General features: G+C 42.0%; 54 protein-coding genes and 2 pseudogenes (2 of these 56 only partly in view). 25 read left to right on the top strand and 31 right to left on the bottom strand.

Features of this window, described 5'->3' with window-relative positions; translation table 11 throughout:
* Nucleotides 1–64: the beginning of an acyl-CoA dehydrogenase gene (locus F897_RS10950; protein ID WP_171065468.1), read on the bottom strand. The gene continues 1,760 nt to the left of window position 1, outside the view; 64 of the gene's 1,824 nt are visible here — the first part of the coding sequence; the start codon lies at nucleotides 62–64; the stop codon falls past the left edge of the window.
* A gap of 78 nt (nucleotides 65–142) precedes the next feature.
* Here F897_RS10950 and F897_RS10945 point away from each other — a divergent pair, with 78 nt between their 5' ends.
* Nucleotides 143–1,123, top strand: coding sequence for a GlxA family transcriptional regulator (locus tag F897_RS10945; protein ID WP_005235869.1), 981 nt, complete (start codon nucleotides 143–145; stop codon nucleotides 1,121–1,123).
* Between the two features lie 45 nt (nucleotides 1,124–1,168).
* Here F897_RS10945 and F897_RS17745 read toward each other — a convergent pair whose 3' ends face one another.
* From F897_RS17745 to F897_RS10930, 4 genes are all read right to left on the bottom strand, one after another.
* Nucleotides 1,169–1,312 carry a hypothetical protein gene (locus F897_RS17745; RefSeq protein WP_161792067.1) on the bottom strand — a complete coding sequence of 48 codons (144 nt, stop codon included), beginning with the start codon at nucleotides 1,310–1,312 and terminating at the stop codon, nucleotides 1,169–1,171.
* Nucleotides 1,313–1,495: 183 nt separating this feature from the next.
* Nucleotides 1,496–1,702: a helix-turn-helix transcriptional regulator gene (locus tag F897_RS10940; RefSeq protein WP_005235867.1), complete on the bottom strand. Its 207-nt coding sequence runs from the start codon at nucleotides 1,700–1,702 to the stop codon at nucleotides 1,496–1,498.
* A gap of 151 nt (nucleotides 1,703–1,853) precedes the next feature.
* On the bottom strand, nucleotides 1,854–3,053 hold the full coding sequence (locus F897_RS10935) for an MFS transporter (RefSeq protein ID WP_005235866.1): 1,200 nt from the start codon (nucleotides 3,051–3,053) through the stop codon (nucleotides 1,854–1,856).
* Nucleotides 3,050–3,493 (bottom strand): MarR family winged helix-turn-helix transcriptional regulator, encoded by a 444-nt coding sequence (locus tag F897_RS10930; protein WP_004785531.1) that lies wholly within the window; start codon nucleotides 3,491–3,493, stop codon nucleotides 3,050–3,052. Before F897_RS10930 ends, F897_RS10935 begins: the two co-directional genes overlap by 4 nt.
* 260 nt (nucleotides 3,494–3,753) lie before the next feature.
* Here F897_RS10930 and F897_RS10925 point away from each other — a divergent pair, with 260 nt between their 5' ends.
* The 3 genes from F897_RS10925 to F897_RS17505 are packed head-to-tail and all read left to right on the top strand — an operon-like array spanning nucleotide 3,754 to nucleotide 6,317.
* The gene (locus F897_RS10925; RefSeq protein ID WP_005235865.1) at nucleotides 3,754–5,199 is read left to right on the top strand and encodes a cytochrome ubiquinol oxidase subunit I; all 1,446 of its coding nucleotides are present in this window, start codon (nucleotides 3,754–3,756) and stop codon (nucleotides 5,197–5,199) included.
* On the top strand, nucleotides 5,196–6,200 hold the full coding sequence (gene cydB / locus F897_RS10920) for a cytochrome d ubiquinol oxidase subunit II (RefSeq protein WP_005235864.1): 1,005 nt from the start codon (nucleotides 5,196–5,198) through the stop codon (nucleotides 6,198–6,200). The genes F897_RS10925 and cydB overlap by 4 nt, the downstream gene beginning before the upstream one ends.
* Before the next feature lie 9 nt (nucleotides 6,201–6,209).
* Complete coding sequence (locus F897_RS17505) at nucleotides 6,210–6,317, top strand: DUF2474 domain-containing protein (protein ID WP_104426067.1); 108 nt, start codon at nucleotides 6,210–6,212, stop codon at nucleotides 6,315–6,317.
* 81 nt (nucleotides 6,318–6,398) lie between these two features.
* On the opposite strand, the gene F897_RS10915 is transcribed toward F897_RS17505, so the two are convergent.
* Nucleotides 6,399–7,016 (bottom strand): thermonuclease family protein, encoded by a 618-nt coding sequence (locus F897_RS10915; protein WP_004785537.1) that lies wholly within the window; start codon nucleotides 7,014–7,016, stop codon nucleotides 6,399–6,401.
* 160 nt (nucleotides 7,017–7,176) lie between these two features.
* Nucleotides 7,177–8,094 carry a LysR family transcriptional regulator gene (locus F897_RS10910; RefSeq protein WP_005235863.1) on the bottom strand — a complete coding sequence of 306 codons (918 nt, stop codon included), beginning with the start codon at nucleotides 8,092–8,094 and terminating at the stop codon, nucleotides 7,177–7,179.
* Nucleotides 8,095–8,188: 94 nt separating this feature from the next.
* Here F897_RS10910 and F897_RS10905 point away from each other — a divergent pair, with 94 nt between their 5' ends.
* The 7 genes from F897_RS10905 to F897_RS10875 all read left to right on the top strand — a co-directional run bounded on the left by F897_RS10905 (nucleotide 8,189) and on the right by F897_RS10875 (nucleotide 15,116).
* Nucleotides 8,189–9,430, top strand: a complete 1,242-nt coding sequence (locus F897_RS10905) for an acyl-CoA dehydrogenase family protein (protein WP_005235862.1) — start codon at nucleotides 8,189–8,191, stop codon at nucleotides 9,428–9,430.
* A 54-nt stretch (nucleotides 9,431–9,484) separates the two neighbouring features.
* Entirely contained in the window at nucleotides 9,485–10,606 is a 1,122-nt protein-coding gene (locus tag F897_RS10900; protein WP_005235861.1) for a phosphotransferase family protein, read from the top strand.
* The gene (locus F897_RS10895; RefSeq protein WP_005235859.1) at nucleotides 10,603–11,301 is read left to right on the top strand and encodes a histidine phosphatase family protein; all 699 of its coding nucleotides are present in this window, start codon (nucleotides 10,603–10,605) and stop codon (nucleotides 11,299–11,301) included. Before F897_RS10900 ends, F897_RS10895 begins: the two co-directional genes overlap by 4 nt.
* 54 nt (nucleotides 11,302–11,355) lie before the next feature.
* Nucleotides 11,356–12,099, top strand: coding sequence for an SDR family oxidoreductase (locus F897_RS10890; RefSeq protein WP_004785546.1), 744 nt, complete (start codon nucleotides 11,356–11,358; stop codon nucleotides 12,097–12,099).
* Between the two features lie 412 nt (nucleotides 12,100–12,511).
* On the top strand, nucleotides 12,512–13,570 hold the full coding sequence (locus F897_RS10885; RefSeq protein ID WP_005235858.1) for a fatty acid desaturase: 1,059 nt from the start codon (nucleotides 12,512–12,514) through the stop codon (nucleotides 13,568–13,570).
* Nucleotides 13,571–13,788: 218 nt separating this feature from the next.
* Nucleotides 13,789–14,499 (top strand): SGNH/GDSL hydrolase family protein, encoded by a 711-nt coding sequence (locus F897_RS10880; protein WP_005235857.1) that lies wholly within the window; start codon nucleotides 13,789–13,791, stop codon nucleotides 14,497–14,499.
* 32 nt (nucleotides 14,500–14,531) lie between these two features.
* Complete coding sequence (locus F897_RS10875; RefSeq protein WP_005235856.1) at nucleotides 14,532–15,116, top strand: uracil-DNA glycosylase family protein; 585 nt, start codon at nucleotides 14,532–14,534, stop codon at nucleotides 15,114–15,116.
* A 60-nt stretch (nucleotides 15,117–15,176) separates the two neighbouring features.
* On the opposite strand, the gene F897_RS10870 is transcribed toward F897_RS10875, so the two are convergent.
* From F897_RS10870 to F897_RS10860, 3 genes are all read right to left on the bottom strand, one after another.
* Nucleotides 15,177–15,668: a pyridoxamine 5'-phosphate oxidase family protein gene (locus F897_RS10870; protein ID WP_005235855.1), complete on the bottom strand. Its 492-nt coding sequence runs from the start codon at nucleotides 15,666–15,668 to the stop codon at nucleotides 15,177–15,179.
* Nucleotides 15,669–15,846: 178 nt separating this feature from the next.
* On the bottom strand, nucleotides 15,847–16,284 hold the full coding sequence (locus tag F897_RS10865; protein WP_005235854.1) for a hypothetical protein: 438 nt from the start codon (nucleotides 16,282–16,284) through the stop codon (nucleotides 15,847–15,849).
* Between the two features lie 263 nt (nucleotides 16,285–16,547).
* Complete coding sequence (locus tag F897_RS10860; RefSeq protein ID WP_005235853.1) at nucleotides 16,548–18,101, bottom strand: phospholipase D family protein; 1,554 nt, start codon at nucleotides 18,099–18,101, stop codon at nucleotides 16,548–16,550.
* Nucleotides 18,102–18,221: 120 nt separating this feature from the next.
* Between F897_RS10860 and F897_RS10855 the strand changes: the two are divergent.
* From F897_RS10855 to F897_RS10835, 5 genes and pseudogenes are all read left to right on the top strand, one after another.
* A pseudogene (locus tag F897_RS10855) lies at nucleotides 18,222–19,335 on the top strand (S-(hydroxymethyl)glutathione dehydrogenase/class III alcohol dehydrogenase).
* Between the two features lie 208 nt (nucleotides 19,336–19,543).
* A complete protein-coding gene (locus tag F897_RS10850) occupies nucleotides 19,544–20,074 on the top strand; it encodes a hypothetical protein (RefSeq protein WP_005235848.1) in 531 nt (176 codons plus the stop codon).
* Between the two features lie 551 nt (nucleotides 20,075–20,625).
* Nucleotides 20,626–21,675 (top strand): 3-deoxy-7-phosphoheptulonate synthase, encoded by a 1,050-nt coding sequence (locus tag F897_RS10845; protein WP_005235846.1) that lies wholly within the window; start codon nucleotides 20,626–20,628, stop codon nucleotides 21,673–21,675.
* Nucleotides 21,676–21,935: 260 nt separating this feature from the next.
* Entirely contained in the window at nucleotides 21,936–23,114 is a 1,179-nt protein-coding gene (locus F897_RS10840; protein ID WP_005235844.1) for a PilT/PilU family type 4a pilus ATPase, read from the top strand.
* A gap of 400 nt (nucleotides 23,115–23,514) precedes the next feature.
* Complete coding sequence (locus F897_RS10835) at nucleotides 23,515–24,711, top strand: PilT/PilU family type 4a pilus ATPase (RefSeq protein ID WP_005235842.1); 1,197 nt, start codon at nucleotides 23,515–23,517, stop codon at nucleotides 24,709–24,711.
* Between the two features lie 74 nt (nucleotides 24,712–24,785).
* Here F897_RS10835 and F897_RS10830 read toward each other — a convergent pair whose 3' ends face one another.
* The 5 genes from F897_RS10830 to F897_RS10810 form a co-directional block, all read right to left on the bottom strand.
* Complete coding sequence (locus F897_RS10830; RefSeq protein WP_005235840.1) at nucleotides 24,786–25,961, bottom strand: MFS transporter; 1,176 nt, start codon at nucleotides 25,959–25,961, stop codon at nucleotides 24,786–24,788.
* A 239-nt stretch (nucleotides 25,962–26,200) separates the two neighbouring features.
* On the bottom strand, nucleotides 26,201–26,575 hold the full coding sequence (gene gcvH / locus F897_RS10825; protein ID WP_004280423.1) for a glycine cleavage system protein GcvH: 375 nt from the start codon (nucleotides 26,573–26,575) through the stop codon (nucleotides 26,201–26,203).
* 82 nt (nucleotides 26,576–26,657) lie between these two features.
* The gene (locus F897_RS10820; protein WP_005235838.1) at nucleotides 26,658–27,686 is read right to left on the bottom strand and encodes an AraC family transcriptional regulator; all 1,029 of its coding nucleotides are present in this window, start codon (nucleotides 27,684–27,686) and stop codon (nucleotides 26,658–26,660) included.
* 376 nt (nucleotides 27,687–28,062) lie between these two features.
* Nucleotides 28,063–29,919 carry an ABC transporter ATP-binding protein gene (locus F897_RS10815; protein WP_005235837.1) on the bottom strand — a complete coding sequence of 619 codons (1,857 nt, stop codon included), beginning with the start codon at nucleotides 29,917–29,919 and terminating at the stop codon, nucleotides 28,063–28,065.
* 245 nt (nucleotides 29,920–30,164) lie between these two features.
* Entirely contained in the window at nucleotides 30,165–31,424 is a 1,260-nt protein-coding gene (locus F897_RS10810) for a mechanosensitive ion channel family protein (protein ID WP_005235835.1), read from the bottom strand.
* Between the two features lie 407 nt (nucleotides 31,425–31,831).
* On the opposite strand from F897_RS10810, the gene F897_RS10805 reads away from it, so the two are divergent.
* Nucleotides 31,832–32,161: a hypothetical protein gene (locus F897_RS10805; protein ID WP_005235833.1), complete on the top strand. Its 330-nt coding sequence runs from the start codon at nucleotides 31,832–31,834 to the stop codon at nucleotides 32,159–32,161.
* Between the two features lie 195 nt (nucleotides 32,162–32,356).
* On the opposite strand, the gene F897_RS10800 is transcribed toward F897_RS10805, so the two are convergent.
* The 5 genes from F897_RS10800 to F897_RS10780 all read right to left on the bottom strand — a co-directional run bounded on the left by F897_RS10800 (nucleotide 32,357) and on the right by F897_RS10780 (nucleotide 37,411).
* Nucleotides 32,357–32,893, bottom strand: a complete 537-nt coding sequence (locus tag F897_RS10800; RefSeq protein ID WP_004785589.1) for a DUF2058 domain-containing protein — start codon at nucleotides 32,891–32,893, stop codon at nucleotides 32,357–32,359.
* A 15-nt stretch (nucleotides 32,894–32,908) separates the two neighbouring features.
* The gene (locus tag F897_RS10795; RefSeq protein ID WP_005235831.1) at nucleotides 32,909–33,583 is read right to left on the bottom strand and encodes a YoaK family protein; all 675 of its coding nucleotides are present in this window, start codon (nucleotides 33,581–33,583) and stop codon (nucleotides 32,909–32,911) included.
* Nucleotides 33,584–33,625: 42 nt separating this feature from the next.
* A complete protein-coding gene (sstT, locus tag F897_RS10790; protein WP_004785593.1) occupies nucleotides 33,626–34,822 on the bottom strand; it encodes a serine/threonine transporter SstT in 1,197 nt (398 codons plus the stop codon).
* A gap of 313 nt (nucleotides 34,823–35,135) precedes the next feature.
* Complete coding sequence (locus tag F897_RS10785; protein ID WP_005235829.1) at nucleotides 35,136–36,884, bottom strand: SulP family inorganic anion transporter; 1,749 nt, start codon at nucleotides 36,882–36,884, stop codon at nucleotides 35,136–35,138.
* 206 nt (nucleotides 36,885–37,090) lie between these two features.
* Nucleotides 37,091–37,411, bottom strand: a complete 321-nt coding sequence (locus F897_RS10780) for an ArsR/SmtB family transcription factor (RefSeq protein WP_005235827.1) — start codon at nucleotides 37,409–37,411, stop codon at nucleotides 37,091–37,093.
* Nucleotides 37,412–37,702: 291 nt separating this feature from the next.
* Between F897_RS10780 and cysK the strand changes: the two genes are divergently transcribed.
* The 5 genes and pseudogenes from cysK to F897_RS10760 all read left to right on the top strand — a co-directional run bounded on the left by cysK (nucleotide 37,703) and on the right by F897_RS10760 (nucleotide 42,259).
* Nucleotides 37,703–38,701, top strand: coding sequence for a cysteine synthase A (gene cysK, locus F897_RS10775; RefSeq protein WP_005235825.1), 999 nt, complete (start codon nucleotides 37,703–37,705; stop codon nucleotides 38,699–38,701).
* A 182-nt stretch (nucleotides 38,702–38,883) separates the two neighbouring features.
* Nucleotides 38,884–39,045: pseudogene (locus F897_RS18185) on the top strand (cation transporter); the annotation flags it as partial.
* Nucleotides 39,046–39,081: 36 nt separating this feature from the next.
* Nucleotides 39,082–41,574: a heavy metal translocating P-type ATPase gene (locus F897_RS10770; RefSeq protein WP_420864484.1), complete on the top strand. Its 2,493-nt coding sequence runs from the start codon at nucleotides 39,082–39,084 to the stop codon at nucleotides 41,572–41,574.
* On the top strand, nucleotides 41,574–42,008 hold the full coding sequence (gene cueR / locus F897_RS10765; RefSeq protein WP_005235820.1) for a Cu(I)-responsive transcriptional regulator: 435 nt from the start codon (nucleotides 41,574–41,576) through the stop codon (nucleotides 42,006–42,008). The genes F897_RS10770 and cueR overlap by 1 nt, the downstream gene beginning before the upstream one ends.
* A 53-nt stretch (nucleotides 42,009–42,061) precedes the next feature.
* Nucleotides 42,062–42,259, top strand: a complete 198-nt coding sequence (locus F897_RS10760; RefSeq protein ID WP_005235818.1) for a heavy-metal-associated domain-containing protein — start codon at nucleotides 42,062–42,064, stop codon at nucleotides 42,257–42,259.
* A 53-nt stretch (nucleotides 42,260–42,312) separates the two neighbouring features.
* Here F897_RS10760 and F897_RS10755 read toward each other — a convergent pair whose 3' ends face one another.
* Nucleotides 42,313–42,921: a TetR/AcrR family transcriptional regulator gene (locus F897_RS10755; RefSeq protein WP_005235816.1), complete on the bottom strand. Its 609-nt coding sequence runs from the start codon at nucleotides 42,919–42,921 to the stop codon at nucleotides 42,313–42,315.
* 563 nt (nucleotides 42,922–43,484) lie between these two features.
* On the opposite strand from F897_RS10755, the gene F897_RS10750 reads away from it, so the two are divergent.
* Nucleotides 43,485–45,266 carry an acyl-CoA dehydrogenase C-terminal domain-containing protein gene (locus F897_RS10750; protein ID WP_005235815.1) on the top strand — a complete coding sequence of 594 codons (1,782 nt, stop codon included), beginning with the start codon at nucleotides 43,485–43,487 and terminating at the stop codon, nucleotides 45,264–45,266.
* Nucleotides 45,267–45,344: 78 nt separating this feature from the next.
* Nucleotides 45,345–46,520 carry a thiolase family protein gene (locus F897_RS10745; protein WP_171064830.1) on the top strand — a complete coding sequence of 392 codons (1,176 nt, stop codon included), beginning with the start codon at nucleotides 45,345–45,347 and terminating at the stop codon, nucleotides 46,518–46,520.
* Between the two features lie 117 nt (nucleotides 46,521–46,637).
* On the opposite strand, the gene F897_RS17115 is transcribed toward F897_RS10745, so the two are convergent.
* Both F897_RS17115 and F897_RS10730 read right to left on the bottom strand, forming a co-directional pair.
* Nucleotides 46,638–47,860, bottom strand: a protein-coding gene (locus F897_RS17115; RefSeq protein ID WP_122959108.1) for an IS3 family transposase whose coding sequence is annotated in 2 segments (ribosomal slippage) — nucleotides 46,638–47,524 and nucleotides 47,524–47,860 — 1,224 coding nt in all. Because the reading frame shifts where the segments join, the coding sequence is not laid out codon by codon here.
* Between the two features lie 105 nt (nucleotides 47,861–47,965).
* Complete coding sequence (locus F897_RS10730) at nucleotides 47,966–49,054, bottom strand: zinc-binding metallopeptidase family protein (RefSeq protein ID WP_004785614.1); 1,089 nt, start codon at nucleotides 49,052–49,054, stop codon at nucleotides 47,966–47,968.
* A 630-nt stretch (nucleotides 49,055–49,684) separates the two neighbouring features.
* Here F897_RS10730 and F897_RS10725 point away from each other — a divergent pair.
* Complete coding sequence (locus tag F897_RS10725) at nucleotides 49,685–50,572, top strand: DMT family transporter (protein WP_005235812.1); 888 nt, start codon at nucleotides 49,685–49,687, stop codon at nucleotides 50,570–50,572.
* Nucleotides 50,573–50,622: 50 nt separating this feature from the next.
* On the opposite strand, the gene pcaD is transcribed toward F897_RS10725, so the two are convergent.
* The 8 genes from pcaD to benB all read right to left on the bottom strand — a co-directional run.
* Nucleotides 50,623–51,402, bottom strand: coding sequence for a 3-oxoadipate enol-lactonase (gene pcaD / locus F897_RS10720; protein WP_005235810.1), 780 nt, complete (start codon nucleotides 51,400–51,402; stop codon nucleotides 50,623–50,625).
* 97 nt (nucleotides 51,403–51,499) lie between these two features.
* Nucleotides 51,500–52,705, bottom strand: a complete 1,206-nt coding sequence (gene pcaF, locus F897_RS10715; protein WP_005235808.1) for a 3-oxoadipyl-CoA thiolase — start codon at nucleotides 52,703–52,705, stop codon at nucleotides 51,500–51,502.
* A gap of 131 nt (nucleotides 52,706–52,836) precedes the next feature.
* Nucleotides 52,837–53,490 carry a 3-oxoacid CoA-transferase subunit B gene (locus tag F897_RS10710; protein ID WP_005235806.1) on the bottom strand — a complete coding sequence of 218 codons (654 nt, stop codon included), beginning with the start codon at nucleotides 53,488–53,490 and terminating at the stop codon, nucleotides 52,837–52,839.
* A gap of 21 nt (nucleotides 53,491–53,511) precedes the next feature.
* Nucleotides 53,512–54,183 carry a 3-oxoacid CoA-transferase subunit A gene (locus tag F897_RS10705; RefSeq protein WP_005235804.1) on the bottom strand — a complete coding sequence of 224 codons (672 nt, stop codon included), beginning with the start codon at nucleotides 54,181–54,183 and terminating at the stop codon, nucleotides 53,512–53,514.
* A gap of 42 nt (nucleotides 54,184–54,225) precedes the next feature.
* Nucleotides 54,226–55,440 carry a benzoate/H(+) symporter BenE gene (benE, locus tag F897_RS10700; protein ID WP_005235802.1) on the bottom strand — a complete coding sequence of 405 codons (1,215 nt, stop codon included), beginning with the start codon at nucleotides 55,438–55,440 and terminating at the stop codon, nucleotides 54,226–54,228.
* A gap of 57 nt (nucleotides 55,441–55,497) precedes the next feature.
* Nucleotides 55,498–56,283 (bottom strand): benzoate diol dehydrogenase BenD, encoded by a 786-nt coding sequence (benD, locus tag F897_RS10695; RefSeq protein ID WP_005235794.1) that lies wholly within the window; start codon nucleotides 56,281–56,283, stop codon nucleotides 55,498–55,500.
* A 17-nt stretch (nucleotides 56,284–56,300) separates the two neighbouring features.
* Nucleotides 56,301–57,317, bottom strand: coding sequence for a benzoate 1,2-dioxygenase electron transfer component BenC (gene benC, locus F897_RS10690; RefSeq protein WP_005235792.1), 1,017 nt, complete (start codon nucleotides 57,315–57,317; stop codon nucleotides 56,301–56,303).
* A gap of 88 nt (nucleotides 57,318–57,405) precedes the next feature.
* Nucleotides 57,406–57,671, bottom strand: the 3' portion of a protein-coding gene (gene benB, locus F897_RS10685) for a benzoate 1,2-dioxygenase small subunit (protein WP_005235790.1). 226 nt of this gene lie beyond the right edge of the window; the window shows 266 of its 492 coding nt (coding positions 227–492); the start codon falls outside the window, past its right edge; it ends in the stop codon at nucleotides 57,406–57,408.

Here is a 57,671-nt window from a genome sequence, read left to right as displayed (position 1 = left end):
GGTCTTTATTATTAATCAGCTGAGTCACAGTACGATCCCGAATGTGTAATCCTTGAGATAGCATCAAGACTAGCAGTTGCATTTATCAAGGAGGATTGTCAATAATGACATGAATAGGGTGAAAAAAGACAAATAGAAAAATATGCAACAGGTAGTGATTTTAGGCTTTGATGGTGCTTTGGCTTCAGCAATTACAGGTGTCGTCGATTTATTTGCTATGGCTGGCGTGAGCTGGAACCGGATTCAGCAGCAGGATGTGCAACGCCTGTTTAAAGTCAGGATCGCCAGTCCAGATGGACAGCCAATTCGTTGTATTAATGGTCTGGAATTGCAAGCTCATTGTGCGTATAAAGAGATTCAAACAGCAGATATTCTGGTAGTGCCGACCATTGCCGCACCTATTCAAGAGGTACTGGATGAAAATCCAGGCCTGATTCAGTTTTTAACTTCCGCCCATGCACAATCCACCTTAATCGCTGGAAACTGCACCGGAAATTTCTTTCTGGCAGAAGCCGGCATTTTAGATGGACGTGTGGCGACAACGCATTGGGGATTTCAGGACATGTTTCGTGCCCGTTATCCTCAGGTCAAACTCAATGCCGATCTGATGATTAGCCGGGATCAGAATATTTACTGTGCAGGTGGAGGCTTGGCCTGGTTTGACTTAGGCTTGCATCTGATTGAACGTTTCTATGGTTTTGAAGTTGCCATGCAATCTGCCAAATCCTTTGTGATTGATTATCGACGTGATAGTCAATTGTCTTATTCATTAATGAAGATTGGTCAACCTCATCATGATGAACTGGTGCAAAAAGTTCAGGACTGGTTAGAGCAGCATTTTCATGAAGAATTCACTTTGAATGCACTGGCAGAACGTTTTAATGTCACCACTCGTACTTTAATCCGGCATTTTAAGCAGGCGCTAAATATTGCACCGAACCAGTATCTGCAAGCCATTCGTATTGAAGCGACACGTAAGCGTCTTGAGGAAACCGATCAGGCAATAGATCTGATTATGCAAAATGTCGGCTATCAGGATCCAAGCTCATTTCGGCGTTTATTTTATAAAAAAACAGGGTTAACACCCTTAGAATATCGCCGTCGTTTTAGCCGACGTTTCTAGATTTTGATAAACAGAGAGATTCGAAAATCTCTCTTAACATACTTATTAGCTAAAGATGTCTTTACGTAAATAATGCGTATAAATAGTTGATGCGATGCTTTGCAGGAAGCCAGTGAACATGATCCAGTAAATGAAAACTTCACGTTCTAACCATTTTAGTCCGAAGCCTTCAAATCCGATAATGATCAAAAAGGCTGAACTAATCCCCAAAAATAAAATGTTATAGGAACAATGACTTCTGCTTTAATAAAATCATTGTTCCTCTTTCGTCTTTGGCTTCCTGTGAGCACTCAAAGCGTATTTTATATATTTCACAGCAAATCACAGCAACCACAATACTTAAAATACTAGCCATCAATAACCAATATAGTGTCATGTTTCTTCCTCAGCATAACTAAACAGTTCCTCAATCGTGGTTTCAAGCACATTTGCTAACTTGAATGCCAGTATCAAGGAAGGGTTGTACTTCTCTTTTTCTAATGCAGCAATCGTTTGGCGGCTAACTGCCACTGCATCAGCAAGCTGTTGTTGTGTCCAACGTTTTTTAGCACGGAACACGATGATGTCATTCTTTAACATGTTTTTACTCCAACATTATTTAAAATGTAATATATATTTAACATTGTGTAAAATATATATTTCATAATGATAAAAATAAGCGTCATTTAAAAGAGTTGAAATATAAAAAAACGGGCTTGATGCCCGTTTAAAAAGTATTGAATCAACTCGTTTAAGCTTTGACTGAGGTCGATTTAACCTTGCGGCCATGCAGCAGGTAATACCAGATCAGACAGCTAAAGGTAAGCAATGCAGAGAACAGATAAAGCTGACGATAACCCACCTGATCCAGCAGCATGCCGAGGAAATAAGGGCCGAAACCAAGACCTGCATCCAGTGCAATAAAGAAGGTTGAGGTGGCGAGACCCATCCGTTGCAAGGTGGTACTTTTCACAGCAATGGTTTGACACACGGACTGGATATTCCCGAAACCAAAACCTAATAACGCGGCACTCGCCAGTAACATCACAGAGTTTTGTGTTTGACTCAGCATCAGAATACCTACTGCCATAATCACGATTGCAGGGTAGATAATGATATTTTCACCTTTACGGTCCATTAATGGGCCAGTAAAAGGACGCGACAGCAGAATAGCAAAGGCATACATCAGGAAGAAGAAAGAGGCTGCTTCGACCAGATTGATGTCCTTGGCATAGAAGTGAATAAAGGACAATACGCCTGAATAACAGGTAGCCACCAGCAGGACAATGACAGCAATCGGCAAGGCATTCGGCTCTACATACTGAGCGAGCTTACTGGCAGATTGTGGAACAGAGGAAGTTGATGTACCACTCGCTTTAAGGCGCGGCGGCTGGATAAACAGACCGCAGATAAGGCAGCTGAGCGCAACGATAGTGGTGAAGATAAAAATCACCTGATAATTAAAATTCGTCATCAGCCAGATCCCGACAAAAGGACCAATCGCTGTACCAAGCGTACTGCTCATACTGAAATAACCGATACCTTCACCACGTCGTGTTGCCGGAATGGTTTGCGCAATTACTGTGCCGAGTACGGTAGAGGCCATACCCATCATAAAGCCGTGGATCAGACGAATACCCAATAACACTTCTAGTTTGGCCGGAATCATATAAAGTCCGGAAAATAGCAAAAAACCGGTCAGGCCAATCACCAGAGTATTTTTCAGCCCTAGACGATTCAGCAATTTCCCAATAAATAAGCGTCCAATTAGCGTTCCGACAATAAACAGACCGGATACCAGACCGGCTTGTGCAGTCGATGCTCCCAGTTCAGCGACCGAGAAACCGACAATCACAATCACCAGCAGGTAAAACACCAGAACAAGCTGGAAATTAACCAGACTGACCAGGACGAAATTAGGGGTCCATAAGCGGGCTTGATCTTGGCTCATTGTGGTGTTTCCTGAGATGAAGGGTGTAATTGCTGAATCAGCTGAACCAAAGTATTTTTACTGCTTTGCAGATCATCTGCGTCAATCTGTTGCAGTAACTGATCTTCAAAAGCATCAATCTGTTTAGAACACAGGTTAAAGGTTTTAACCCCTTGCTCGCTGAGTTTAAATACTTTTTGACGTTTATCCTCGGTTTCGATCTGGCAGATTAAGTCGAGTTCACTTAAATGCTGGATACGTTTGGTTATGCTTGGTTTTGAAACATTTAAATAGCTTGAAATATCAACCAGCGTGCATTGCTGTTGGGATTGAATGGTATAGAGCACTTGCCATAAGGAGTAATTAAGTTGGGAGGATAACAAAATAGTATTGATTTCATCACTCATGAGTCGTGCGCAACGCAGCAACAGTGAACGAAATCTGGAAGAGGGTTGAAACATATAGTTAACCTGGCTAACTAAATTGTGCCTAATCTACGCCTCTTTATTCAATTAGACAAGAGGGAAATTTTGAAAATTTTTGCATGGTTAACGTCTTTTTGACTAAGTTATTACAAGTCTTTAACCTGATTAAAAAACAATCAACAAAAGACTACATACTTTTAAGAATGATTCAGCCTAAGCTACCTAAGCACTAGAAAAATCCATCACTTAATAACTGAAGGGCAGATATGCCAAATAACACTACATAGGTGAAGTTTATGACTCTGGGTTTAACTGCATTAGAGTTAGCACGTATACAGTTCGCCTTTACTGTATCTTTTCATATTATCTTTCCAGCAATTTCAATCGGATTGGCAAGTTTTCTGGCTATTCTGGAATGGCGCTGGTTAAAGACTAAAAATCCGATTTTTCAGGATCTGTTCAAGTTTTGGGTCAAAATTTTCGCCGTCGCATTTGGTATGGGCGTCGTATCCGGTGTGGTAATGAGCTATCAGTTCGGAACCAACTGGAGTGAGTTTTCCCGGGTCGCTGGAAGTGTGACCGGACCCTTGCTGGCTTATGAAGTTTTAACTGCGTTCTTTTTAGAAGCCGGATTCCTGGGCATCATGCTCTTTGGCTGGGATCGGGTTGGCCCACGAGCACACTTTTTCTCCACTTTAATGGTCGCAGTCGGCACCTGTATTTCCATGTTCTGGATTTTATCTTCCAATAGCTGGATGCAGACCCCACAAGGTTTTGCGATTGAAAACGGCCTAATCGTCCCTCAGGACTGGGTAGCGATCGTATTTAACCCGTCTTTTCCTTATCGTCTGGCCCATATGGCGATGGCCGCCTTTCTGGTCTCGGCCTTACTTGTAGCCTCAACAGCGGCATGGCATCTGATCAAGGGTCGTCGCGATCCTTTAGTTAAAACTTCATTTTCCATGGCCATGTGGCTGATTCTGGCACTTGCACCTTTACAAATTTTTGTGGGGGATATGCATGGTCTGAATACACTTGAACATCAGCCAGCCAAACTGGCCGCGATGGAAGGCCATTGGGAAACCAATCATGATGAAGGAATGCCTTTATACCTGTTTGGGATTCCAGACATGCAAGCGGAAGAAACCAAATATGCAATTGGTATTCCTAAATTGGGTAGTCTGATTCTGACGCACTCTATGGATGGAAAAGTCACGGGGCTTAAAGATTTTGCGCCTGAAGATCGACCCAATTCACTGGTCGTGTTCTGGAGTTTCCGGATTATGGTCGGGATGGGTATGTTGATGCTCTTGCTTGCATTATGGGGGCTATGGTCACGTACCCGAGGACGTTTTTATGAGTCACGTGGTCTGCATCGTTTTGCACTCATCATGGGTCCATCCGGATTTCTTGCCATGCTGGCAGGATGGTTTACCACAGAAGTCGGCCGTCAGCCTTGGGTTGTCTACGGCATTATGCGGACCAAAGATGCATTATCACCAGTGTCCGCTGAACAGGTCGGTTTGACCTTGATTATCTTTGTGGTGGTGTACTGCGTTGTTTTTGGCGTAGGAATTTTCTACATGTTGCGCCTAATGCATAGAGGTCCAGAATTTATTCATTCCAGACCACACCATGAATCGGATAGCGATGTGGTTCAGGCTTCCCGTCGACCATTGAGCAGTATTCGCGAACGTATTGAAGAGGTTCCTGAACATCCGGATCAGGAGGATAAAAAATGATTGATTTATCATTAATTTGGATTGCGATTATTGGACTGGGTGTACTGGTCTATACTATTCTCGATGGTTTCGATCTGGGCATTGGCATTCTATTTCCATTCTTCCCGCATCAGGATGAACGCGATGTCATGATGAATACGGTCGCTCCGGTCTGGGATGGTAATGAAACTTGGATGGTTCTAGGGGGCGCTGGATTATTTGCTGCCTTTCCATTGGCTTATTCGACGGTACTCTCAGCACTGTATATGCCGATTATCCTGATGGTGATCGCCTTGATTTTTCGTGGTGTTGCTTTTGAGTTCCGTTTTAAGGCGAATAAAAGCAAACATTGGTGGGATAAAGCTTTTATAGGTGGATCGATCGTCACCAGTTTCTTGCAAGGGATGATCCTGGGTGCATATATTCAGGGAATTGAAACACGAAATGGTGTCTATGTAGGTGGTGGTCTGGATTGGCTCAGTCCATTTAGTATATTTACAGGAATCAGTGTCGTGGTGCTATATGCAGCATTAGGCTGTGGATGGCTCATTTATAAAACCGGTGATGATTTACAGGATCGCATGTTTAAACTGATGCCGAAGCTGATTATAGCCTTATTAATTATTCTAGGTGCTGTTAGTGTTTATACGCCGTTGACCCATCCGCAAATTGCGGAGCGCTGGTTCAGCCAGCCTCAATTTACCTACTTTATGCCCGTACCGATCCTGGTCATATTGTTTACCTGGCTGGCCTTACGTGCCTGTAAAAGACGCAGTGAACTAGGCCCATTTTCCTATATGTTAGTGCTGGTATTCCTGGCATATACCGGTTTTCTGATTAGTCTGTGGCCTTATATTATTCCACCATCAGTCACGATCTGGCAGGCAGCGGCACATGAAAATAGTCAGTTATTTGCTTTGATTGGAGCCTTAGTCCTGATTCCGATTATCGTGATTTATACCTGCATGTCCTATTGGGTATTCCGACACAAGGTGCGTGTTGGTGATGATGGTTATCATTAAGGAGCGGGTATGACACGCAAACAGATAGTATGGTTTGTAGGCTTATGGCTTGCAGGTTTTTTGACACTGGCACTTATTGCAGGGGCATTCCGCTTTCTGGTGCATTTGGCCTATTAGGTTATCATATGAACTGAACAAGCAAAAGGGATTTGTTAGTACAGATCCCTTTTTTATAAGCTAAATTTTAGATCTTTAAAATCAAGATGAGGCTTTGATCTGTTTACGATACACACTTGGACGGACAGGGCGGCTATTTTTCCATAACCCTTTTTTCTGCTTTTTGGCTTTATTCTGTAGTTCCATCATATAGCGTAAATGGTTTTTATCCCGGATATATTCCTCATAAACCCATGCCGCACCACGTTTCACAATCTCTTCATTGATATTCTTGCGATAACGATAGACCACACCGACACAGCGACCATATCGGTCAATATCAGTAATTTGTACACGAATCATTTTATTTTTAACCATACTTTGAACCAGGCGTAGCGATTCCTTACCATAGGCCTGTGAAGATTCAGGTGCATCGACATAAGCAAAGCGCAGTTTGGTCTCAGAGCGACGGATATTAAAACGGTAGCAGGTAAGGGTATCGCCATCACTGACAGCACTAACCCGGCACCAGTATTTCTTACCTTTCTTAAAGGGGCGAAATAGGTCCTTTAAATACACCGTAATTTTATGCAGCAGATAATAGGAAAAACACAGAAGTACGAAGCCCAGCACAATTTGCCAGGTGGTAGAGAGATGTAACAAGGGCAAGATCCAAATCAGCAAAAACAGCCGCATAAACACAGCTAAAAGTTGAGCCATTTTAGATCAAAGCCACTCCGCATAAGGCTTAAAAAGTCATCAATCAGTGTTTAGTTTTGTACCGATAAAATAGCCTAAGCACCATCAAATTAGGCCAATCTCAATCCTAAAACTTGATAATAAAATAGCCTAAGCAATTTTAAATCATCTCATAAATAGCCTAAGTAAAAATTTTATAAATTTCATTTCTTAAAAATTGATGTCTTTTATTTTCTTGCAGATCTTTATGCCAATACATCCCCATATTAATTTTCGGCAGTTGTACAGGAACGTCAAAAATATTCAGACAGTTTGCTAACTGTAGATGTGTCAATACATTTTTAGGAATTGTCAGCATGGCAGTCTTTTGCTGTTCCAGAATTTGCAGGGCTGTGGAATAGTGCTGACAACGTAAAAAAATCTGCCGGGAATAATGTTTTCGACTTAAATATATATCTTCAACTAAAACTCCCGTACGGCGTGAGGAAACGCCAATATGAGGTGAGGCCAGATAAATCTGTTCATTCATTTCTGTTTGTTGTGTACAGACCACGAATTCATCTTGTACCAGTCGTTCAAACTGAATTTTTTCACTAATACTTTGCTCCAGATCAATGACAAAATCGACCTGTTGAGAGGCGAGATCTGCAGCAATATTTTTACGGTCGAGTTTCATGCTACTCAGCTGAAGATCCAGGTTAATTTTTTGAAAATGTTGAACCAGTTTTGGAAATATCATGGGTTCAATTTCATCATGTACAGCGATTTTTAAGCTATGAATCAATTCCGGTCTGAATTGCTGATGCTGCATTGAAATATTCTGAATCGCAAAAAGTGCATTTTTAATTTCAGGATAGATCTGATCCGCAAACGGTGTGGGCTGCATCTTGCTACCCGTTCGCACAAATAAATCATCCTGTAAATGCTGTCTTAAACGTTGTAAAGCATGACTGGCCGCTGACTGGCTTATCGATAGAATTTGCGCGGCTTTAGAAATACTGTTTTGTTCGTAAATGGCAATAAAAAGTGGATAAAGATTAATATCAATACGATGAAAATTTCGTAGGTCCATCACGGTTTTTGAATGAATACTATGCATACTGCTATATGGAATTAAATCATTTTATTCATAATATATTTTGGGTTAAGGTATTGTAAAGCGTATGAATTAGAATATTCAGAGGGATAAAGCAATGTTTGAGTTGTCTGCACGAGCACAGGATTATTTAAATAGAACAAAAAAGTTTATTACTGATGAAATTGAACCTGTCGAGGCTGGTTTCTGGCATCAGGTGCATCAACTGAATCAAGGTGGCGACTGGACCAAATGGCAATGGCCGGCAGAGCTTGAAATATTGAAAGATAAAGCCAAAGCGGCAGGTCTCTGGAATATGTTTTTGCCTTGTCCAGAATTAGGTCAGGGATTATCCGTTCAGGAATATGCACATATCGCTGAACTTTCTGGACGAAGCCTGATTGCACCTACCGTCTTTAACTGTAATGCGCCAGATAGCGGTAATATGGAAGTATTGTGGCGCTATGGTTCTGAAGAACAAAAACAGCAATGGTTGATGCCACTTCTGGAAGGGAAAATCCGTTCAGTGTTCTGTATGACTGAACCTGCTGTGGCTTCAAGTGATGCTACCAATATGCAGGCGACGGCAGTAGTTGAAGGTGATGAAATTGTTTTGAATGGTCGTAAATGGTGGTCTTCGGGTTTGGGTGATCCAAATGCCAAAATCATCATCTTTATGGCACATACACCGGATGAATCCAAAGACCGTCATCATCAGCATTCGATGGTTTTAGTTCCAGTCGATACTGCAGGCGTGAAAATTGAACGGATGCTTCCAGTCTTTGGTGATTATGATGCACCACATGGCCACGGTGAAGTCAGCTTCGATAATGTTCGTGTTCCAGTTTCGAATTTTATTGGGGGTGCAGGTCAAGGCTTTGAAATTGCCCAAGGGCGTTTAGGGCCAGGCCGTATTCACCATTGTATGCGTTGCATCGGTGCAGCTGAAAAATCATTAGAACTTATGATTGACCGGGGTATGAGCCGTACCGCATTTGGTAAAGAGATTTTAAAACTGGGTGGTAACCTGGAACGTGTCGCAGAAGCTCGCGTTGCCATTGATCAGGCTCGATTATTAACCTTGTATGCTGCCTATAAAATGGATACTTTAGGGAATATGGCAGCACTGACTGAAATTTCTGCAATTAAAGTCGTTGCGCCAAGTGTACTGGAAAAAGTTGTGGATATGGCGATTCAGATCCACGGTGGTGCGGGTGTTTCTCGTGATACACCGCTGACCGGATTCTTTGCCCAAGCCCGTGCCTTACGTTTGGCTGATGGTCCGGATGAAGTGCATAAAGGTATGATTGCCAAGCTGGAACTGGCAAAACGTGGTTATAGCACACGTCGTAAAAAATAAGCTGGCTTTATATACAGAACATTGAAACGTATTAGAAGATTTTAAGGAAAAATTATGGCGGTCATTGATGTAGGTGGGTCAGTTCGTGAAGGTGAGGAACTGGATGTACAGGCCATCACAGATTGGTTAAATCAACAAGGAGTAAATGTAGAAGGTCCTTTAGAGCTTACTCAATATTCCGGTGGAGCTTCAAACTGGACTTATCGTTTGCAATATGCCAATGCCGATTTGATTCTACGTCGTCCGCCTCAAGGGACTAAAGCTAAATCTGCGCATGACATGGCACGTGAATATTATGTACAAAAAGCTTTGGCTGAACACTATCCAGTCGTACCTGAAATGGTGGCACTTTGTCAGGATGAATCAGTCATTGGCTGTGATTTTTATGTGATGAAACGCATTGAAGGTATTATTCCGCGTGCCAAGCTGCCGCCTGAATTACAACTGACTGAACCAGATATCCAGACTCTATGTATTAATGTGATTGATAAGCTGATCGAACTACACCAAGTTCCTTACACTGGTACAGAACTGGAAAAGTTAGGCAAAGGTGAAGGCTATTGCCGTCGTCAGGTAGAAGGCTGGGATGCACGTTACGAAAAAGCCAAAACATTAAATGTTCCATCTTTTAAATACGTGCGTAACTGGCTGAAAGATAATATTCCATCTGATTCTAAAACCTGTGTCATTCACAATGACTGGCGTTTTGATAATGTCATTCTGGATCCAGAAAATCCAACTGAAGTTATTGGGGTGCTGGACTGGGAAATGGCCACCCTGGGTGATCCGCTGATGGACTTGGGTTCTGCCTTGGCTTATTGGGTAGAAGATACGGACAATGCCATTTTTAAAGCAACACGTCGTCAGCCCACCAATTTAAAAGGTATGTTTACCCGTAAAGAAGTGGTGGATTACTATCTGGAGAAAACCGGTCTGCAACCGGAAAACTGGACATTCTATGAAGTGTTTGGGATTTTCCGTCTCTCAGTGATTGCTCAGCAGATCTATTACCGTTATTACCACAAACAAACCAACAATCCGGCCTTTAAGGATTTTTGGGTAGTGATTCATGCCTTGCATATCCGTGCATTAAAACTGATTGGTCTACAAAAGCTTGAAGCCAATGACATTGCACAAAAATATATCCTGAAATTTAAAGAGTTAATGCAAAAATGACCACCATTTACTTGATCCGGCATGGACAGGCATCTTTCGGGGCAGCCAGTTATGATCAGCTTTCGCCAAATGGGGAACTACAGGCAAAATTGCTCGGTCGTTATTTTGATGAAATTCTGAAAGAAGCACCGTATGTAGTGGCTGGTTCTATGCAACGTCATCAACAAACGGCGCAGTTATCTCTAGAAGAATGTTTTTCTGAAAGCGAGATTTTGACCGATAGTGCCTGGAATGAGTTTAATCATCAGCAGGTCTTTGCCCGTTATGAACCGCGTTTTAATCAGCCAGAACTGCTGAAGCAGGATGTCTCAGAACATGCTAATCCGCGAGACTATTTGAGCAAAATCTTTAGTGGAGCGATTGCTCGATGGACCTGTGATGATTATCACCACGAATATGATGAATCCTGGCCCAATTTTAAAAGCCGTGTAGAAACCGGTTTGCAAAATTTATGTGACCAGCTTGCGCAAACTAAACCGCGCTATGCAATCGTGTATACCTCGGGTGGTGTCATCTCTGTCGCGGTAGGCAAAATCCTGGGTCTGAGTCCAGAGAAAACTTTCGCTTTAAACTGGGCAATTACCAATACCAGCATTACTACATTACGTCTGGTCGGAAATGAACCCCAGCTACTCAGCTTGAATGAACATCATTTTATTAAAGCACAACGTCCAGACCTGCTAACCTGGATTTAAAAATTTTTGAAGATAAAACACCTTAGAAAAAAATAAAGGGATAGGGTAAAAATTATGGCTAAAACGATTTTAATTACTGGTGCAAGTTCAGGGATTGGTGCCGGTATGGCACGTGAATTTGCAAAAAAAGGGTATAACCTGGCGATTTGTGCACGTCGTCTGGAACGTCTGGAAACTTTGAAACAAGAACTCGAAAGCCAATATGATATTAAAGTCATTGCCAAAACACTGGATGTAACCAATTATGATCAGGTTTTTGAAGTTTTCCGTGCCTTTAAAGAAGACTTTGGCACCATTGACCGGATTATTGTCAATGCCGGTGTAGGTGAAGGCCGCCGGATTGGTAAAGGTAATTTTGCGATCAATAAAGCTACTGTTGAAACTAACTTTATTTCTGCATTGGCACAATGTGAAGCTGCAGTGGAAATTTTCCGCGCACAAAACTCCGGTCATCTGGTGATGATTTCATCGATGAGCGCAATGCGTGGTATGCCAAAACACTTGACCGCTTACGGCGCAAGTAAGGCTGGAGTTGCACATCTGGCTGAAGGCATTCGTGCTGAACTAATTGATACACCAATTAAAGTTACGACCATTTTCCCAGGCTATATTCGTACTGAAATTAATGAAGGCGCGAAAAAATTACCGTTTGAAGTGGATGAGAAAACGGGTTCACGTCTATTGGCAGAAGAAATTGAAAAAGCGCCAGTCAAAGCTTATGTACCGAAGTGGCCTTGGTTGCCACTCGGTTTAGCAATGAAAGTATTACCGCTAAAATTAGTCAATAAATTAGGTTAAAACTTCAATTCAAAAAAGCTCCATCAGGGGCTTTTTTAATTTTTAGTATTTAAAAATTTGGATAAAAGTAGGTTGGATAATTCTGGTATCGGATTTAAAGGCGTTATAAATTATTAAGATGTTTAGTTAAATCCCTAAAAGTCATTAACACTTTGATGATGAATAAATTTTATTTCTATATAAAAATAAAAATTTTATCAGAATAGAGATAATTAAATTTTTAAGAAAAGAATTTTTAGACGATAAATTTTATAGAAAATATCTCCTTATTTTTCTGCTTTATTCTTGATCTTAAAAAAATTACTAAAACTGCCCAAAACTTGGACATACTCGCTGCGAAAGTGGAAAGATAACTTCTCTTTTTTATAAATTCCTTTAATGTACAATTGTTCAGAAATTAAAGGTTGTCCATATGTCTACATCTTCGGATATGACTGACCAACAGCGAATCTCTAAGGTCAGAAATATCGTTACACAGGCCGGGGAAGAAATACGTACCCGTTATCCTATACTCAAACATCAGAATTTTATTGGTGCGAGTATTTTAGGTTTTGCCTGGACGGGGATGATCGCATGCGCATTGGCATATGGATATGGTTATCTTTCGGCGTGGTTCACCATTCCATTGATTGCAATTTTTGCTTCACTGACACATGAATTGGAACATGACCTGATTCATTATATGTATTTCAAAAAAACGCCTTGGGCACATCATTTAATGTTGGCTTTGGTGTGGCTGGCTCGTCCAAATACAATTAGTCCATGGGCACGTCGTCGTTTACATTTGCACCATCATAAATATTCAGGAACTGAATATGATCTTGAAGAACGTGGCATCAGTAATGGTATGCCATGGGGGATTCGCCGCATACTAGTGATAAGTGACCAGCTCATGTCGGTCTATTTACGTCCATTTCAGATGTTTAAAATGATTCATATTTTTATGGAAAAACAACCTGAAAAAGAACGTAAAGTTGCCATGATTTCTCAGCTCTTGGGCTTCTTGCCATTAAGCATGATTTATTATGGTCTGTGCTATTTATTTGTAGTTTTTCATGTAGGCAATGCTGTTGCACCAATCTTTGGTTATGAAATGCTTTGGTCGGAAAGTATCATCGAAGCTATGCCGCTCGTGAATTTCTTGACAGTAGTTTGGATCATTCCGAATTTTATCCGTTCTTTTAGCCTGCAATTCGTTAGCTCCAATATGCATTATTATGGTGATATTGATCCACGCGATGTCATCAAGCAGACTCAGGTACTGAATCCATGGTGGATGGTGCCATTCCAGTTATTTTGCTGTAATTTCGGTTCAACTCATGCGATCCATCATTTTGTGGTCAAAGAACCCTTTTATATACGTCAGTTGACCTCTAAAACGGCGCATAAAGTCATGAAAGAAGTGGGTGTACGCTTTAATGATATCGGAACTTTCAAGCGCATGAACCGCTGGAATGATCATAAAGTTTGATAGATCAGCTACATTAAAAAAAATCCCGCTAAATGGCGGGATTTTTTAATTTTTTAATCTACTCGTTAAGTAAAAATTTTATATACAAATATTAGAAAGCAATGTACGGACAAAATTCTAAGTTACGTGAATATTCATTAAAAATGACTGCTGAGGTATTACTCGTAATCCATAAATTGCAGTAAAATCAATCATATCTTTATATAAATTAGTCCATTATGTTGCTCAAAGCTGCCACTATCGCCTTAATTCCCGCGCTCATAATTCAGGGTAACCGTGTCAAAAAAAATACGATAAAACTTCCAGAACCAGAAGGTGCACGTGAAGGGCAAACAGGAACAGGAAAAAAACTTTCATTACTGATTGTAGGTGATTCAGCAGCAGCAGGCGTGGGCGTAGATCATCAGGATGATGCCTTACTCGGCGCGATTCTGAATGAGCTAAAAAATGACTTTGAAATTGAATGGAAGTTGCAGGCAAAAACAGGCGATACCACCTCAAAAGTCATTCATACTTTAGATCAGATTGAAGCTAAATCCTATGATGTGGTCGTGACTTCAGTCGGCGTGAATGATGTAACTAAACTCATGCCTGCCGATGTCTGGATCAAGAAGCAGGAACAGTTTTATAGCAAAATCCAGCAAAAGTTTAATCCAAAACTGGTCATTGCAGCCGGTGTTCCTCCGATGAATATGTTCCCGGCTTTACCGAATCCTCTGGCCTGGTTATTTGGTCAATATGCCAAACACATGAACCAGCAACTGGAAAAATTTGTGAACAAACAGAAAAACATGCAATGGATTGAATACGATATTGAAAAATATCGTGCCATGAATTTACAAATGGCCCAAGATGGATTTCATCCAAGTAAGGAAGTTTATACACTTTGGGGACAAGAAGTTGCTAGTAAGATCCGTCAGGCATTCTAAAATAACTGAAATACCTGAATCTGGAACAGTTTATGTTGGATATTGAAACCCATCCATTACCGCCATTTTTACCGCCCAATGCCAAATTACTGATGTTGGGCAGCTTTCCACCACCCGCAACGCGCTGGAAAATGAATTTTTATTATCCGAATTACCAAAATGATATGTGGCGGATATTTGGGTTAATTTTCTTTAAAAATAAAGATTACTTTTTGGACTTACCCAATAAAAAATTTCAGGAACATCTAATCCGTGAGTTTCTAACTGAAACGGGGATTGCGATTTTTGACAGTGCTTATCAGATCCGACGCCTGAAGGGAAATGCTTCCGATAAATTTCTGGAAATTGTAGTACCAACCAATTTGCAGGATCTATTAGGGAAAATGCCAGACTGCAACCACATCATGACCACAGGCGACAAGGCTACAGATACCCTGATGCTATCGATGCCTGAAGGTACGTTGAAACCAAGTATAGGCGAGCCCACTCAGGCACATTTTCTTGGACGTGAGCTGTATTTATACCGGATGCCGTCTTCATCCCGAGCTTATCCTTTGGCTCTAGATAAGAAAGCAAACAGTTATCGGATGATGTTCGAGCATGTCGGTCTAATTTGAGTTATGAATAAATATAAATTTTAAGTATATTTTTGAAATAAACTTACTTTTAGAAAGTTTTTAAATATTTTCTACCTGCATATTGGGATATTCGACCCAGCGATAATCCTTAACTTTAATATCCCGCACATGATGAAAGCTGGACCAGATCAGTTTGCTCCCTTTACTCCATTTTAAAGCTAAAATACGAGATTCAACTTTCTCAATCTCTTCCGCTGTAGCAGGACGTAAAGAGCCAATTTCTGCATATAGACGTACACCGGGATAATGCTTAAATTTTCCCTTAAACATGGAGCTTAACCAGAAAAGTTTGCTGCTATTCACAGCTTGAATGCATGCAAGTGGCTGATGCTGTAAATTTTCAGAGAAGGTGGTGGAGTAGGTATCAAAAAAGAAACCTGTATTAGACTGCTGATCCAGGAAGACAGTTCCGATCGGAGTAATACTAGGAAAGCCTTGGGGATTGACGGTTGCGATCGAACAATACATTGCTGCACGCTGTGCATTAGCAACTACCTGACGGATATTTTGCCATTCAGAAGGGGAAATCATGATGTTTTCTCTTTATTATTTTAATCAAGCTTAATCTGTATGTCTAAAATAGGCATTGCCATAAAAATATTCAGGTCAAGGCAATTTAACCAATTAAAAATAAGAAATAAATTTCCTATGAACAAAAAGAGCCGATATGGCTCTTTTAAATTTTAGAAATGGAAAATGGAAAAATGAATTAACTATCATATTCCACATAATCCCACAGGTTTAAGCGCGCTTTAATTTCCTTGCGAATATTTGGCAACATTGGAAGTAATGTCCCGTCAATCCATAAACTTAAAGCCTGTGCAGAAATCAGTTGCTGTTGTTCATCGACCAGTTGTGCACCTTTAACCATCACCAGCGTTTCTTCAGAAGCTTCGGTTTCAACACCTTTAAATAGTACCTGTAATTCATAACCGTTATCCTGAATCACCCATTCCAGTTCGATCTGGATATTCTGATTAGATTTAAGTACGACCTGACCTTCGACCAAGTCTGAATCAGACAGGCAATCATGTTCAACCCGTACTTTGGCTAAAAACCATTCTTGTTGAGACAGATCCTGCAAGGTCTTAACAGGGGTGAGAATATCACTGAGTTTAAACTGGCGGCTTAAATCAAAAAATTGCATGGGAGTGGAAAGCGAAAATTCGCAAAATACTAGAAAAGTGTAATTCTAGAGCAATCAACGGAATAGGTAAAACCTTTGTCAGCATTGATCTGATTAATGTATAAGAAATAAGCTGAAAAATATAAGTAGAAAAACTCGATTTAGAGATTTAGTCAATTTTATATTGTTCAGCTTATTACCAATAAAGATCTAAAATATCTAAAGCCAACTATCAATTAAGGAAAAACCACACTAAATGTAATTTGATCGCAATGTATCTGTCATTACATTAACCATTCTCCCGGGAATTTTGTCACCAGATTCATCATATAACGCTGGAATTGTGTTGTTTCAGGGTCATGATTATGCTGAATCACTGAACCATTTTTTTGATGTTCCAGCCAAATGATCTCGCCCTGTTTATTTAACTTAAGTTGATAAGCTATTCTGGGTAAATACTGGTTTAAGGACTTGGTAATTTCATCTTGGAGCTGATCAGATTCAATCACCAGACCGACTTCAGTGTTTAAATATGCAGAACGTGGATCGAAGTTAAAGGAACCAATAAATACCATGCCATCCAGATCAAAGAATTTGGCATGTAGACTGGAACTGTTCTTATTTTTGGCCGGAATAATATTACCGGTCATAATTTCATACCAGGTCCGTTTTGGTCGTTCAATATAGGGTTTAAATTCCCAGAGTTCAATTCCATTTTTGAGGAGCTGTTTACGGTATTGCTGATAATAGGCATGAACCAAAGCAACATCATTTGCCTGGAACGAATTGGTTAAAATTCTGATTTTGACACCCTGTTGGGCACGTTTACTTAAATAATCCGCACCTTCCTGAGTAGGAATAAAATAAGAAGAAACCAGTTCCAGATGGTCTTTGGGCTCACCCATAAGTTCCAGCATATGAGTATAAATATAATCACCATTCTGGGCGCTACGACGGGCCTTGGAAGGGGCATCGGCAACAAAATAGGCATTTCCCCATTTAATCGGGCGCTTTCTCAGCTGTTCATCAATCTGCTGTTCCGCAATACCAACTCGACGTTTCAACTCATTTTTATCGACTTCATCTTCTTTAAATTCGGTTCGCAGCCGTTTTAAAAGTTGTGGATTGCCTGAATCATTTAGAACTTGTCGGATGTCATAGCTCAGATCATCATTCCAGAATTTGATAAAGGTTTGATTCGCATCGTGTGCTGGTTTTCCGGCAAAGAAAATATCGACATCGCTAAACTGAAAGTCTTCACTGGCATCAAAATATTCACTACTGATATTCCGACCACCTGTGACCGCTGCCGTACCATCTGCAATAATCAGTTTATTATGCATGCGCGGATTAACATATTTCATACGGAATCCGTAATCAAGGGCACGCAAATGACGGAATTTATAAGGATTAAATAATCTGACTTCGAAATTAGGATGCTGAGCTAAGGCCAGCAGCTTATCATCCAGTTGAGTTCCGTTCTGGTCATCAATCTGAACCCGAACCTTCACGCCTCGATCAGCGGCTTTTAATAATTGGGAGAGAATCATGTTGCCAATATAGTCATCTTTCCAGATGTAATATTGCAGGTCGAGATGGTATTTGGCCTGATTGATCAGATATAACCTTGCCGCCATACTCATAAAACCATCATATAAAGGCAGATAAGCCGTTTTACCTTCCTGAATCTGTGGTAGCTGTTCCTCTCTAATCCAGTGGGCCGATTGTACGGGAGTAATAGCTTCTTCTTTTGCTGTATTGGGAGCTAATTCACAGCCAGAAATAGTCAGGCTAAAAACAAAAATACTTAAACATGTAATTGACGAGGGCTTAGTCATTGATGTTCCATTTGTTATAGGGGTTTTATTCCTCAACTAGTGATGTTAATGGTTGAATCTCCGAATAGAAAGAGGTTACTGTTAACCATCTGTAAATCAGTAATAAAAGGCTTGTTTTACATGAAATCACGTGCAGCGGTTACATTTGGCTCAGGTCAGCCATTAGAAATTGTGGAAGTAGATGTTGCTCCACCAAAAGCAGGTGAAGTACTGGTAAAAATTAGCCATACTGGCGTATGTCATACCGATGCATTTACCTTGTCTGGTGATGATCCGGAAGGCGTATTTCCAGCAATTTTAGGCCACGAAGGTGCGGGTGTGGTCGTTGAGGTAAGTGAAGGCGTAACGAGTCTGAAACCGGGTGATCATGTGATTCCACTTTACACAGCAGAATGTGGTGAATGTCTGTTCTGTAAATCGGGTAAGACCAACCTGTGTGTAGCGGTTCGTGCGACTCAGGGTAAAGGTGTAATGCCAGATGGAACTACCCGTTTTTCTTATAATGGCCAGCCAATTTATCATTATATGGGCTGTTCAACGTTCTCTGAATATACAGTCGTTGCAGAAGTTTCTCTGGCGAAAATTAACCCTGAAGCTAACCATGAGCAAGTGTGTTTATTGGGCTGTGGCGTGACTACAGGTATTGGTGCAGTACATAACACTGCTAAAGTGCAGGAAGGCGATAGTGTTGCTGTATTTGGCTTAGGCGGTATTGGACTTGCAGTTGTACAAGGGTGCTCGTCAGGCTAAGGCAGGTCGTATTATTGCCGTGGATACCAATCCAGATAAATTCGAACTGGCTAAACAGTTTGGTGCTACTGATTTTGTGAATCCGAAAGACTATGACAAGCCAATTCAGCAAGTGATTGTGGAAATGACCGGTTGGGGCGTAGACCACTCTTTTGAATGTATTGGTAATGTCGACGTAATGCGTTCAGCACTAGAATGTGCGCATCGCGGTTGGGGTCAGTCTGTGATTATTGGCGTAGCAGGTGCAGGTAAAGAAATCTCGACTCGTCCATTCCAGCTAGTCACAAGCCGTAAATGGATGAGTACGGCATTTGGTGGTGTTAAGGGCCGTTCTCAATTACCGGGCATGGTTGAGCAGGCCATGAAAGGCGAAATTCAATTAGAACCATTTGTGACACATACGATGCCATTAGATCAGATCAATGAAGCTTTTGACCTGATGCATGAAGGTAAATCAATCCGTACAGTCATTCATTTTGACTAAGCTGTTTTAATCTAAAAAAGACCGGTACCAATCCGGTCTTTTTTATGCGGCTTTCACTTGATTCAAGATACATTAGTGCATGAAAGCCTCACAGAGAGTCACTGAAACAACACACGCCTGCTAATGTCATTACATGCCAGATGCTTATATTAAATAGGACGTATGAAAATACGTGATAAAACCATTTTAAAGAATAAGGATAAGCTCTATGTCGAATGATAATTTTGATCGTGATGTAATTAAGAATGCGCCTAAAGATGTCCGCGATGATTTAAATGCTGATCCAATTACTGGTGAACCTGGTGCTCATCCTGTGGGTACAGGTATTGGTGCTGCAGGTGGCGCAGCGGCAGGTGCAGCGGTCGGTGCCGCAGGCGGTCCGGTCGGTGCAGCAGTAGGCGGTGTTGTTGGGGCAGTGGTCGGTGGTCTCGCAGGTAAAGGCGTAGGCGAAGCTGTGAACCCGACTGAAGAAGCAGCTTTCTGGCGAGATAATGCTGTTGAAACCCCTTATTATTCAGATGCCCGTACCACGTATAGCGATTTAGATTACGATCGTGACTATGATGCGGCCTATCGTGTCGGTTATGAAAACCGTGGGGCATATGATGCTAATACCCGTTTTGAAGACGTAGAAAGCGATCTGAAAGTAAAATGGGAGCAAGCAAAAGGCCAGTCACGTCTGAACTGGGAACAGGCAAAATTTGCAGTACGTGATGCATGGAATCGCGTAACCCGTTAATTGCAAATGCCAAAACCAAGATCTAATATGCTCTTGGTTTTAAGGAAATGGGCAAAGTCCGCTGACTTTCACGACTTTGTTCATTATTAATATCTGAAAATTAATCACTGAAAGGCTAGAATTCTAGGGCGATAAGTAAAAGTACAAATACTGATAAATATTTTTTTATATTTACTACTTGTCAAAACTGGATAGAGCGCGTATTTTAATTTCAGATTCACATTTTTATGAAAGACATAAACATGTTAAAGCAACCTATCATTTCAAACGCTTATTTTTATTTTTGGCAGTTTAGATAATTGCCTGAATGCGTTTGGGCAATGAAAAGGTTGCCCACCAGTTAATACCTGATCGGCAACCCTGATCAGGTTTTTTTATGCATGTGATTTAACAGTTTTTGGAGACAGACATGACAAACTTTAACTATTCATACTTTAGCAACTTTTATTGGTCTTACTTTAGCCAGCTAATGACGCTTTCGACATCTTCGATTAGACCCATAACGCTCAAATAAAAGTTTGGACTGATTGCCAGTCCCAGGATTTAAAGTCATGAATATTGCAAATACATCACAACAACATCAAACAGAAACCATTTTAGCTTTGCCACAGCAGCTTAAGCAGCGATTGCCACTGTCTCCGCAATTGGCTGTACAAGTCGCTGAACAGCGTCAAATTATTCAAAATATTTTAGAGGGTAAAGATCACCGTTTAATGGTGATTACCGGACCATGTTCCATTCATGATGAAGCTTCCGCACTGGAATATGCAGAAAAATTAAAACAGCTTCAGGAACAGGTCTCAGATCAAATTTTCCTGGTTATGCGGGCTTATATTGAAAAACCACGGACTACTGTCGGCTGGAAAGGCTTCCTGTATGACCCAGAACTCGATGGCTCATCCAATATGCAATTGGGTCTGGAAAAATCTCGTGCACTGTACCTAAAACTGATTGGCATGGGCCTGCCGATTGCCTCAGAGATCTTAAGTCCAATGGCAACGGCGTATTTTGATGATCTATTGACCTGGGGCGCGATTGGCGCGCGTACCAGTGAATCACAAATTCACCGTGAAATTTCCAGCCATATGTCGTACAGCATCGGTTTCAAAAATGGGACAGATGGTTCGATTCAAATTGCTCTTGATGCCATTCAGTCAGCTTCCAACTCCCATCAGTTCATGGGCATGAGTCAATCGGGTTTGCCATGTATCCTGAACTCACAAGGTAATCCAAAAGCACATTTGATCCTGCGTGGTTCAAATAGTGGTCCGAACTACCAGTTGTCTGAAATTGAAAAGATTAAAGCAAAACACTCAATCGATTTGCCGGCCCTGGTTATTGATTGCAGTCATGGCAATAGTTCAAAAAACCCAATGCTACAATCTAAAGTGCTGGAGCAGATCGTCGCTGAACGTTTGCACAACAATGTACGTGGTGTAATGCTCGAAAGTCATCTGGTCGATGGCAACCAGAAAATCTCAGAAGATATGGTTTACGGCCAGTCAGTGACTGATGGATGTCTGGGCTGGACAAAAACCGAGCAATTATTGTTAAATATGGCAGATTCACTGCGATGCGAAAGTTTAAAGCGTAGCGCTTAAACTGACGGTCTTGTCTTTCCTCAATTCGTTGGGGAAAGATATTATGATCGAATATGGGTATTAAGAAGTGTATATTTGGACACTCAAGAAAACTATTCGATATTTTGAAAATTAAAACAATGAGTATTAAAACGATTTTAAAAATTGAATAAAAAATAATTAATTTAAAAAATAAACAATAACAATAACAATAACTTATTAGAGGTCAGTCTGACACTGTTTTTATACAGCGGATGAGTCATGATCCCAGGAATCTTGCTATGTATACAACTGAATTGCTCGATGAAGCACGTAAATTTATGCACCATATGCTGACCAAAGTCGTTGAATATGGTGGTTCCGATCTTTTTATCACAGCTGATTTCCCCCCTAGTATCAAACAGCAGGGGTTAATGAAACCGTTTGGCCAGCAGAAACTCACAGCCGAAAAGACCCGTTTGTTTGCTTATGCCTTGATGAACGAGCGACAGATTCAGGAGTTTGAATCGGTGATGGAATGCAATTTTAGTATTAGCATCCCGAATGTGTCTCGTTTCCGGGTTAATGTCTTCCAGCAACAGCACAATGTAGGCATGGTGATTAGGATCATTACGACAGATATTCCAAGCTTTGAGCAACTAGGCTTACCGGCTTCATTGCAACAGGTCATCATGCAGAAACGTGGTCTGGTGCTGGTAGTCGGCGCAACGGGTGTCGGAAAATCGACTACATTAGCAGCTATGATTGATTACCGTAATACGCATACTGAAGGGCATATTATTACAATCGAAGATCCGGTGGAATATGTCTATCAGCATAAAAAATCGATGATTACCCAGCGGGAAATTGGTGTGGATTGTGTTTCCTGGCACAATGCACTGATTAATACCATGCGGCAGGCACCTGACGTCATCGTGATTGGTGAAATCCGCGATACAGACAGTATGGAACATGCAATTGCCTTTGCTGAATCCGGCCATTTATGTCTTACCACACTTCATTCCAATAATGCCGATCAGGCACTGGACCGGATTATTAACTTCTTCCCGGAAGAACGCCGTAATCAGCTATTGCTAGATTTATCAGCCAATATTAAAGCCGTGATTTCTCAGCGCCTAATTCGTACTGAAGATGGTAAAGGTCGTCGGGCAGCGGTAGAAATTCTGCAAAATACACCTTTAGTTTCTGACCTGATTCGTAAAGGTGAATTCCATGAACTTAAAACGATTATGGCTCGTTCGCGGGAACTGGGCATGCAAACCTTTGATCAAGCGTTGTTTGATTTATATAACCAAGGCATTATTTCTTATGAAGAAGCCTTGCGTAATGCAGACTCCAGCAATGAATTACGTCTACAAATCAAGCTAAAGAGCAGTCGTATTAATCCAGTCTTACGGGCAGAAAATGCACAAATATCACTTCTGGAACAGTCCAGATTACGTGCACTTTCTCCTGATTAATCTTTGCTTTTTATTAACAGACTGTCATTCAGCTCAATAGAACTGAGTCATAAATCTTCTTTAATGGTGGCTTTTAAGCAAGGCAGTTTTCGGCCATCTATCTATTTTAAATTCTATCCTTTCTGTCCTGACGAATTTAATTTAACCCTGTCTGCATTTATCCTAAATATGATCTTTTCATCGTAATATTCTTTTAAAGTGGAATAGTTTTAAAAATCAAATCATGTCCACTTAATTGATATTTTATTGAACTGTATCACATATTTTTCCAAAAATATTTTCTTTATAAATCAAATCTATTTGAGGCTTTAAAAAAAACGCTGCACAATAAAAATCAAATGATATTGGCATGAATCAAGCATTTAAAATTCATGTAATTGTGTATTTCCAGGGGAAGAGAATGTTCACGGCAGAACTGTTGGACGAAGCAAAAAAATTCATGCATCACATGCTGACCAAAGTAGTGGAATATGGGGGCTCAGACTTATTTATTACCGCAGATTTTCCACCGAGTATTAAACACCAGGGCTTAATGAAGCCCTTTGGACAACAGACCTTAACTGCTGAAAAAACCAAACTGTTTGCCTATAGCTTGATGAATGACAAACAGCGTCAAGAGTTTGAAGCTGAACTAGAATGTAACTTCGCGATTACCGTGCCGGGTGTATCGCGCTTCCGAGTAAATGTTTTCGTACAACAGCTTCAGGTTGGGATGGTGATCCGGACCATTACGGCAGAAATTCCAAATTTTCAGAAACTGAAATTACCAGAATCATTGAAACACGTGATTATGGAAAAACGTGGTCTGGTACTGGTTGTGGGAGGAACAGGTTCAGGTAAATCGACCTCTTTGGCAGCGATGATCGACTACCGCAATGAAAATTCTGCAGGGCATATTATTACCGTGGAAGACCCAGTGGAATATGTGCATAAGCACAAGAAATCTATGATTACTCACCGTGAAGTCGGGGTAGATTGCCATTCCTGGCACAATGCGTTGAAAAATACCTTGCGTCAGGCACCTGATGTGATTCTGATTGGTGAGATTCGCGATACTGAAACCATGGAACACGCAATTGCCTTCGCCGAAACCGGACATTTATGTCTGGGCACACTGCATTCCAATAATGCTAACCAGACTTTGGACCGGATTATTAACTTCTTCCCGGAAGAACGCCGTAATCAGTTATTGATGGATCTATCTTCGAATATGAAGGCAATTATTTCCCAGCGTCTGATTCGTACTCAGGATGGGAAAGGCCGTCGGGCTGCGATTGAAATCATGTTAAATACACCTTTGATTTCTGATCTGATTTTAAAAGGTGAGTTTCATGAGCTGAAAGCTATTATGGGCAAATCTCGTGAACTGGGCATGCAGACTTTCGATCAGGCCTTATTTGACCTGTATAACGAGGGTGCGATTTCTTATGAGGAAGCATTGCGTAATGCCGATTCGACTAATGAATTACGTTTACAGATCAAGCTGAAAAGCAACCGCCAAGATAATCCTGCTGCCGGAGAAGCAACACAATTCACGATGATGCAAGAACCGAAAGCTGAAGAAAAAGAACAAGAAAATACTTCAGCATCTGAATAAATACATCTTCGTGTCAGAATTAAAACAGGCAGTTCATCTGCCTGTTTTTTATTATATTTAGACATTAACTTGTATTAGGCAGTCTTAACTTGAACGACCAATTTAAAGTAAACAATACTGCATAGGGTGAGTAAACTACAGAGAATAAAGGCGAACTGATAACTATAAGTCGCAATAAGCACCCCAATCAGGAGCGAGCCGACCGCAATTCCTACATCATAAAAGGTATAAAAGGTCGAAGTCGCATAACCAATTCGGTGTTTCGGTGCACGTTGAATGGCCAGTGTCTGGATGCAAGGTTGTGCGCTACCAAAACCGACACCAATCAATACCGCAGCCAGCAGGAATCCCCACAACGTCTGAATCTGACTGAGTAAAAAAAGTCCTAAACTAAATACTAATAGCGCAGGATAAATCACATATTGTGGACCTTTGCGATCGTAAATTTTTCCGGTAATCGGACGTAAACTCATCATGGAAATGGCGAATACGACAAAGAATAAACTGGCATAAGCCATCAGGTTTTTACTGGCAGCAAAAGGTGCAATAAAAGACATGATGCTGGCATAAGAGAAAGAAATCAGAGCTGCCAGAACAGCAACAGGCAATGCTTTCTTTTCTACAACATCAGACAACGCCAGTCCTTTTTTCTCAGGAATAGTTTGAATGATGTGCTCAGGCTCTTTGACCGGAATCATTAAGCAGAAAGCAAATCCGATAAAAACTAATGCAATAAGCAGCATTGTGATCTGAAAATAAGACCAGTATTCAATCAGACTTAAGCCAATCAATGGTCCTAGAACAATACCCAGATTGACTGACATGACGTAATAGCCCATGCCTTCGCCTTTACGCTGTTCTGGAATAAACTGATTTACTACAGGGACACAGACTGTAGTCAAAATACTAAACCAGATCCCATGCAAAAAACGGATGATAAATAAGGTCATCAGCTGATCGGCAAGCAAATAGGCTAGGGAAAATAGACTGAAAAAGATTCCAGAAACAATCAAGGTTTTACGGATACCCAATTTTTCAATAATTAAGCCGCTAAATGGACGTACCGCAATCGCTGAAATCATAAACAAAGTCATAGCCAGACCAGCTTGGGCTAAGTTTCCGCCTAATTCTTTCAGGATATAAATTGGTAAAATTGTAGTTTGTGCAAAATAGAAAATAAATAAAAACAGGTTATTGGCCAGACACAGCACAAAAGGCTTGGTCCATAATGGCGCTGCATTGACGTTCATGATTTTCCTAAAATGATATGCTGTAAGACGCTGGGCTCAGCATGGGAAATTATTGTTATAAATAAGCGCGACCTATTCAGGAGCGAAGTGAATATGATCAAGACTTTAGGAAAAATAAGTGAAAAATACAATGATATTTCATGATAAATACATGAAATTTAATTTGAACTAGGAAATGCGGCGATTGATCTTTAATAAAAGAATCAGCCCGAAGGCTGATTTTCTAAATTTAAACCGGCTTAGAGACCAGCTTCATATTCTGTATTGGAAAGCAGCTTTTCAACATCTGCCATATTGTCCGGTTTGATTTTATAGATCCAACCTTTGCCATATGGGTCGTCATTAATAAAATCAGGATCATCTTCAAGATCAGGATTGATTTCAACCACTACACCAGACACCGGTGCATGAATATCGGAAGCCGTTTTGACAGATTCAACGACACCGGCTTGTTCGCCCGCAGTAATATGTGAATCAAGATCTGGTGCTTCTACATAGACCAGATCACCTAACGCATCCTGTGCATGGTCGGAAATACCGGTCACAACAAGATCACCCTCAATGCGCACCCATTCATGTGTACTTGCGTACTTTAATTCTGCAGGATGATTCATTGATAACTCCTTAAAAATCTTAAGATCATTTTTGACATGTTTTATACATTCTTTTTAAGCAAAACAAAAGGCTTATGCTTCCTTATAAATAAGGATCTCTACGCCAGTTGCTCGGGCTACGACCACTCCAGCGCTTAAACGCCCGACTAAAATTGGCTACATCGCTATAGCCAAGTTCATCAGCGATCTGCTCCAGAGTAAAGTCTGTACGGGATAATAAGGAAGTGGCATGCCGGTAGCGCACTTCATCCACCAGCGTAGAGAAAGAAGTACCTTCAGCGGCCAACTGACGCTTTAAGGTTCGATCTGACATATGCAGGCGTTCAGCTACGCTTTCAATACTCAGATAATGCTGTTCGGAATGAGTCAGGATATCCCGTACCCGCATGGCAATCCGGTGCCGTTCCCCTAGGGCTGATAATTCGGCTTCACACTGGTTAATCGCAATCTGGCTGGCAATTGGATCAGCATGTACCAGCTTGTTCATCAGGTAACTTTTATCAAAGCTTAAAATTAAATGGGGCTGTTCAAAACGGAACTGATGCGTAGGAAATTTTGCCATAAAGCGCTCAAAACCTTCCGGCTTTTTGAAATCAAAGTCGATTTCTCCGGTTGCATCGTTAACCCCTGTAATAGCCTTAGCCATACTGATCAGACCAATCATCAGGGCAATCGAAATTTCTGTACGAAGCGGTTCAAGCTGAATATCAGTTTGCAGCTGTACCGTTGCCTTAGCGCCAAAGGTCGAGAAAAATAACTGCAGGAAGGGTAAACGTAACTGAATGAATCGGTTCGCCAGCACCAGAGCTTCGGTAATATTATTCGCCGTCATGATGGCATAACCGATAAAGCCATGAATCGAAATCCGCATCTGGGTACCTAAGTGATAACCCAATGTCGGTTCACCAGTGAGTTTCAGGGCATGCTTGACCAGTTCATTGGCCACTGGTGTCGGAATACGGTATTCAGAATCTGCCAATTGTTCACTGGTCAGGCCAAAAGGCTTAAAAAGCGACTCATTATTATACCCCCAGCGGGAAATGACATCGAGAAGCAAGAGACCGTATACACCTGGAATACCTTGGTCTTGGCGTGGAGCTATTGTTTTCATGCGCGATCCGTTGCACTCATTCAAATTTTTTTATTTTCACTTCATATTGGTATGAAAAAGCCATTTTCTTGATAAAAATTGTTGGGCAAAGCTGCGGCTATTTCCACAAGAAAATTTCAATCGACTTCAAGCAGAGTAGCCTAATTTAAAGTTGAAAATCAATGTAAACCAGAGATATTTTAGGTATTTAATTTTAAGGCTACAGATTTCTATTAATTCAGAATAGGGCTGTTTTTTGAATAATCTAGAATTTAAAAATGCCTGTGGAATAGTTGATATTCCCATAAAAGCAAACCAAAGCATTACTATTCAAGTGACTCAAATAGAATGCTTCGGTTTTTGTTGTAGAGCTTAGCTACTACTGAATAGAGAGCAATTATGCTTCATGCAAGCTGTCAGATTTGGCATGTTGCTGTACTAAAAAGCCGCCGGTTTGACGTTGCCATAGCTGCGCATAAATCCCGTTTAAGGCAACCAGTTCATCATGCGTACCTTGCTCAGCAATTTTACCTTGATCCATCACAATCAGACGATCCATCTGTGCAATGGTAGAAAGACGATGTGCAATGGCAATAACCGTTTTACCTTGCATCAAGTCATCCAGACTATTCTGAATAGCCGCTTCGACCTCGGAATCCAGCGCACTGGTGGCTTCATCCAGAATCAGAATCGGCGCATCTTTCAGGAATACTCGGGAAATGGCAATACGTTGACGCTGTCCACCAGAAAGCTTTACGCCACGTTCACCCACATAGGCGTCATAGCCTCTACGGCCACGCAAATCAGTCAGATTCGGAATGAATTCTTCTGCTTTGGCCTTGCGTACAGCTTCAAACATTTCTTCATCAGTCGCATCTGGACGACCGTATTTAATATTTTCAGCAACGGTACGATGCAGCAAAGACGTATCCTGAGTGACCAGCGCAATATTTTTACGCAGACTGTCCTGAGTGACATCGGCAATATCCTGGCCATCAATCAGAATACGGCCCTGATTCAGATGATAGAAATGCAGTAACAATTGAATCAGAGTTGATTTACCGGCACCGGAACGACCTACGATGCCGATTTTTTCACCCGGACGAATGGTCAGATTAAACTGGTCAATGACCGGTTTTTCATTATAGGCAAAAGTGACATTATCGAATTTAATCTCACCGTGTTTCAGTTCCAGTTCTTTCGCATCTTCTTTGTCTTGAATATTGATTCGACGACCTAGAGTTTTCATCCCGTCCTGAATAGTACCGACATTTTCAAACAGGGCAGAGGTCTGCCACATCATAAACTCGGCAATACTATTCAGCTTTAATACCATCGCTGTGGTGGCTGCAATAATCCCTAGCTGCGCCTGACCTTGCATCCAGAGCCAGATCGCAGTTCCCAGCACACCTGCATATAGCACAACACTCAGCATCAGAATGCTGATTTCGTATTGAGCGCCCAGACGCATCTGTTTATACACCGTAACCATAAATTCCTGCATAGAGGATTTGGCATACTGACTTTCGCGACCTGCATGCGCAAACAGTTTTACGGTTTGAATATTGGTATAGGCATCAGTCACACGTCCGGTCATGACTGCACGTGCATCCGCTTGTAAGGATGAAATCTTGCTTAATCTTGGAATAAAATAGCAGGCAGCACAGATAAACAGTAATAGCCAGACCATAAGCGGCAAAATAAGTAAGGGTGAAATGGCACCCAAAACAATATTAATTGTGACGAAATAAATCAGCACATAGGCCAACATATCGCCCAAAATGACCCAGAATTCCCGGATCGCTAGCGCCGTTTGCATGACTTTGGCCGATAACCGTCCGGCAAAATCATTATGGAAGAAGTCCAAACTCTGTTTGAGCAATAAATTATGGAAGCGCCAACGCAGACGCATCGGGAAATTACTATATAAAATCTGATGCTTGATCAGGGACTGGGCACTGGCAAACAGGATGTTAGCCAGCAAGATAATACTTAATAAGGTCAGGTTGCTGGCATGTTGATCTAAAAAAGTTTCTGGCTGACTTTGACTCAACCAGTTCACCAGATCGCCAATTTTTGAATACAGTAAGGCCTCAAAACTGGCTGCACCCGCGGTACATAGCACCAGAATCAGCAAATAACGGCGTACCCCATAGGCTGCTTGCCAGACAAAGGGAAAAAACCTGGTGGGCAAAGGTTGATTCAGGTTTTTGGTGGGATAGGGATCTACCAGCCGTTCAAGCCATCGAAACATTCACGTACTCTTATCATGTATTTTCTTTGCGAAGATTATAAAGGATTCTACTTTTTGAAGTCTGAATTTGAGTGAAATTGCCACAAATGTTTAACCAAATCAAACTTTAGGTTGCAGAGCAAAAACTCATGCCAGATTTATACCAAATAATATGAAGACCAAAAATAAGAGATTGAATTCATTTTAAATACTGAATAAAAAGCCCAAAATAAGAGATTATTTCGGGCTTAAGTTGAGAGGTTAGTTTAAGTGATAATCGGAGATGAAGAACTCGCGTTAAAACATTCCTTAAAATCACTTCCAGAAGGCGCCTGATACACCTTCAATCCAAATTCCGGAATAATCGCCAGAATATGGTCCATGATATCTGACTGGATATTTTCATACTCTGCCCAAACCGTCGTATTGGTGAAAGCATAAATTTCCAGTGGCAAGCCTTCGCTAGTCGGTTGTAACTGACGCACCATTAACGAGAAATTTTTGGCAATACCGGGATGCTGTTGTAGATAAAATTCCAGATAAGCGCGGAACGTGCCTAAATTGGTCAGACGGCGCTGGTTGTATTGTGAATGATGCTGGAGCTGCTGGTTAAACTTCTCTAGTTCTTCTGATTTGGTATTCAGATATTGATCCAGCAGGATAAAATTTTTCAGCTTGTTCTGTTCTTCAGCTGTCATGAAATGTACGCTGGTTTGATCAATATGAATTGAACGTTTGATCCGGCGGGCACCCGCTTCCTGCATGCCGCGCCAGTTTTTAAAGGTATCAGTCACCAGTTTATTGGTCGGAATCGTGGTCACTGTTTTGTCAAAGTTCTGCACAGTCACTGTGTGTAATGACATATCAATGACATCACCATCGGCGTTTAGGGTCGGCATTTCAATCCAGTCACCAATACGTACCATGTCATAAGATGAAATCTGAACCGAAGCGACCAGTGACAGAATCGTATTTTGAAAGACTAGCATCAGGACAGCAGCCATCGCACCAAAACCTGCAAGTAAGGTAAATACATCTTTTTTCAGGAAAGTGCCTAAAATCATCAAGCCACAAACAATGAAGATGATCAGCTTGACCAGCTGTAAATAACCTTTAATCGGCTTGTTGCGTGACTTGGGATTACGCTGATAAATCAGGTTAAAGATATTCAGTAACTCACCGAGTGCCAGAGCAATGGTCAGGAAAATAAACGCCTGAGCACCCATTTGTACAAAAGTTTGTACTTTATCGGATAAATGCGGGACAGTGGTAATCCCGTTCATGATCACGATTGCCGGAACAATATTGGAAATCCGGCGAATCACACTATGTTCAGCAAAAATCTGATTATTGGCAAAGGGCATTTTGGAAATCAGTTGACGGATGCCACGTACAACAATCTGTTTGGCAAACACATTGGCAAGAATGGCCAGTAAAATCACAATACTCAGTGAAGATAACATTTCCAGCCATGGGTACTGATCGGCCCAATCTCGAATATTCTGAATAAAATTAAACTGTTCCAACTGATCTTTCTCTTTAACTCAAAAAATTTGTTAGAGTTTATAGGTTTAAACGCAATTTTTTAATCTTGGATAACCTTTTAAAACATATCTTTCTTAGAGGATGCGAACTTAATCACTATTCAGGCATTTATTTTTTCCTTCAGGTTAATTCAGATTAAATAGATCAATGGAAATTGATTGGTTAATGGCTAGGAAACGTGAAAAATCGATAGAACAGCCTAACTTGGTATTCCTATACTTCTTTTTAAACTTTAAAAAATTAAAAAGGTCAAAGTGAATTAAAAGAATTTGGTATAGCGTTTATTATGTTAATTCGACATAACTTAATGTTTATTTTAAATTTTCTATACTTACTTTTTATAGGGGATAGTGCTAGGATTAAAATCATATAATCTTAATCATTAAAAATGAAAAATCTTCAAATAGTTATAGCACAAGCTCTACATTTCTATGAACTGGAACATATTGAGCAATCAATAAGCTATGAAATTAATAACACTATATTAGAGATAGTGGTTAATGATGAATCTTTTGAAAAAATTGATTGTTACTTGTATTCAAAAAAAGATCCGAAAAAAATTCTTAAAAGCTCTATATATTATGTAATAGCACTCTTAGAAAGAGCAAAGTATAGGGTAGAAAAAACTCAGCAAAATAACGTGAGTCCTTTGCATATCTGCTTATACGTTATTAAGAAAATTGAGGGATTTATTGCATATTTACAGACTAAATTTTAGTTATTAGCGCTTTCATTTAAGGCTCGTTATATGAAATCTGAAGTTTCCAAATAAGATTTAAATTGAGTGAAATTTGCTATCTATTAAAACAAGAATATGCAAAAGGCAAGCTGACATAAACTTAATGAAACAGATTAAAAAAACCGGCAAATATGCCGGTTTTTTATTTATGCTTTCCTTTTAAGGAAAATGTGCTTACCACATTAAATCATCAGGAATCACATAAGCTGCATATGGGTCTTCTTCATCAGTGGTTTCTTCATTTTTCTCTGAATTATTCACGATGATAAAGCCTTCCATTTTCGAATTGATGCGATCCGCCAGAGCTTTAGGCAGGAAGGCATAACTCTCATTTTCACGTGCAATCACCAGACTGCCAGCGACCAGTGCATTATAAATCTGCTGGTTGATATAAACTTTCTTGATCTTGCTGTCATCAATAAACTGATAACTGATCTCACCATCCGTATCGCGGATTTTATGCTGATTAATCATCTGCATGATGGCCGCTTTGAGTTCTTTTTCCTGCAACTGGACTTTTTTCGCCTGTTCAATCGCTTGGTCTTTAGCCAGCTTTTCCTGTTTGTCCTGCTCAATCTTTGCCTTGATTTCGGCTTCTTTACTGTCGCCTGTGCGCTTTTCATGTACAGCCTGTTTAGACAGTTTTTTGGCTTTTTTATTATCGACCAGGCCTGCCTTTAACAATTGTGCCTGTAATGCATTTTTAACCATAAGAGTTTCCAGAAATTAGTCGTGTTGATGTCGATAACGTAAATAGATCACCCAATAGGTCAGGCTAAGCAGCAGGCTTAACGCTGTAGGGACCAGGAATGCATTTAATTTTAAATAAGGATAAATCCAGCTGGCAAGTATGCCACCCATTAAAAAGCCGACCAAGATCAGCATATGCAGGATCACTTTACGGGATTCTACTACCAGACCACGCAGGCGATAGCCCATAGCCAGACCTAAATCTGTCAGTACACCAGACAGATGTGTGGTCCGGATAATCGCACCTTTATAATGACTGACCATGGCATTTTGTACGCCCATCGCGACACAGGCCCATAACAAGGCATAACGCGGGAAATAGGGCAATAATAGCCAGCAAATGAATATAAAAAAAGCCACCAGGCTTAAAGGATAACCATACAGGCGCCCCAAGCGAAAGTGACTATTTCCTAAAATCAGCCCGCTATACATCGAGCCAATCACATAACAGAGCGTAACCAGAATCAGATACAGAATCTGGCGTGGTTGCCAGTCCAGCAGCGCCATTGCCAGCATACTAACGTTACCGGTCATATGTGAAACGGACTGATGCAACACGGTCACCAGTCCTAATACATTAATCATTCCGGCATTTACCGCAAGGAAGAATGCACCCAGTTGAACCCACGATGGTAAACGCTGTAATGGCATGGCAATATCATTAGCAAAACATCTTGATTCTTCAATATAAAATCAATCTGTAGCGCGGTCTACTGCTGTTGTAAATAAAACATCGGTAGATGAGTTGAGTGCAGTCTCGGTAGAGTCCTGCAATACACTGATCACCATACCAATTGCCACCACTTGCATTGCGATATCTGAAGAAATCCCGAACAGGCCACAAGCCACGGGAATCAGCAATAGTGAACCACCAGCCACACCTGAAGCACCACACGCAGACACAGTCGCTACGATAGAAAGAATTAGCATAGTGGTGAAGTCAACATTAACACCTAAAGTATTTACTGCAGCTAAAGACAACACGGTAATCGTCACTGATGCACCGGCCATGTTAATTGCTGCACCTAAAGGAATTGCTACGCTTGAAGTAGTCTCTTTCACACCTAAGCGTTTTGCCAAGTCCAGGTTTACCGGAATATTGGCAGCAGAACTGCGGGTAAAGAACGCGGTAATGCCACTTTCACGTAAACAGGTAAACACCAGTGGATACGGATTACGACGGGTAATGAAACCGACCATTAATGGGTTAATCACCAAGGCTACAAATACCATCGTGCCCAATAAAACAGCTAATAAATGCGCGTAACTAGTCAGAGTATCTAGACCGGCTTCGGCAAAAGTCACGGCAACCAGACCAAAAATACCGACTGGTGCAAAGCTGATCACCAGACGAATTACATAATTGATGGCATTGGCAGCGTCATTCAGACAGGTTTTAGTTGTGTGCGATGCATGACGGAAGGCAATCCCTAACGCAATTGACCATGCCAGAATCCCAATAAAATTCGCTTCAGCAATGGCAACCACCGGGTTCGCCACAAAGCTCAGCACCAGATTTTTGAGAATTTCACCTAGGCTGCCTGGTGGCTGTAAATCACCTTGCGCTGCAATATCCAGGAACAATGTACTTGGAAATAAAATACTGGCGATGACAGCGCTTAGTGCTGCCAGGAACATGCCGACAGCATACATCAGCATAATAGGTCTTATCGTTGAATTAGTCTGGCCAACCTGGAAATTTGCAATTGATGCAAGAACCAGAATGAAAACCAGAACTGGCGCGACGGATTTTAGTGCCTTAATAAACAGATCACCTAACAGACTTAAGGAAGGTGCAGCTTCAGGAAATAACAGAGCCACACCAACGCCTAGAATAATGGCGATGATGATTCGGGAGACTAAACTCAGACGCGATAGGGCAGAAAACATAAGGTTGCCTTGTGAAAATTACGAGGGCTAAATGCGAAAAAAATTTGCGTTATTTTATACTTAAATTAAGGATCGCTTAAAATATATTTTTAGATAATATTTAAGTGACTGAAAATTAATAAATAATTAAGATGGTTTTTTATCTTGATCGTATTATTTCCATACAAAATTCTTAGAATTGGCCAGATTTACTGATCGGTTTTTAATCTTTATTTTTTAGATGAATATAGAATTTAAATCAATCATTTCCAGTTATATTTCAGTTGAATTCTTTGCATGACAGCATGTCTATCATGCAAAGAATTGAAAAATCTTAAATCATATAATGCTGAGGCTTTTCGAAAATTTCCGGTGCCAGATCCTGAATCGCCTGAAAATGGGTCAGATAAATCTGTCCACTCAAATGTGTCATGAGTTTGGAGGCCTGCAAACGGTCGAATACCGGGCCTTTCACTTCTGCAAAATGCAGGCGAATATTCAGTTTAGACAATTCAGCATTGAGCTCTTCCAGCGTTTCCAAGGCACTCAAGTCAATCGCACTGATACTGGAGCAGTTCAAAATCACATGCTCTAACTTGTCATTTAAACTTAACTGATTAATCAGATAACCTTTTAAGGTATGCGCATTTAAAAAACTTAGGTTTTCATCAATACGCAGAGACAGTACCCGATCAGAAGTCATCACCTGATGACGCTGGATATTCCGGAAATGCTGGGTGCCTTCGACCAGACCCACAACAGCAATATGAGGACGGCTGATGCGCCATAGCATAAGAATAAAGGTCGAAATAATCCCGACGATCAGGCCAGTGGTGATATCCAGTAATACCACACCAAAAAAGGTAATCCACATGGCAATGCCGTCAGCTTTGGAATAACGCCAGGCATCGACGAAAGGCTGGAAATTGACCAGTTTCCAGATAGATACAATAATGGTTGCAGCCAGAATGGTCAGTGGTAGATCCTCAAAGAAGCTGGTAAAGAACAGACTGACCACGACAATCAATAAAGAAGACAATACGCCAGCCAAAGGTGTTTTGGCGCCAGCGTCAGCATTAACCACAGTACGTGATAAACTACCGGTTACAGGAAAGGCGGAACTGATTCCGGCACTGATATTGGCTACACCGAGCGCAATCAGTTCCTGGTTGCTATTTAAATTACTACGCTGCTGTAGCGCCGTTGCCTGAGCAATAGAGAGAGATTCCACAAAACTGATCATGGCAATCATGCTGGCACCCGGTAATAAGGTCATCACCAGTTCCCAGTTCCAGTGCGGGAAAGACAAAGGCGGAAAGCCTGAAGGAATTTCTCCGACAGTTTTAATTCCCTGAACTTTTAAGTCTAAAAAAAGAACGGCTGCAATACCGAGAAAAACCAGAATCAGTGGAACTGCCCGAACCAGAAAATCAGTCGAACCGATCCGGCTTTGTATGGCTTGGGATTTTAATAGTTTCGGCAGATAAACCAGTAAACCGATAGAAAGCAGGCCAAAGATCAGACTCGGAAGATGCAAAAGTGGCAAATATTCAACCAGGCTTTTCACTAGCTCGGGAATATTATTGGCTTTTAAAGGTAAATCAACCAAAAACTTGAACTGACCAAAAGCAATCAATAAAGCCGAAGCAATAATAAAACTCTGAATGACGGGATGGCTGATCAGTTGAATTAAAAAGCCGAAACGGAACACACCCAAAAGCAGGGAAATAATGCCGACCATCAATGCCAATAAAGTTGCCGCTTCAATATAGACCGGAGAACCCACTTCAAATAAAGGATTCAGTGTGGCAAAGGTCATCATGGAAATGATCGCCACTGGTCCAATCGATAAAGTCGTACTGCCGCCCAATAAGGCATAAATGATCATTGGCAAAATACTGGCATAGAGTCCCATAATCGGTGGCAAACCTGCCAGCATGGCATAGGCCATCCCTTGGGGTACCAGCATCGCAACGACAATCAGGGCAGCCAATACATCCGATTTTAATTTCACCGGGTTGTACTGACTTAACCATGACCAGGCAGGGAGTCTATTGAGTAGTCTAGACTTAAAATTTGGCATATACAGGTCTAAATCACAAATATAGATATATTATGCACAAATTCTGCTAAGAAGTCTTAGGATATAAATAGGTGATCATTCACATTTTAAAAAATGAATGAGGAGACAAAGGATCCAGGCAAAAGACTTAAAACGCTCAATAGAGAAAATTTAAATCAGGCAGATCGCTTTAAAATAAAACAGGACGAATGAGGTAAATTACAGCTTTAAGCGACTGCTTGATTTACACAGTAGATTTGATAAAGCTTGTTTAACATTTCTACCAGATTCTGGTCTTTGATCGAATAATAGACCTGTTTACCGTCTCGACGGGTATTTACCGCATCGCTTTTACGCAAAATCATGAGCTGCTGAGACAGGGTTGGCTGTCTGATCTCGGTAATCTCTTCAATTTGAGAGACATTCAGTTCATTTTGGGAGAGATGACATAAAATGAGCAGTCGGTCCGTATTGGCCATTAACTTTAAAATACCGACAACCTGTTGAGCTGAATCCCGCATCGCGGCAATTTCAAGATCGGTTTTCATTTACTATGTCCATTTATACAATTACAGCGCGCGAATTATACGACTCGAACAGCGTGAATTGATGGATAGAAAGCGTGAATTACTATGGTTTTTAATGAATTGTGTTATCAAGAATAGTTATAATTTACTAATTAAAATATAAGATAATTTTATCGTGTTCCGGTTTTTTGCGAAGAAGATGTTTCATTTCAAACTGCTATCGTGATCCCATCTTGTTTCAGGCATCTACAAAGCCGGAAAATGCTTGTATCATGTAAATACATCTTGGCGAATAATATCAAGGATATTCTAATGACTACAGATTCAGCTTTTCCAACACCTGCCAATTTAGGTATAGCGGTTTATAGCAATAATGCAGAGGCGATTGGTAATACCCCTCTGGTTCGTATCAATCGTGCCATTTCTGGTGGAGCGACTGTACTTGCGAAAATTGAAAGCCGTAATCCGGCATTTTCGGTGAAATGCCGTATTGGCGCAGCCTTGATTGCTGATGCAGAAAAGTCAGGTAAATTGAAGCCGGGCATGCACATTGTCGAGCCAACCAGTGGTAATACCGGTATTGCGCTGGCATTTGTAGCAGCGGCTAAAGGCTATGATATTACCTTAACTATGCCATCAAGCATGAGTATAGAACGCCGTAAAGTGGTTAAGGCTTTAGGTGCCAATCTGGTACTGACAGATCCAGCCAAAGGTATGAAAGGTGCCGTAGAAGAAGCACAACGTTTGGTGAATGAAAATCCTGAACTGTATTACCTGCCACAACAGTTTGAAAATCCAGCCAATCCGAAAATCCATGAAGAGACTACCGGTCCTGAAATCTGGGAAGCGACTGGAGGTAATGTCGATATTCTGGTAGCGGGTGTAGGCACAGGCGGTACGATTACCGGTATTTCACGCTTTTTTGAAAAAGTGAAAAACAAGCCGATTTATTCAGTTGCTGTAGAGCCGGCTGAATCTGCCATTATTGGTCAGGCAAAACGTGGTGAGACACTCACTCCAGGACCACACAAAATTCAGGGTATTGGCGCGAACTTTATTCCAAAGAACCTGGATCTGGATCTGGTCGATGAAGTGATTGCCATTACCAGTAGCGATGCAGTGGAATGGGCACGTAAAACTGCAACTCAAGAAGGTATCTTGGTCGGTATTTCAAGTGGTGCTGCAATGGCTGCAGCTGCGCAATTGGCTACACGTCCTGAAAATGCAGGCAAAAATATCGTAGTGATTCTGCCAGATGGTGGTGAACGCTATTTATCTTCAATTCTTTTTGAAGATATTTCGGCTGAGTAAACTATTAACCAAGCAATTTCTTTAAATCTCAAAAAGCCTGAAGTCATCTTCGGGTTTTTTTATTGGACTTTATGCCTTCATATAATGAAAGATCAAGAAGTTAAACCAAAAACTTGACCTTCCCATTATGGTAATGTTTAAGCTATAGCATAAGCAGTGAATGGGTAAATGGGGAGAGCAGAATGAATACACCAGCAACCACACAGTTGTACGAACAGCAGGTACAGATTTCAGGAATGACCTGTGCCTCTTGTGTCGCACGTGTGGAAAAAGCCTTAAAGAAAATTGAAGGTGTGGTGGAAGCGAACGTCAACCTCTCCACTGAACAAGCTTTTTTAAAAAGTGAACAACCCATTCCTGCAACGCAACTCGTTAATGCTATCAATAAAACCGGTTTTGAAGCCGTGATCCAGCAGTTTGATTTAAATATTGAAGGCATGACCTGTGCCTCTTGTGTAGCTCGTGTTGAAAAAGCCTTGAAAAAAGTCGATCAGGTACTGGATGCGCAGGTTAATCTGGCAACCGAAAAAGCTCATGTCACTGCAATTCGTCCTCTCGCTGTTTCCCAACTGGTTAAGGCGGTACAAAAGGCCGGCTTTGATATTCAAACCGACCGAATTGAACTGGCTATTGAAGGAATGACCTGTGCCTCCTGCGTAGCACGTGTAGAAAAGGCCTTGAAAAAAGTCGATCAGGTAAGTGAAGCACAAGTCAATCTCGCCACTGAAACAGCTTCGGTCAAGGCGCCGCGTAGTCAGCTTCCAGCTTTAATTGCTGCCGTCGAAAAAGCTGGATATAACGCCCATGAAAAATTAGATACACAGGCTACCGATGCCCAGACGGCATTTCAGGAAAAGAAAACCGCTGAAACTGAACAGCTAAAGCGTGATTTATGGTTGGCGCTAATTTTAGCTGTTCCGGTGTTTATTCTGGAAATGGGTTCACATCTGATTCCTGCTTTTCATCACTGGATTGCACATACGCTAGGTACCCAAAACAGTTGGTATATCCAGTTTGTACTGACGACTCTGGTTTTGCTGATACCAGGACGGCGGTTTTATCAGCATGGGATTCCGGCATTATTGCGACTGGCCCCCGATATGAATTCTCTGGTTGCCGTGGGAACAATAGCCGCTTATGGATTTTCCTGTATTTCCACCTTCTTTCCGCAATTATTGCCGCAAAGTACTGTACATGTGTATTTTGAAGCAGCAGCTGTAATTGTTGCCTTGATTTTATTGGGACGTTATCTGGAAGCCCGGGCCAAAGGTAAAACTTCCGAAGCGATTCAGTATTTAATTGGCCTACAACCGAAAACCGCACGAGTACAGCAAAATGAAACTTGGGTTGATCTGGCGATTGCTGATGTACAGCAGGGTATGCTGATCGAGATTCGCCCGGGTGAAAAAGTCGCCGTTGATGGTGAAGTCGTTTCTGGTCAAAGTTATATTGATGAAGCCATGATCAGTGGTGAACCTTTAGCGGTGGCTAAACAGGCTGGAGATCGGGTGATTGGCGGAACGGTAAATCAGAATGGCACCTTGCAGATCAAGGCGACAGCAGTCGGACAAGATTCAGTTCTAGCTCAGATTATTCATATGGTGGAACAGGCACAAGGCGCAAAGCTTCCCATTCAGGCGGCAGTCGATAAAGTGACCTTATGGTTTGTGCCGGCTGTGATGATGCTCGCGACTTTAACTTTTATCGTCTGGTTCCTGTTGGGGCCTGAACCGAATCTGACTTATGCACTGGTCAATGCTGTTGCAGTACTGATTATTGCCTGTCCTTGTGCAATGGGCCTGGCTACTCCAACATCTATTATGGTCGGCACCGGCCGGGCAGCAGAGCTGGGTATCTTGTTCCGTAAAGGCGAAGCATTGCAACTCTTGCAGCAAACCAGAGTTGTGGCGGTAGATAAAACCGGAACTTTAACCGAAGGCAAACCAGCCCTGACCGATTTTGCAGTGACATCTGGTTTTGAGCAGCAAAAAGTTTTGCAAATGGTCGCAGCAGTGGAAGCCAAGTCTGAACATCCTATCGCACATGCGATTATTGAAGCTGCGAAAGCACAACAGTTGCAACTACCTGAAGTCAGTGATTTTGATTCAATCACTGGTGCAGGCGTGAAAGCTCAAGTTTCAGGTCAGCAAATTCATATTGGCGCAGAGCGCCTGATGCAGCAATTGGGTTTAAATGTCGATATTTTTAAAGAGAAGGCACAACAGTTAGGCGAACAGGGACGTACTCCTTTATATGTCGCGATAGACCAGAAATTGGCTGCCATTATTGCGGTGGCTGATCCGATTAAAGCCACAACTTATAGTGCGATTCAGGCCTTACATGATCAAGGCTTAAAGATTGCCATGATTACCGGTGATAACCAGCATACTGCACAGGCCATTGCCAAACAGTTGAAGATTGATCATGTCATTGCCGAAGTTCTGCCTAATGAAAAAGTCGATGCGGTACGCCAACTCCAACAGCAACATGGCATCGTCACTTTTGTCGGTGACGGGATTAATGATGCACCTGCCTTGGCTCAGGCCGATGTCGGAATGGCAATAGGAACTGGTACGGATGTGGCGATTGAAGCAGCAGACGTGGTACTGATGTCAGGAAATTTACAGCATGTAGTAACCGGTATTGGCCTGAGTCAAGCAACCATGCGCAATATCAAACAGAACCTGTTCTGGGCCTTTGTTTATAATATTGCCTTGATTCCGATTGCTGCAGGTCTGTTGTATCCATTCTTCGGTATTTTGTTATCACCGATGTTTGCAGCAGGGGCGATGGCATTATCCTCAGTCTTTGTGGTCAGCAATGCGCTTCGTTTAAAGACTTATCAGCCGATCCAGTTGAAGGAGGCAGTGTAATGAATATTGGACAGGCCGCGAAACGCTCCGGGATCTCGGCCAAAATGATCCGTTATTATGAAGATATCGGTTTATTACCCAATCCTAAACGTAGCGATTCAGGTTATCGTGTTTATAGTGACGATGATATGAAGACTTTAAGTTTTATTCAGCATGCGCGTGAATTGGGTTTTTCTTCCGAGCAGATGAAAGAATTGCTCGGCCTGTGGCTGAATGATGCCAGACACAGCCGTGATGTCAAACAGTTGGCGCAAAAGCATATCGAGTTACTGCAACAGAAAATTGCGGATATGCAAAATATGATGAAAATTTTGCAGCAATCGGTTGCACAGTGTGCTGGAGATGAACAGTCCGACTGTCAGATCCTGAAACAGATTGAGCAAGGTATGTTACATGGAAAAACTGCGCATACACCTATCAAAGTAGATCAATAGACTTGAACTTATATCACTTAACCCAAATTTAAACTGATCAAAGGGAGATCAAGATGAAATTCCGTATTGAAAATATGACTTGTGGTGGTTGTGCGCGTAGTGTGACTGCGACCATTCAGGAGCTGGATGAAAATGCTAAAGTAAATGTTGATATAGTTAGTAAAATGGTGGAAGTTGAATCGAGTGCAAGCGAATCTGAGATTATCGCGGCATTAACTGAAGATGGCTTCCCGCCTGAAACTATGGTTTGATATTTGCCATTTAAAAAATAATTCTAAAATGCCTAATCATGATTAGGCATTTTTTATGAAACTGCTGATATTTTATCTGGCGTCATCAATGCTTGATTAATATATAGTTTAATCAGGCGTTCACGCGAACCAATCGCTTTTTGATAACTGGTCGAATTTAATAATAGTGAAGCCCCATAAGTTACCGTCCAGATATAAGATAAATAATCCCGGATTGACATGGCACTGTCTAAAGATACCAGATAATCATGGGTCATATCTTTAATGCGGATAATCCGTTCTTCACGAATACGATAGAGTTCCTGAAATAACTCTTTCAGGTTTTTTTCATTATTAGTTAAACGCTCTTCAATGACATGCAGCAAAATAGTCCGGTTTGAATTGAGCATGTGATAAAGCATATATTGCGAAACATAATTTTTAATATCATTATTATATTTATCGGAAATTGCCAGAATTCTTTTTTCATTCAGAATGATGAGTTCTAAATATAACTGGTTTTTGCTTTTAAAATGCTTGTAGATGGTTCCTTTGGCGATGTCCAGTTCTTCAGCAAGTTCACTCAAGGTGATGTCCTGATTATTATCAAGCAGTAGACTTTCTGCCATGCTCAGGATCTTCTCTTTACGAAGAAGGAAGTTCTGCTGTCTTACAGTCGTCATCTTCTTGACTCATCATTTTCGAAAAGGAACCTACTAAGAATATGCTATTTTCGCAGCTATAGCTATAAAACTAAGGTCGTGATATTTATCTAAATTTGTATATTTATTCAATATTTCTTGTAGAAGAAAGTCATATACAGCTGCATTAAAAATATTGTCAAGAAAATTGAACCCTTGAGATCAACTTTGTTAAATAAAATTCCATTTTCAATATATTTGATTTATGGTTTTAGGGCATAAAGCTGAATCATATTTTTGTTTTAAACCCAGACCAGACAAGGTTTAGCGAAGTGAAGCCAGAGTCATTTTAACAGCTTAAATTTTTCATTCATCAATGGATTTAAGTTTTAAGGATTCAGTAAATACCAGAGGTATAAAGTTTTTGATTTTAAATTTTATATCGCTGATTTATGTCAATGAATTCATCATCAGATTAATTCGACATGATGATTTTTGAATGACATGCATGGATTCGAGCAAAAAGCATCCAAATATTTTCTCGAATCCATAATGAAAAAATACTCAGTAACAGGATTGAGTATCACCAGTGAAGGAATGTGAAAATGCCTATTTATAATGCGCCACTAAAAGACATGGAATTTATTTTAAATGATGTGTTTCAGGCCGAACAATTTTGGCAAAATAATGAAAATCTTGCACATTTAGATATGGCAACTGCAAATGCAATTCTGGAGGAGATGGCCAAGTTTTCCAAGAATGTGATTCTTGATCTGAACCGCCCTGCAGATGAAGAAGGTGGTGCTCAGTTTAGTAATGGTGAAGTCAAAACACCTGCAGGTTTTAAAGAAGCTTTCAAACAGTTTGCTGAAGGCGGCTGGGTGGGGCTGGGTGCGCCTGAAGAATGGGGCGGTCAAGGTATGCCAAAAATGTTGACCGTACTGGCTGATGAAATGATCTGGAGTACTAATCCATCTTTCATGCTTTACCCCCTGTTAACCGTGGGTGCTGGCATGACGATCAATGACCGTGCTTCGCAGGAACAGAAAGAAACCTATTTGCCAAAATTCTATACGGGTGAATGGTCGGGCACGATGTGTTTAACTGAGCCACATTCAGGGACAGATCTGGGCATTATCAAAACCAAGGCTGAACCAAACGAAGATGGTTCATACAACATTACCGGGACCAAAATCTTCATTACCAGTGGTGAGCATGATCTGAGTGAAAATATTATTCACTTGGTATTGGCCAAAACACCGAATGCGCCAGCAGGTTCACGCGGTATTTCCCTGTTTATTGTCCCAAAATTCCTGGTCAATGTCGATGGTTCACTCGGTGAGCGCAATGCAGTCGCTGCCGGTTCGATCGAACATAAGATGGGCATTAAAGGTTCAGCAACTTGTGTCATGAACTTTGATGGTGCCAAAGGCTATATGGTGGGCAATGAAAATGAAGGTCTGGCGGGCATGTTCGTGATGATGAACTACGAACGTTTGTCGATGGGGATTCAAGGCATTGGCGCGGCAGAATTTGCTTATCAGAATGCAGCACAGTATGCGACCGACCGTTTACAGGGCCGTGCATCAACCGGTGCAAAATCACCAGAAAAACCAGCCGATTCAATTCTGGTACATGGTGATGTACGCCGTATGTTGCTGAATGTACGTGCTAATAATGAAGCTTCACGTGCTTTCGCAGTCTATGTCGGTCAGCAGCTGGATATTACCAAATACTCCACCGATCCTGAGGCGGTACGTAAAGCAACCGATCGTGTGGCTTTATTAACGCCTATTGCCAAAGCTTACCTCACCGATAAAGCACTGGATGCTGCACTTGAAGCACAAATGTGCTTTGGTGGTCATGGCTATATTCGTGAATGGGGCATGGAACAATGTATCCGTGACCTGCGCATTTCACAGATCTATGAAGGGACCAATGGAGTGCAGGCGATTGATCTGATCGGCCGTAAAACCACAAAATGCAAAGGTGCTTATATTGCAGAATATATTGCAGAAATCCGTGAATTTTCCCAAAGTCTGGACGATGCCTTGACGATTAAAAAGGCAACCTTAGATACCTGTCAACAATTGGAAGATATTACCAATTTTATTGTTGAACAGTCTCAGGTAAATCCTGACCTTGCCAACTCGATTGCTGTTGATTATTTGCACGCTGTAGGTCTGCTGAGCTTTGTTTACATGTACGCACGTATCAGTAAAGCGGCGGCTACTAAAGAAGAGAGCTATTTCCAGAATAAACTGGTACTGGCAAATTACTATATTGCTAAAGTACTCCCGGATTTGAGTGCGAGAATTCAACGCATTCAGGCAGGTGCAGAGCTGGTGATGCAATTACCAGAAGAATATTTCACTGCACAGGCCTAAACCCGCAAATATTGCGAAGGACAAACACTGCACAGATATCACTTTGCAGTGTTGATAACAATGATGTTAAAGGATGAGATTAGAATGATTGTAATTGTAGAAGCTGTACGTACCGCGATGGGCGGTTTTCAAGGCTCACTTTCTAGCTGTACCGCACCAGATTTAGGAGCTGTAGTGATCAAGGAAGCGGTGGCACGTGCAGGTCTGGCAGCCAATGATATTGATGAAGTGATCATGGGCTGTGTACTGCCGGCAGGTTTAAAACAGGGTCCGGCACGTCAGGCCATGCGTCAGGCAGGTTTGCCAGATTCAACCGGTGCGACTACGATCAATAAAATTTGTGGTTCAGGCATGAAAGCGATGATGCAAGCTGCGGATGCGATCAAGGCCGGTTCTGCAGAAATCGTAGTGGCGGGCGGTATGGAATCCATGTCGAACGCACCGTACTTAATGGATAAAGCTCGTGCCGGTTTCCGTATGGGCCACGGGAAAGTGACCGATCATATGTTCCAGGAAGGTCTGGAAGATGCTGAAACAGGTCTGTCGATGGGAATCTTGGCACAAGAAATGGCGGACAAAAAAGGCTATACCCGTGAACAACAGGATGATTATGCGATTGGCTCTTTAAATAAAGCCGTGACTGCCGTTCAGCAGGGCTTCTTCAAAGATGAAATCGTGCCAATTACAGTCAGCACGCGTAAAGGCGATGTGGTGGTTGAGCAGGATGAACAACCACTGAATGCCAAAGCAGACAAAATCCCATCTTTACGTCCGGCATTTAAAAAAGACGGTACGATTACTGCGGCAAATGCCAGTTCAATTTCCGATGGTGCTTCCGCATTGGTTGTAACATCGAGCGAGATTGCAGTACAGTATAGCCTGAAACCTCTAGCGAATATTCTGGCTTATGCCAGCCATTCACAACATCCATCAGAATTCACGATTGCACCGGTGGGGGCAATTGAAAAAGTACTGAAGAAAACTGGCTGGAATGCAACTGATGTGGATCTATGGGAAATTAATGAAGCTTTCGCGATGGTAACCATGGCAGCGATTGATGCCTTTGAACTGGATCCTGCCAAAGTGAATATTAATGGTGGTGCTTGCGCTCTAGGTCATCCACTGGGCTCTTCAGGTTCCCGTATCATTGTGACCCTGATTCATGCCTTGAAACGTACTGGCGGCAAAAAAGGTATTGCAGCGCTATGTATCGGTGGCGGTGAAGCAACAGCGATTGCGGTAGAACTGGTTTAAGTTTATTTAGATTAGATGGCGATGCTTTTGGTAATAAGCTAAGAGTATCGCTTAATTTATTGAAATAGTATTTGTCTTGTCCTGAAATAGATTGACAGTATTCCACTTCAAACCGAGTTAAGCAATTAGCTCGGTTTTAGTTTGCTCATACGTCTGATTCGGGGTGTTCATATTTAAACTTAAATGTGGTCTATAGCAATTATAAATCATAATAGATTCCGCAATTAAGTGATCTAACTCCTTCATGGTTTGACATCGTGTAATTAAAAACTCCTGCTTTAATATTCCATTAATCCGCTCTGCTAATGCATTCTGGTAACAGTCTCCTCCATCTGTCATAGAAGGACATACCCCATAATGGCGTAATGCCGATTGATATAGTTCAGAGCAATACTGAGAGCCTCTGTCTGAATGATGAATCATCCTTGTCGCTCGATCCGTCACATGCTGCATCGCCATATGTAGAGCCTGCACAACATTCTCCGCACGCATATCATTCGATAACTTATAACCTTTAATCTGACGGGTATAAGCATCTGTCACTAAGGATAAATAATGTACGCCTTCAGCACTCTCAACATAAGTAATATCACTAACAAAGACTTCGTTGGCTTGCACTGCTGAATAATCCTTTAATAAATTTGGATGCTTCTTCATCCAATGCTTGCTATCCGTAGTTTTTGTATAGCGACGCTTGGGGCGAATCAATAAATTATGCTCTTTCAATATTTTAAATAACTGATCCCGTCCACACTTTAAACCACGCTGCAACAATTTGCCTTTAATAAGCCAATACAGCTTACGTGTTCCGATACTTGGCATGAGACAACGATATTCCATAACCAACTCAAGTATTTGTTCAGTTGCTTGTGCAGTCATTTGAGCACGTTTTTCTGCTTGATAATAAGCTTGTCGGGTGATTCCCAACCACTGACAATAACGTGAAACGCTTAGTCTTCTTTGGCTTTGCCAATCTTTGAAACGTGCTCGGTATACTTTTTTCCAAGATCAGTCCCACATTCTTTATCAATGTGATAAATCACATCCTGAATAAATTCAGTTTTAAGCTTTTCTGCGGCTAACTGCTTTTCTAATTGGCGGATTCGTTGTTGGGGGGTTAATTGGCGTTTAGAAGAAGTCGGCATATTCGAAGTCCAGTCCTGTTGTCCGTGCTTGCGTAACCATACCAGCACAGTTGATCTTCCTTGAATACCATATTTTGCCTGAGCTTGTTTATAAGTAATTTGCCCTTTTTCTACTTCATGTACAACCATCATTTTAAAGGCGAAGCTATAATCACGTTGTGTGCGTTTAACTCGTTGTTCTTGTGCATGTTCCATAAAATAAGTCTCTTAAGGTGTAAACTTATTTCAGGACGGGACAATTAAGCCCAAAATAAAGCCTGTGGATCACGGGCTTTATTTATATTGTATTAGATAAATATTTTAGTTCTGAATCAGACGTGGGTTATTAAAGACTTTATCCAATATATGCCGATGAATGAAACGCAGTTTATCTTTCACAGCTTCAGTCAGCTTAAAGGGGTAAGCATCCTCCAGACCCATACTGCGGTTTAAGGCATTTAAATTAAAGGTCAGGGTGACCCAGTTTTCCAGGATATGTTCAAAATCCTGTCCACCAATCGGGCATTCTTTAAAGTCCATACTGGCCAGATTTCGGCCATTACCTTCCACGCGTAAGCCAGCATAAAATGCCGTTTCCAGCGTTTCCATGATATGCAGATAATGCGACCAGGTTTCAGCCCAGTCTTCCCACGGGTGTGCGGTGGCATAGGGACTAATATATTTTTCATGCCAGTTAATAGGCGCACCCTGATTATAGTGCCTCTCTAGTGCTTCACTATAATTTTGCCGCTCATCCCCAAAATAATGGCGAAGTTCATCCAGTAATTCCGGATGTAGGTGCTGGATGAGATTAAAATAAAAATGCCCACTTTCATGACGAAAATGCCCTAATAAGGTTCTGTAGTTTTCACCCATATTGACCCGGGTGGTTTCACGATAAACCACATCGGCCTCAAAGGCATTTAAGGTAATTACACCATTGGCATGGCCGGTAAGTACTGGCTTGTCTTTTTCAGGAAGAAGAAAATCAAAACGCAAACCCAATGGATCATCATCCGAATGTTTTGGACGAGGCATAATGTTCATACGTTGGGTCAGATACAGAAAACGGCGTTTGGCTTCCTCCAGCCGATACCAGTAAATCATGTTTTCGGCATTTTCCAGATTTGGAATTACATGAGTCAGCTGGCAGGATTCGCAAAAATCTTCCTCATCATCTGCAGGGATCATCCAGTTACATACCTGATGATGGGTATAGTTATAACAAGGTTTATAACGGGAATGTTGATACTTTTTAGCAACCGGAACCCACTCCTGAGCATTCAGCTTTTTAAATGTCGTCATTTCTTTTTCGGAGGCGATATAGCCGATAGAGGAAAGGCAGTGATCACATACGAATTTGGCGAAAAAGATCTGCTTTTCGCAAACTGGACATTCAAAATATTTCATCGATACTCCCTGCGAAATGAATGAATTACAATGGATTGCTGAAACTCTGTAATTTATATTCAGATTGCATTGCGGAATTTTATCCTGTTTAAAAATTCATCATAAAAATTTCTTAAAAAACACTATGTTGATTAATTGTAAAATGCATGTGATCGATTATTCATTAGATTATAGTTTAGTGACTGTTTATAGAAGAAAAGCTGACAGAAATAAAAAAACCGATGAACTGACTTATGTATTTTTTTCTTAAATAAAAACGAGAGTATCAATTTAAAAAAAACTGAATAATGCAAACTATAAAAAATTAGAGATCAAAAATTATTGAAAAAAATTGATTGAATAACGTTTTTCATAAAACCTAATTGGTATACTGATGAAACATCTTCGGTCTCTTAAAATAGAAGAGCCTTTTATTATAAGTTAATCAAAGATGAGGAGTTACTTTCTTATTTTTTAAGCATAGTTGGAATCTGAGAAATCAATTTCACCCTTATTAAACTGATAAATTTTAATTATTTTTGAATTAGAAAATTAAACTTTTAGCTATTAGCCATTATATCATTTTTAATTAGTCATAGATTGTACTAAGGCATAGAATTAATTCACTTTTACGGCATTAATGATCAGGGTATGGCAATCAGCTGGGTTTTCTTTACTTTAATGGCTGCATTTATGCAGGCCTGGCGAAATGCCTTTCAAAAACAGCTCAGTACCACTGTCGATATCTGGGGCGTGACGCTGGCGCGTTTCCTGTTTGGATTGCCTCTGGCTGGACTTTATATCGCGACTTTATACCACTTCAAACCGGTAGAAAGTGTAGTGCATTTTACCCCGAAGTATTGGATCTATATTCTGATTGCCGGTATCAGCCAGATTCTGGCAACCGCCTTGATGGTGCAGCTGTTTAAACAGAAAAATTATGCGATTGGCGTTGGACTGGCAAAAAGTGAAGCGATTCTGGCAGCCATTATCGGAGTGATTTTCCTGTCAGATCATCTTTCTGCACTGGCATGGATCGGTGTGCTGATCGGCGGTTATGCGGTATTCCTGCTGAGTAAGGGCAATCAGATCACTGGTTTATCCACCAAGACTTTAGCCACCGGAATCGGAAGTGGTTTGAGCTTTGCTATTACTTCACTCTTGGTACGTGAAGCTAGTCTGGAACTACCGATGTTGCCAACTGTGCATCGTGCTTCATGGGTACTGATTTCAGTGATTGGTTTCCAGTGTATCAGTATGCTGATCTATTTAAGCTTGTTTAGCCGCACAACCTTAGTTGCCATGTGGCAACGTTTGGGACTTACGTTTAAAGTCAGCTTCTGCAGCTTTATGGCCTCCCTTGGGTGGTTTACCGCCATGAGTATGATGAGCGTGCCAATCGTGAAAACCTTGGGACAAATCGAAATCCTGTTCAGTTTGCTGATTTCAGCTTATTTCTTTAAAGAAAAACTGGCGCGTGCCGAGCATTGGGGCTTGGGATTGGTGGTGATTGCAGCGATGCTGGTGATCTGGGCTTAACGAATAAAAGAAAAGCCACGATATATCGTGGCTTTTTTATAAGAATAAATTTAAGCAGCAAGAAAAGTTTGTACGGCCTGATTAAAGGCTTCCGGCTGTTCAATATTGGAAATATGCGAAGCATTAATTTCAAACAACCGGCTATTCGCAATACGTTGCTGCATAAACTGGCCATCTGCAACAGTCGTCACAGGATCCTGCTGACCCGCAATAATCAGCACAGGGATTTGAATGCTGCTAAGTTGTTCGCGGACATCCGCCTTAGCCAGAGCTTCACAGCAGTTTGCATAGCCTTCTGGGCTGCCAGCTCCGAGGTCGTTTGAAAGTTCTGCAACGACTGCCGGGTTGCTCTGGATAAAGGGATCGGTAAACCAGCGTAATGCCGCAGTTGCAGCAATCGGAGCAAGACCTTGCTCACAGACAAGCGCAGCACGGTCTTGCCATGCCTGTTCCTGGCCAATTTTGGCTGCAGTATTGCAGACAATCACGTGGCTAAAAAGTTCTGGCTTATGAATCGCCAACCATTGACCGGTTAAGCCACCCATAGAAATACCACAGAATGCTACTTTTGCAATATTCAAATGATCCAGAAGATTCACGACATCCTGACCCAACTGTTCCAAGCTATATGGGCCTTGTGGTGCAGATGATGCACCATGACCACGGGTGTCATAGCAGATTACGTAATGATCCTGCTGGAAATGTTCAATCTGTGGCTGCCACATGCTGTATTTGGTACCCAGTGAGTTGGAAAATATCAAGGCAGGTTTGTTGGCATCCCCAAAAGTCTGGTAATTAATCTGGGCATCATTTGATGTAAATGTTGGCATTTGTTATTCCTTTTATTTCCTTCTAAAAGTTCTTCCCTGAACAAGGCATAAGCACTGCTTAAGCCTTGTGCAAGAAAGGGAGGTTAGGAGGGATTTTTTAAACACGTTCAATAATCAGCGCGATACCTTGACCTACGCCAATGCACATAGAGCAGAGAGCATATTTCCCGCCAGTCTGTTCCAGCTGGTTCAGTGCGGTTGTCACCAGACGGGCACCGGAAGCACCGAGTGGATGGCCAATGGCAATGGCACCGCCATTCGGGTTTACATGGGCAGCATCATCTGGAAGGTCAAGGTCACGGGTCACGGCTAAGGCCTGTGCAGCAAAGGCTTCATTCAGTTCAATGACATCCATCTGATCTAGTGTCAAACCGGTCTGGGCCAGTAGCTTTTTAATCGCTGGTGCCGGACCAAAGCCCATAATGCGTGGTTCAACACCGACAACCGTTGAGCCAATAATTTTGGCACGCACTTCTAGGCCATATTCAGCAACAGCTTCATCAGAGGCAATCAGGAGTGCCGCTGCACCATCGTTAATGCCAGAAGCATTGCCGGCAGTCACCGTACCATCCGCTTTTACAACTGGTTTTAGCTTAGTTAAACCTTCTAATGTCGTAGAAGCACGTGGATGTTCATCTGTATCAACAACCACAGGTTCGCCTTTACGCTGAGGAATAACTACCGGAATGATTTCATTTTTAAAGAAACCTTTGGCTTGCGCCGCTGCAGTACGTTGCTGGCTGGTCAGGGCAAACTTGTCTTGATCTTCACGGTTGATATTGAACTGTGCTGCCACATTTTCCGCAGTTTCCGGCATGGTTTCCACGCCATACAGTTCCTTCAGTTTCGGGTTGATAAAACGCCAGCCCATGGTAGTATCTTCAAGCTTTTGAGTACGGCCATAAGCGGTTTCAGACTTACCCATCACCAGCGGTGCACGTGACATGGATTCCACACCACCAGCCATAATCAGATCGGCTTCACCGGCTTTAATGGCACGAGCCGCAATGGCTACCGCATCGAGTGATGAACCGCAAAGACGGTTAATCGTAGTTGCCGGTACCTGATAAGGCACTCCTGCGAGCAAAGCGGACATACGACCCACGTTGCGGTTATCTTCACCAGCCTGGTTGGCACAGCCATAGATGATGTCATCCACTTTTTCCCAGTTGATACTTGGGTTACGTTCCATCAAAGCCTTAATCGGAATCGCACCCAGGTCATCGGCACGGACAGGGGCCAGGCCACCGGCATAGCGGCCGAATGGGGTACGGATGGCATCGATAATATATGCATTTTTCATTGTTTCTATTTCCAGTTCTCTAATCCCTCTCGACCTCCCTTTGATAAAGGGAGGAGAGCTTCGTCATATATTTTCGAAAGTCCCCCTTTGAAAAAAGGGGGATTTAGGGGGATTTAATTTTCCTTTATTACTTAACCTTGTGTTGCATCAATCAGTTTGGCACCCGTCATCGACTGCAATTCTTCAAATGATAGACCTTGAACTTTTTCAATGACTTTCATGCCTTCAGCCGTGACATCAATTACACACAGGTCGGTATAAATACGGTCTACACATTTCAGGCCAGTGGCTGGATACATCAGTTCAGCCACGATCTTTGGTTCACCTTTTTTAGTCACATGATCCGTAGTAATAAAGACTTTCTTGGCGCCCACTGCCAGATCCATCGCGCCACCGACAGCAGGAATTGCATCCGGTGCACCGGTATGCCAGTTGGCCAGGTCACCATTAGCTGCTACCTGGAAAGCACCGAGTACCGCAATGTCCAGGTGACCACCACGCATCATCGCGAAAGAATCCCCATGATGGAAAAATGCACCTCCAGTCAGCATGGTCACAAATTCTTTACCGGCATTAATCAGCTCAGGGTCTTCTTCACCTTTGGCAGGTGGCGGACCGAAAGCCAGCAGGCCATTTTCAGAATGCAGGAAAACATCCTTGTCTGCTGGTAGATAGCTGGCAATCTTGGTCGGCAGGCCAATACCAAGGTTGACATAGGCACCATCCGGAATGTCCTGGGCAACACGTTCAGCAATCTGGTCACGGGTCAGTTTGTTATAGCTCATCAATCTTCTCCTTATCCGTAATTACTGTGCCGGTTGAACTTGAACAACATGTTGAACAAAGATGCCTGGGGTGATGATGTGTTCCGGATCCAGCTCACCGAGTTCAACCACTTCAGCAACTTGGGCAATAGTCACATCTGCCGACATCGCCATGATTGGACCGAAGTTACGCGCCGATTTACGGTAAACCAGATTGCCCCAGCGATCGCCTTTATGCGCCTTAATCAGGGCAAAGTCTGCTTTAATTGGATTTTCTAAAACGTAATCTTTGCCTTCATAATTCAGGGTTGGTTTGCCTTCCGCCAGCAAGGTGCCAAAACCAGTCGGCGTGTAGATTGGACCTAGGCCCATACCGGCAGCCTGAATACGGCAGGCAAGGTTGCCCTGAGGTACCAGTTCCAGTTCGATTTTTCCGGCACGGTACAGCTCGTCAAATACCCAGGAGTCAGACTGACGTGGAAAAGAACAGATGATTTTACGTACTGCACCGGTCTTCAGCAGTTTCGCCAGGCCATAGTCACCATTACCGGCATTATTATTAACGATCACCAGATCTTTGATACCCAGTTCGATCAGGCCATCAATCAGTTCTGCTGGCTGACCTGCTGTGCCAAAGCCGCCGATCATGATGGTCGAACCATCCTTGATCTGGGAAAGTGCTGCTTTCAGCGATAATGAACTTTTATCTATCATAATCTTGTCCTTGCATGTCCTAATCTGATGAAGGGCTATTACTTATTTTGAATCTGAAGCAACAGCAGTGAGGGTAGCAGGCCTTTTCTTTGTCAGGAGAAAATGAGCCAAAAGGCCGATACAGATGCCCCAGAAAACTGAGCTCAGGCCGAGTACACTCATGCCTGAGGCAGTTGCTAAAAATGTAATTAGGGCGGCTTCGCGCTGCTGTTCGGTTTGCATGGCAACTGTCAGGTTGGTCGAAATCGCACCCAATAAGGCCAGTCCAGCCAGTGCTGCAATCAGTTCTTTCGGGAACAGACTGAACAGCATCACGATACTGCCTGCAAACAGGCCACCTAAAATGTAAAACAGGCCATTACATACACCTGCGATATAACGTTTTTCTGGTAATTCGTGCGCATCTTTGCCTATGCAAAGTGCTGCAGTAATTGAACCCAGAACTGTGGTAATACCACCAACCCAGGCCACTGCCAGAGAGGTAATACTGGCTGTGGTAATAATGGGTTTGGCCGGGACTTGATACCCGCTGATTTTTAATAAGCTCATCCCCGGCAAAAACTGACCAGACAGGCTGACCAGAATCAGCGGGAGTGCCAGGTTAAAGGTCGATGACCAGGTCCATTCCGGCTGAATCAGTTGCGGAATGGCCAGATTGAAGTCCATGCTAACTGGCTGAAACTGAACGAGAATCAGGCTTAAACAGACACCAGCCGCCAATACCCATAACATGGCATAACGGGGATTCAGCCGTTTGGCGACTAAAAACACCAGCAACATGCCAAGTACGATCACAGGCATATTGTCTGTGGCACTAAACAGGCCCAAACCGAAATTCACCAGAATGCCGGCCATCATTCCTGCGGCAACCGCTTGTGGAATCAGCGCCAGCAATTTATCGAAATAGCCACTAATGCCAATTACAAACAGCACCACAGCCGTAGTGATATAGGCTGCAATCGCTTCATTCAGTGAAATATCGGGAAATAAGGTCACTAAAAGCGCTGTACCAGGAGCTGACCAAGCCATCACAATCGGCACTTTGAACCTGATGGATAAATAAATACTGGAAACAGCAGCACCTATGGAAATCCCCCAGATCCAGGAAATCATCATGGCTGCAGACACTTGTGCCTGCTGGGCCGCCTGGAAAAAAATAATTAGGGGACCGGCATAAGAAATCAGTACTGCTAAAAATCCTGCAACAGTGGCTGAAATCGACCAGTCATTTTTTAAGGTTTGAAACAGGTGACTCATTGGCAATATGCCTCCTTGCGTCTAGCAATGATCCTGTTGATCTGTTGTGGATCTGGATTAACCCAGATCGCCACCACCGACAGGTACTACCGTACCGGTCATATAGGACGATTCATCCGAAGCCAGGAATAAAATGGCATTCACTTGTTCCTGAATCGTGCCGTAACGTCCCAGGAAAGTACGGTCAATAGTTTGATCCACCACTTGCTGCATCCATACTTTTTCAGTTTCCGTTAATGGATTGGCATTACGTGGAACCTTACGTGGCGGTGCTTCCGTACCACCCGTTGCGACGGCGTTGACACGAATCCCGTCTTTGGCATGTTCAAAGGCAAGAGCAGCAGTCAAGCCGTTAACTCCACCTTTAGAAGCCGAATAAGGCACCCGGTTAATGCCACGGGTTGCAATTGACGATACGTTTACAATGGTGCCATGCTGCTGCTTGATCATTTGCGGTAGCACTGCACGGCAGCACCACATGGTTGGGAACAATGAACGGTTCACTTCTTTGATGATTTCTTCTTCAGAAAATTCTTCAAAAGGTTTCATCCAGATCGCACCGCCAACATTGTTGATCAGCACATCAATACGTCCATAGGTCTCTAGTGCTTTGGCCATGACAGCTTCGGTACCGGCATAGTTTTCCAGATTGGCCTTGACGATAATGGCATCACCGCCAGCCGCTTCGATTTCTGCCAGGGTTTCCTGCACATAGTCCGAAATATCGACCAATACTACTTGTGCGCCTTCAGCAGCAGCCTGGATGGCTACACCGCGGCCGATGCCTTGGGCAGCACCGGTCACGATCACGACTTTATTTAAAAATCTTTGACGTTCGGTCATGTCGAAATATCCCTCAATCAGTTGGCAGAGAATTTTTCAAACAGGAAGCTGGCAGGTTTGACACCTTCCGCATCCAGCCAACCGCGAACTGCTTCAACCATTGGCACCGGACCACACAGGTAGATATCGACATCTCCAGCGTTCAGCCATTCGTTTTCGATATGACCGGTCACATAACCTTTACGCTCATGTGTAGATTCTGGATTTGCGACCACCGTGCGATATTCGAACCATGGGAATTTGTCCTGTAGTTCATTCAGCTTTTCAATTGCGACCAGGTCGAAGTCATTGGTCACTCCAAAGACCAGACGTACTGGATGTTCAGACCCTTTTTCTTCCAGTACCTGTAACATCGACATAAATGGTGCGATGCCTGTACCACCTGCCAGCATCAATACTGGACGGGACACATTACGCAGATAGAAGCTGCCGAATGGACCGATAAAGATCATTTTGTCACCCGCTTTTGCATCAGCGCTGAGGAAACTCGACATTTTGCCGTTAGGCACATTACGAACTACAAAACCAGTTAAACGGTTACCCGGTTTAGAGCTGAATGAATAAGAACGTGTTTCGGTGCTTCCAGGAATACCGACATTGACATATTGTCCCGCCAGAAAATGAATATCTGGTTGACCATCATCAAGTTGAATATTAAAAGTAATGGTGGAATCAGACAGGTTTTTTACATGGGCCAACGTACCTTGATAGGCATGGATCTCAGTCTTGCAGACATCAGATGAGGCCTGGATCTGGAACACGGCATCCGAAGTCGGCTTACATTGGCAAGCCAGAATAAATCCTTCTGCAGCTTCTTCTGGAGTTAGTGCATCTTCAATATACATTTCTTCAGGCATGTCATACGCACCTGATTCACAAAAAGCGCGGCACGTTCCACATGCACCGTCACGGCAATCTAGAGGGATATTGATCTTTTGACGGTAAGCTGCATCGGACAGGGTTTCGCCTTGGGCAACACTAATAAAACGTGTAACGCCATCTTCAAATTGGAGTGCAACATTGTGGTTTGACATGGCTGAATATCCTATATAAATCTTTGAAACTTAGCCTTTCAGCCATATTTCCCTAGCTGAAAGGTTTAACCTTGCTGTCGAGACAGTCTTAGAGGTGATAAATGTCGATAACCTGGTTGATGTAATCGTTTTTCAGCACCACGTATTTGCTTAAAATCTGTGGTTTTTCGCCTGAAAAATCGATTTCGTAACGAGACATACCGAAATAGCTGTAACTGTTTTTGTAACGAAAACTCAGGGTATTCCAGTTAAAGCGCACAGTGACCTTGTCACCATCACGTTCCACAATTTCAATATTGCAGATGTTGTGGCTGGTACGGGTATCCGGCATGGTGGCAGATGAACGTTCTGTCT

Source organism: Acinetobacter variabilis, from assembly GCF_000369625.1.
In the GTDB taxonomy this organism is placed as follows: domain Bacteria; phylum Pseudomonadota; class Gammaproteobacteria; order Pseudomonadales; family Moraxellaceae; genus Acinetobacter; species Acinetobacter variabilis.
This window is presented reverse-complemented; position numbering and strand designations above follow the sequence as displayed.

Coding starts and splice junctions, on each gene's coding strand:
- F897_RS10945 (WP_005235869.1), top strand. CDS start 143: ATGCAACAGGTAGTGATTTTAGGCTTTGATGGTGCTTTGGCTTCAGCA.
- F897_RS10940 (WP_005235867.1), bottom strand. CDS start 1,702: ATGTTAAAGAATGACATCATCGTGTTCCGTGCTAAAAAACGTTGGACA.
- F897_RS10935 (WP_005235866.1), bottom strand. CDS start 3,053: ATGAGCCAAGATCAAGCCCGCTTATGGACCCCTAATTTCGTCCTGGTC.
- F897_RS10930 (WP_004785531.1), bottom strand. CDS start 3,493: ATGTTTCAACCCTCTTCCAGATTTCGTTCACTGTTGCTGCGTTGCGCA.
- F897_RS10925 (WP_005235865.1), top strand. CDS start 3,754: ATGACTCTGGGTTTAACTGCATTAGAGTTAGCACGTATACAGTTCGCC.
- cydB (WP_005235864.1), top strand. CDS start 5,196: ATGATTGATTTATCATTAATTTGGATTGCGATTATTGGACTGGGTGTA.
- F897_RS17505 (WP_104426067.1), top strand. CDS start 6,210: ATGACACGCAAACAGATAGTATGGTTTGTAGGCTTATGGCTTGCAGGT.
- F897_RS10915 (WP_004785537.1), bottom strand. CDS start 7,016: ATGGCTCAACTTTTAGCTGTGTTTATGCGGCTGTTTTTGCTGATTTGG.
- F897_RS10910 (WP_005235863.1), bottom strand. CDS start 8,094: ATGCATAGTATTCATTCAAAAACCGTGATGGACCTACGAAATTTTCAT.
- F897_RS10905 (WP_005235862.1), top strand. CDS start 8,189: ATGTTTGAGTTGTCTGCACGAGCACAGGATTATTTAAATAGAACAAAA.
- F897_RS10900 (WP_005235861.1), top strand. CDS start 9,485: ATGGCGGTCATTGATGTAGGTGGGTCAGTTCGTGAAGGTGAGGAACTG.
- F897_RS10895 (WP_005235859.1), top strand. CDS start 10,603: ATGACCACCATTTACTTGATCCGGCATGGACAGGCATCTTTCGGGGCA.
- F897_RS10890 (WP_004785546.1), top strand. CDS start 11,356: ATGGCTAAAACGATTTTAATTACTGGTGCAAGTTCAGGGATTGGTGCC.
- F897_RS10885 (WP_005235858.1), top strand. CDS start 12,512: ATGTCTACATCTTCGGATATGACTGACCAACAGCGAATCTCTAAGGTC.
- F897_RS10880 (WP_005235857.1), top strand. CDS start 13,789: ATGTTGCTCAAAGCTGCCACTATCGCCTTAATTCCCGCGCTCATAATT.
- F897_RS10875 (WP_005235856.1), top strand. CDS start 14,532: ATGTTGGATATTGAAACCCATCCATTACCGCCATTTTTACCGCCCAAT.
- F897_RS10870 (WP_005235855.1), bottom strand. CDS start 15,668: ATGATTTCCCCTTCTGAATGGCAAAATATCCGTCAGGTAGTTGCTAAT.
- F897_RS10865 (WP_005235854.1), bottom strand. CDS start 16,284: ATGCAATTTTTTGATTTAAGCCGCCAGTTTAAACTCAGTGATATTCTC.
- F897_RS10860 (WP_005235853.1), bottom strand. CDS start 18,101: ATGACTAAGCCCTCGTCAATTACATGTTTAAGTATTTTTGTTTTTAGC.
- F897_RS10850 (WP_005235848.1), top strand. CDS start 19,544: ATGTCGAATGATAATTTTGATCGTGATGTAATTAAGAATGCGCCTAAA.
- F897_RS10845 (WP_005235846.1), top strand. CDS start 20,626: ATGAATATTGCAAATACATCACAACAACATCAAACAGAAACCATTTTA.
- F897_RS10840 (WP_005235844.1), top strand. CDS start 21,936: ATGTATACAACTGAATTGCTCGATGAAGCACGTAAATTTATGCACCAT.
- F897_RS10835 (WP_005235842.1), top strand. CDS start 23,515: ATGTTCACGGCAGAACTGTTGGACGAAGCAAAAAAATTCATGCATCAC.
- F897_RS10830 (WP_005235840.1), bottom strand. CDS start 25,961: ATGAACGTCAATGCAGCGCCATTATGGACCAAGCCTTTTGTGCTGTGT.
- gcvH (WP_004280423.1), bottom strand. CDS start 26,575: ATGAATCATCCTGCAGAATTAAAGTACGCAAGTACACATGAATGGGTG.
- F897_RS10820 (WP_005235838.1), bottom strand. CDS start 27,686: ATGAAAACAATAGCTCCACGCCAAGACCAAGGTATTCCAGGTGTATAC.
- F897_RS10815 (WP_005235837.1), bottom strand. CDS start 29,919: ATGTTTCGATGGCTTGAACGGCTGGTAGATCCCTATCCCACCAAAAAC.
- F897_RS10805 (WP_005235833.1), top strand. CDS start 31,832: ATGAAAAATCTTCAAATAGTTATAGCACAAGCTCTACATTTCTATGAA.
- F897_RS10800 (WP_004785589.1), bottom strand. CDS start 32,893: ATGGTTAAAAATGCATTACAGGCACAATTGTTAAAGGCAGGCCTGGTC.
- F897_RS10795 (WP_005235831.1), bottom strand. CDS start 33,583: ATGCCATTACAGCGTTTACCATCGTGGGTTCAACTGGGTGCATTCTTC.
- sstT (WP_004785593.1), bottom strand. CDS start 34,822: ATGTTTTCTGCCCTATCGCGTCTGAGTTTAGTCTCCCGAATCATCATC.
- F897_RS10785 (WP_005235829.1), bottom strand. CDS start 36,884: ATGCCAAATTTTAAGTCTAGACTACTCAATAGACTCCCTGCCTGGTCA.
- F897_RS10780 (WP_005235827.1), bottom strand. CDS start 37,411: ATGAAAACCGATCTTGAAATTGCCGCGATGCGGGATTCAGCTCAACAG.
- cysK (WP_005235825.1), top strand. CDS start 37,703: ATGACTACAGATTCAGCTTTTCCAACACCTGCCAATTTAGGTATAGCG.
- cueR (WP_005235820.1), top strand. CDS start 41,574: ATGAATATTGGACAGGCCGCGAAACGCTCCGGGATCTCGGCCAAAATG.
- F897_RS10760 (WP_005235818.1), top strand. CDS start 42,062: ATGAAATTCCGTATTGAAAATATGACTTGTGGTGGTTGTGCGCGTAGT.
- F897_RS10755 (WP_005235816.1), bottom strand. CDS start 42,921: ATGACGACTGTAAGACAGCAGAACTTCCTTCTTCGTAAAGAGAAGATC.
- F897_RS10750 (WP_005235815.1), top strand. CDS start 43,485: ATGCCTATTTATAATGCGCCACTAAAAGACATGGAATTTATTTTAAAT.
- F897_RS10730 (WP_004785614.1), bottom strand. CDS start 49,054: ATGAAATATTTTGAATGTCCAGTTTGCGAAAAGCAGATCTTTTTCGCC.
- F897_RS10725 (WP_005235812.1), top strand. CDS start 49,685: ATGGCAATCAGCTGGGTTTTCTTTACTTTAATGGCTGCATTTATGCAG.
- pcaD (WP_005235810.1), bottom strand. CDS start 51,402: ATGCCAACATTTACATCAAATGATGCCCAGATTAATTACCAGACTTTT.
- pcaF (WP_005235808.1), bottom strand. CDS start 52,705: ATGAAAAATGCATATATTATCGATGCCATCCGTACCCCATTCGGCCGC.
- F897_RS10710 (WP_005235806.1), bottom strand. CDS start 53,490: ATGAGCTATAACAAACTGACCCGTGACCAGATTGCTGAACGTGTTGCC.
- F897_RS10705 (WP_005235804.1), bottom strand. CDS start 54,183: ATGATAGATAAAAGTTCATTATCGCTGAAAGCAGCACTTTCCCAGATC.
- benE (WP_005235802.1), bottom strand. CDS start 55,440: ATGAGTCACCTGTTTCAAACCTTAAAAAATGACTGGTCGATTTCAGCC.
- benD (WP_005235794.1), bottom strand. CDS start 56,283: ATGACCGAACGTCAAAGATTTTTAAATAAAGTCGTGATCGTGACCGGT.
- benC (WP_005235792.1), bottom strand. CDS start 57,317: ATGTCAAACCACAATGTTGCACTCCAATTTGAAGATGGCGTTACACGT.